The sequence below is a fragment of the Streptomyces sp. NPDC002513 genome (genome assembly GCF_053595355.1).
The window spans coordinates 43,997-88,725 of record NZ_JBSFXK010000027.1 but is presented as its reverse complement, the minus strand read 5'-3'; the positions used below and the strand labels follow the sequence as shown (position 1 = coordinate 88,725).

Here is a 44,729-nt window from a genome sequence, read left to right as displayed (position 1 = left end):
CCGCGACGACATCCACGAAGCGTTCCTCAGCCTGGCCTGCGGCATCATCTGCTGGCGCCGACTGGTCAACCTCTCACTTTGTTAGGAGTTCTAAGGTGGACCGGCGTGGACCTCGAAGCAGTACGTACCTTCGTCGCCGTCGCGGAAGCGGGCCAGTTCCAGAAGGCCGCCGCCGACCTGTCGATCACCCAGCAGGCCGTCTCCAAGCGCGTCGCCGCGCTGGAGAAGGACCTGGATGTGCGGCTGTTCACCCGCACCGCCCGCGGCGCCCGGCTCACCATCGACGGCCAGGCGTTCCTGCCCCACGCGCGTGAACTTCTCCGAGTGGCGGAGCGGGCTGACGCGTCCGTCCGTCCCGGTCGGCGCGCTCTGCGCGTCGACGTCGTCAACCGGCGGATCGTGACAGCGGGGCTGCTCCAGGACTTCTACCGCATACATCCCGAGATCGAACTGGATGTCGTCACCCTGGACGCTGACGTCGACGGTGCCATCGCCGCTGTCGAAGCCGGGACGATCGACGTCACCTTTCACGCGGTTCCCCCGCAGCGGCACGTACCAGACGCGATCAACACCGTCCGGGTGATCGACGAGCCGCACCAGCTCCTCGTCGGTCCGCGCCATCCGCTCGCCGACGCCCGTGCCGTCACGCCAGGACAGCTCGCCGGACACCGGATCCGGATGCCCGGCCTGGACGCCCGCGGCGAGGTGGCCGCCTACTACGACGAACTCGCCACCGCCTTCGGCATCACGATCGACGTGGTGGGACCCGTCTTCGGGAACGAGGTACTGCTGGCCGAGATCGCCGACTCCGCGGACCTGGCGACCCTGGTCGGCGAAGGCTCGCAGTATCTGTGGCCGGACAGCTATGACCTGCGGCGCGTACCGATACGCAACCCGGCACCGGTCTACCCGATGTCACTGATCTGGCGCGCCGACAACCCCCATCCCGCGCTCACCGAACTGCGCGACTACCTCGACTCCAGACGAACGGACTCACCCGACACCAACGTCTGGCTACCGACATGGGACCTACGGGCGGCCCCGAGGCCATAAGCAAGAGACGCCCATCGTCGGCTTCCTGCACCGGCGAGTAGGCGACATCACCCATTCGCCCGCCCTCATGCCCTGGCAGAGGGTACGTTCCCGAGAGTCACGGCCACTCCTGGCCAGGTCACCGTCACACGCGGCGACTACCCTGAGTCCGGAGAGGAGGACAGCTTGCTGCTGAGGTTTCGTGTCGCGAACGTATGGTCCCTGCGCGACGAGCAGGAACTGTCCTTCGTCGTGCCCGAAGACGAGACGAGTGCGGCCGCTCGTGTGGTGGAGCTGCCCGGAGGCCGATCCCTCGGGGTGCTTCCCTTGATCGGTGTCTTCGGCGCCAACGCGTCGGGCAAGTCGAACGTTCTGGCCGCGCTGGTCGAAATGCGGAACGCGGTCCTCAACTCCTATGCGCGCTGGGCGTCGTACGACGGCATTCCGCGCTCGGTCTTCGCTCTGGACCGCAAGGCGAGGAAGGAACCGAGCTTCTTCGAGGTCGACCTCGTCATGGACGGCGTGCGCTGGACGTACGGCTTCGAGCTCGGTCCGTCCCGTGTCGAGGCCGAGTGGCTGCACAGCTACCCGCGCGGGTACCGACAGGTGTGGCTCGACCGGGACGCCTCCAGGGAAGAGGCGTACGAGTGGCCGGGGAACCGGGTCAAGGACCGGTCACAGCTGATGCGGCGCACCCGACCGAACGCCTTGCTGCTGTCGACGGCGGGGACGGACAACCACCCGCAGCTGTCTCCGCTCTTCCACTGGTTCCGTCGCAACCTGTGGTTGATCAATCCGGAGGACGAGCGGACCCAACGAGAGGCGTTCACACGACAGGAACTCTCCGGAGCACGGGCGCGCCGTATCGAAGAGCTGCTCCGCGTCGCCGACCTCGGTATTACGCGAGTCGAAGTCGTCGACGACGGCAGGGGGCAGTCCACGGTGAAGCTGGTCCACCGCTCGGCGGCGGGCGAAGTGGCTTTCGACTGGCATACGGAGTCCTTCGGTACCCGTTCCTGGTTTGCCTTGCTCGGCCCCATGCTGCTGGCTCTCGACGAGGGGGCGGTGCTGCTCGTGGACGAACTGGACTCGAGTCTGCATCCGCGCTTCGCCGCCGAGGTGGTCCGGCTCTTCCACGACCCCTGCGCCAATCCGAACGGCGCGCAGTTGGTGTTCACCTCGCACGACCCTTCGATCCTCACCACGCCGAGCGGCGGACGCTTGCTGGATCCGGGCGAGGTCTGGCTGACGGAGAAGGACAAAGACGGGGCGACGGAGCTCTACCCGCTCACGGCTGCCTCCCCTGGGGAGGACGAGGACCTGATGAAGTCGTACTTGGCCGGGGCCTTCGGTGCGGTCCCGGCCCTCATGGAGGGGCAGATCGCCCGGCGGCTGTGGGCCACTCGTGAGTACGACGAGCAGGAGGTGGAACAGGGCTGATGGCGAGGACGAGGGGAAAGGACTCCCTGGGGCCGGCGCAGCACCGTGGGAGGCGCAAGAGAGTCGTCCACGTCTTCACCGAGGGGCTGGTCACCGAGCCCTCGTACATCGAGATCGTCAAGCAGTACGGTGTCCCGGCCGACTCTGCCATGACCGTCGAGGTTCGTATCGCGAACGCCTCGGCTCCCGGCTCCCAGCGCAAGCCGCTCAAGTTGGTCGAAGCGGCGGTCCGGCTGATGCGGGACGAGATACTGCAGGCCAGGCGCAGCGGGCTGGACAAGAGGTACCTGCCCCAGGTGTGGTGTCTTTTCGACCGGGACGAGCACGAAGGCATCGAGACCGCGCTGAAGCAGGCGCGGGAAGGAGACGTCAAGGTCGCCTTTTCGCACCCGTGCTTCGAGGTGTGGAGGCTGCTGCACCACAAGCCGGTGACCGGTACGTTCGGAGGGGCCTGCGGTCAGGTGACGGCGAGACTGCCGTTCACGAAGATCCCGAAGGACTCGGCCAACATCAAGCTTGTCCTGCCGCACCAGATCACGGGCGGTTTCCTGGAAGCCGAGAAGCGTGCCATCCAAATGAACGCGCAGCACGGCGATCACGTGTCGCTCGTGAACCGTGACCCGTATACCGATGTCCACAAGTTCGTGCGGGAAGGGCTCGGAATCGAGTCGTACTGACCGTCCCGTGCTCACCTCGCTGCCGACGGTCGTGCATCCCGCTCTACCGGCTGGCCTGCGCTCCGTAAACGCAAGCTGAATCCGGCGCAGGAATCAGCGCGGCCCGTTGGTGTCCTTGAGCGCCGCGATGAAGGACGCCCACCCGGCCGTCGGGAAGATCAGTGAAGGGCCGTTCGGGAGTTTGGAGTCCCGGACGGGGACTCCCGCCGAGTAGCCGTCGAGGACTTCAACGCAACTGCCGCCTTCGCTGTTGCTGTAGGAGGACCTCCTCCAGCCCGTCGCTATAGGCACGTTGGAGTTGGCTCGGTCAGTCATGGTGTCCGTAGTCCTTCGCTGTCGCCCTGAGGAGGGTCAGTGACTCCTTGAGTGGCAGTGCGTCGCTCAGCGCAAGATCGTAGCGACTCTGCAACTCCTCAACCACGGATGGGGAGTCGTGTAGTTTCCCCATGCGGGAGCCCTCGCCGTATGCCACCGGTGGCTGGTCCTCGAACCACATGAGGGTGAGCATGCTCTCCATCAGTGGATGGAAGCCCAGAACAAACGGCACCACATGCACCCGGATGCGTCCGGACTCGCTGAGACGAACGATGTGTGTGATCTGCTCCGCCATGACGTCCGGTCCGCCCGCGGCCCGCCGCAGCACCGCCTCGTCGAGTAACGCCCACACTACCGGCGTCACCGGATCTTCAAGGATCTTCGCCCGCTCAAGCCGTGTGACAACGAGCCTGTCACGCTCCTGTTCACTCACCGGAGGGAACGACGTGCTCAGAACCGCACGCGCGTACCGTTCCGTCTGGAGGATGCCCGGAACGAACGACAGGGCGAACTCGCGGATCATCACCGCCTGCTGTTCGAGCAGGCGGGCCGCCTCGAAGTAGTCGGCGACGGCCGCCTCCTCCTGCGGGAGGAAGCTGCTCAGCACGTTTCCCGTGTTCAGGGCCTTGTCCAGACGCCGCGCGTCCTCCTTGGACGGGATGCGGCGGCCGGCCTCGATGTGCGCGATGTGCGAGCGGGTCATGAACGCCGCATCGGCCAGCTCCTGTTGTGTCAGCCCGGCCGACTCGCGCTGTTCCCTGAGCCAGTCGCCGTAGATGCTGCCCACCGTGTCAACTCCCTTGTGACCAGTGCTTCGTCACTCGCTGCCTCCTGGCGAGCCTAGCCCCGGCCGTCCCACTCTGTAAGCGCATCGCTACAGAAAGCGAGACCCCCGCGACCGCGCGACCGGTCCGGGGGCATGGCCATCAACCACAGTGGAGTTGACGACGTGAGTCACCGTATCGCCCGCCTCTTCGAGCCGCTGCTACGGCTTCTGCTTCCGGCCACGGGGCGGCGCCGTCTCGTGGCCGTCCCGACGGAACCGGAACCCGTCGTCTCCCTGCCCGTGGGTCCGAGCGTTCGCCGCGGTGCCGCCCGTCCCTTGCGCGGCGAGGACAACGCTCTGGTCCGCCCCTACCTGGTCGCCCATGAGCGGCACCGGGAGGCGCGTCGGCAGCGGGCCCGGCGGCGTGCGCTGTGGCTCGCGGTCCACGGCATCGACATCGGGCCCCGTGTGATCCATGGCATCGACGTCGGGCCCCGTGTGCTCCATGGCGTGGAGGTCGCGGGATGAAGGAGGGCATCGACGGCGCACGCCTGCTGCCCTGGGCCGGCCCGGAGGGCAAGCGCTGCTACCTCGTGACGGACGGAACCGGCTGTGTCTCCCGCCTGGCCGACGGCATCGAGTCGGTGCAGCTCGGCATGGCGGCCGAACTCCTCGGCCACGCAGCCGACATGCTCGCCGACCGCCGGGCGACCCCCGCACAGCTCCGCTACCTGCTGGCCAGGATGAGCGAGGCGCTCACCGACGTCTGCCGGATCGCCGAGAGCCGGGGTGACCGCCTGCCGGTGACCGGCGAGGGCGACCCCGGTGCCACGGACGGTCTCGGCAGGCCCGCGCCACGAGCCTGACCGACGCTTTCCGGCCTGGGGCAGGGGCGTACCCCTCCATTTCCTGTCCCCGTACGTTCCCCTCGCTCGTACAACCATTCGCGGCCCCTCGCGCGTCAAGGGGTGGGAGTGCGCCGGGGCGCACTCGTATCGCTTCGAGGGGAATGGGAAGCCTTGATGACTCACCGGATATCCCGGCGTGCCAGAGTGCTCTGCGCGAGCCTCGCCGCCGGGACGCTCATACCGATCGCGGCTGCCGCCGCGCCTGCCGCCGCCGCGACACCGACGGTGAGCTGCACGTCGGGCAAGACGGGTCTCGCGGCCAAGCTGCAGAAGGACATCACCGCGGCCCTCGCGGGCCGCAAGGGCACTGTCGCGGTCGGTCTCTACGACCGTTCCACGAACACCACGTGCTCGTTGCGTGCCACCAGCGCCTACGACTCGGCCAGCGTCGTCAAGGTGACGGTGCTCGCCACGCTGCTGTGGGACGCCAAGAAGCACAACCGCTATCTGACCGACCGTGAGACCGGCCTCGCCACGGCGATGATCACCAAGTCGGACAACAACGCGACCAGCGCGCTGTGGAAGCAACTGGGTCTGACGAAGATCAAGGGCTTCCTCGGTGCGGCCGGTATGACCCAGACCAAGCCGGGCGCGAACGGCTACTGGGGCCTGACCCAGATCACCGTGCAGGACGAGCAGAAGCTGCTCAAGCTCATCACCGCCAAGAACTCCGTGCTGAGCGACAACTCCAGGGCCTACATCCTGAAGCTGATGGGGAAGGTCATCTCCTCGCAGCGCTGGGGCACCCCGGCGGGCGCGCCCTCGGGTGTCTCCGTGCACGTGAAGAACGGCTGGCTGTCGCGCGCCACGCACGGCTGGCGCGTGCACAGTGTCGGCACCTTCAACGGGGCCGGACACGACTACATGATCACGGTGCTGACGCAGGACAACAGCACCATGAACTACGGCGTCACCACCATCCAGAACGTGGCCAGGGCCATCCACAAGGACCTGGTGCCGACGGTCTCCGCCACGACCGCGTACGTGCCCACGAGCACGCCGCAGGAGGCCTTCCCGGCGGTCCCGGCGAGCTGATCCGGGCGGACCCGCGGTGAGCCGGCCCGGCCGGACTCCCGGTGGTTCACGGGGAGTCCACTCCCGGGCCACCCGTCTCGTCCTACCGTGACGTCATGCGCCTGAGCATCCTTCTCGCCACCGTCACCGCGACCCTGGCGGCGGCCGCCGCACCGGCCGCCGCCGGACCTGCGGCCGCCACCGGCACTGCCACCGGCACCGCCGCCCACGCGTGCTCCTCCGCCGTCGACATCCAGCGCTTCTCCGACGCCCTCGACAAGACGACGTACGAGGGCACGTTCGTCGGCAATCTCTCCGCGCTCTCCGTCGACCGCGGGGAGATCGCCGCACTGTCCGACCGCTCGTCGCTGTTCACCCTGGACCGCAGGACCCTCAAGCCCACCAGCGTGGTGAACCTCGCCGACGAGAAGGGCGCCCCGCTCGACTCCGAGGGCCTGGTCGTCAACGGCGACGGCACGCGGCTCGTCTCCTCCGAGACCGAGCCGTCCATCCGCCGCTACTCCCGCGACGGAAAGATCCTGGACCGCCTTCCGGTGCCGGCCCCGCTGGCGGTCGCCCCGGCCGGCCGGGCCACCGCGAACCAGACTTTCGAGGGCCTGACCCTGCTGCCCGGCGGGCACACCCTGCTGGCCGGCATGGAGGGCTCGCTGAGCGGTGACACCCCGGGCATCGTCCGCTTCCAGACCTGGACGCGCCAGGGGCCGCACTTCGCGACGGCGGCCCAGTACGGCTACCGCACCGACACCGGCCTCGGCGTCTCCGAGACCACCGCGACCCCCGACGGCAGGCTGCTGGTCCTGGAGCGCGGATTCACGGCCGGGTACGGGAACACGGTCCGCCTCTACCTGGCGGACCTGCGGCACGCCACGGACACCCGCGGCATCGACACGCTGACCGGCCAGGACGGGGTGCGCCTCGTGAGCAAGACCCTCCTGGCGGACCTGGTGAACTGCCCCTCGCTCGGCGCGCAGGCCCGGCAGCCCCAGCCGAACCCGCTGCTCGACAACATCGAGGGCATGACGGTCACGGGCGCCTCGCACGGCCGGCTGAACCTGCTTCTGGTCAGCGACGACAACCAGAACGCGGCCCAGACCACCCGCCTGTACGCGCTGGCCGTACGCCTGCCGCACCCCGCCACCCGCTGACGGTGCCCCTGCCGGACGACGGATGAGCCGGGCGGGCCGCGCTCCCTCTGCCTGAGGCAGGCCTATAAGGCAGACCTATAGCCCTAAGGCCGAGGTCGCAGGCGTCTGCGACCTTCGGCCGGGGATTGTTGCGGAGGGATGAAATCCGCCCTGGTCGGCGTTGGTGCTATGCGGACGATCAGGGCGACGGAAGGGACCGGCGTGGTGGCGCACGAGGGGGACACACGCGGCTGGGCACGCAGGCTCGCGGGGTACGCGTGGCGCTCCCCGAAGGAGGTCGTCCTCGCGCTCGGGTCCTCACTCGGCGGCATGGCCGTCCTGGCGGTCGTCCCGCTGATCACCAAGGTGATCATCGACGATGTCGTCGGGAACCACAGCCGGTCCATGGGGCCCTGGGCCGGTGCCCTCGTCGGTGCCGCCGTCCTCGTCTACGTCTTCACCTACATCCGCCGCTACTACGGCGGCCGGCTCGCCCTCGACGTCCAGCACGACCTGCGCACGGACATGTACCGGACGATCACCCGGCTCGACGGGCGGCGCCAGGACGAGCTGTCCACCGGCCAGGTCGTCGGCCGCGCCACCAGCGACCTCCAGCTGATCCAGGGCCTGCTGTTCATGCTCCCGATGACCATCGGGAACGTCCTCCTCTTCCTGGTCTCCCTGGTGATCATGGCGTGGCTGTCGCTGCCGCTGACCCTGGTGGCGCTGGCCGTCGCACCCGCCCTGTGGTTCATCGCCAAGCGCAGCCGCACCCGGCTGCACCCCGCGACCTGGTACGCCCAGGCCCAGGCCGCCGCCGTGGCGGGTGTGGTGGACGGCGCGGTCAGCGGCGTCCGCGTGGTCAAGGGCTTCGGCCAGGAGGAGCAGGAGACCGGCAAGCTCCGCGAGGTCGGGCGGCGCCTGTTCGCGGGCCGGCTGCGGACCGTCAAGCTGAACGCCCGGTACACCCCCGCCCTCCAGGCCGTGCCCGCGCTCGGCCAGGTCGCCATGCTGGCGCTCGGCGGCTGGCTCGCGGTGCGCGGGCACATCACGCTCGGCACGTTCGTCGCCTTCTCCTCCTACCTGGCCCAGCTCGTCGGCCCGGTGCGCATGCTCGCCGTGGTGCTCACCGTCGGCCAGCAGGCCCGCGCGGGCGCCGAGCGCGTCCTGGAGCTGATCGACACCGAGCCCTCGCTGTCGGACGGCACCAAGGAACTGCCCGCCGACGCCCCGGCGACCGTCGAGTTCGACGACGTCTCCTTCGCCTACCGCGACGGCACCCCGGTCCTCGACGGCCTCTCCTTCGAGATACGCCCCGGCGAGACCCTCGCCGTCGTCGGCTCCTCCGGCTCCGGCAAGTCGACGGTCTCCCTGCTGCTGTCCCGCTTCTACGACGTCACCCACGGCGCCGTCCTCGTCGGCGGCCACGATGTGCGCGAGCTGACCCTCGACTCCCTGCGCGCCGCGATCGGGCTGGTTCCGGAGGACTCCTTCCTCTTCTCGGACAGCGTCCGCAACAACATCGCCTACGGCCGCCCGGACGCCACCGACGAGCAGATCGAGCGGGCCGCCCGCGCCGCGCAGGCCGACCGCTTCATCGCCGAGCTGCCCGACGGATACGCCACCAAGGTCGGCGAGCACGGCCTCACCCTCTCCGGCGGCCAACGCCAGCGCGTCGCGCTGGCCCGGGCGATCCTCACCGACCCCCGGCTGCTGATACTCGACGACGCGACCTCGGCGGTGGACGCCCGGGTCGAGCACGAGATCCACGAGGCGCTGAAGCAGGTCATGCAGGGCCGTACGGCCCACCCGTCGCCCGACCACCACCCCGCGACGAGCGCCGGCGCGCGCACCACCCTCCTGATCGCCCACCGGCGCTCGACCCTCAACCTCGCCGACCGCATCGCGGTCCTCGACGGCGGCCGGCTCGCCGACATCGGCACGCACGAGGAACTCCAGGAGCGGTCCGCCCTCTACCGGCGGCTGCTGACCGACCCCGACGAGCTGGGCGGGGTCTCGCCGGGCCACGCGCTGCCGACCGCGCCGCAGGAGGACGACGCCACCGTCCGCGAGGAGCTGGACGCCGAGTTCGACGCGGAGCGGGGCGTCACCCCGCATCTGTGGACCGGCGACCGCGAGCCCCAGGACCACGCGTTGACCGGCACCCCGGCGACCCCCGAACTCCTCGCCCAGGTCGAGCAGTTGCCCCCGGCCACCGACACCCCTGGCATCGACGAGGCGCGCGCGGTCCGGGCCGAGGAGTCCTACGGCCTCACCCGGCTGCTCCGCGGCTTCCGGCTGCCGCTCCTCGCCAGCCTCGCCCTCGTCGCCGTCGACGCGGGCATGAGCCTGCTGCTGCCGGTCCTGATCCGGCACGGCATCGACCAGGGCGTGTCCCGGACGGCCATCGGCGCGGTCTGGGCCGCCTCCCTGCTGGCCCTGCTCGCCGTCCTCGTCCAGTGGACGGCGCAGACCGCGGAGACGCGGATGACCGGGCGGACCGGCGAGCGCGTGCTCTACTCCCTCCGGCTGAAGATCTTCGCGCAGCTCCAGCGGCTCGGACTCGACTACTACGAGCGGGAGCTGACCGGCCGGATCATGACCCGGATGACGACGGACGTCGACGCGCTGTCGACGTTCCTGCAGACGGGGCTCGTCACCGCCTTCGTCTCCGTGGTCACCTTCTTCGGCATCATGGTCGCGCTGCTGGTGATCGACACGCAGCTCGCGCTCGTGGTGTTCGCCACCCTGCCGCCGCTGATCGTGGGGACCGTCTTCTTCCGCCGGGCCAGCATGAAGGCGTACGAACTCGCCCGCGAGCGGGTCTCGGCGGTCAACGCGGATCTCCAGGAGTCGGTGACCGGCCTGCGGATCCTGCAGGCGTTCCGGCGCGAGCGGGACGGCGCACGGCGCTACGCCGAGGGCAGCGACAGCTACCGCCGGGCCCGTGTCCGCGGTCAGTGGCTGATATCGGTGTACTTCCCCTTCGTGCAGCTGCTGTCGTCGGTGGCCTCCGCGGCCGTGCTGATCGTGGGCGCCCACCGGGTGGACGCCGGGACGCTGACGACGGGCGCCCTGGTCGCGTATCTGCTGTACATCGACCTGTTCTTCGCCCCGGTGCAGCAGCTCTCCCAGGTCTTCGACGGCTATCAGCAGGCCACGGTGTCGCTCGGCCGTATCCAGGAGCTGCTCCGGGAACCGACCTCCACGAAGGCCGCCGACGAGCCGCTCACGGTGCCGTCCCTGCGCGGTGACGTCGCCTTCGAAGGCGTCGACTTCGCCTACGGTGACGAGGAGGAGGCCCTCAGCGGCATCGACCTGAGGATTCCCGCCGGGCAGACCGTCGCCTTCGTCGGCGAGACGGGAGCGGGCAAGTCGACCCTGGTCAAGCTCGTCGCCCGGTTCTACGACCCCACGCGCGGCCGGGTGCTGATCGACGGCACCGATCTGCGCTCCCTCGACCTGACCGCGTACCGGCACCGGCTCGGCGTCGTCCCCCAGGAGGCGTACCTGTTCGCGGGGACCGTCCGGGACGCCATCGCCTACGGACGCCCGGACGCGACCGACGCCGAGGTGGAGGCCGCGGCGCGGGCGGTCGGCGCGCACGACATGATCGCCCGGCTCACGGGCGGCTATCTGCACCAGGTCGCCGAACGCGGGCGCAATCTGTCCGCCGGACAGCGGCAGTTGATCGCCCTGGCCCGCGCGGAACTGGTCGACCCCGACATCCTGCTGCTCGACGAGGCCACCGCCGCGCTGGACCTGGCCACCGAGGCCCAGGTCAACCAGGCGACGGACCGCCTCACCGGTCGTCGTACGACGCTCGTGGTCGCCCACCGGCTGACGACGGCCGCCCGCGCCGACCGTGTGGTGCTCATGGACCACGGCCGGGTCGCGGAGGACGGCACGCACGAGGAGCTGCTGCGACGCGACGGCCGGTACGCGCGGCTGTGGCGGACGTTCGTCGGGATGCCGGAGCCGGAGGAGCGGGTCGGGTCCACGGCCTGACCGATGGCCGGAAGGGCACGTCCGGGAGCCGTACGGCGCAACCGGGGACCTGCCTCGCGCGTCCGTACACCAGTACGGTGATGATCGCGGGAGGAACGAGAAGTGGACAGTGGTGCGATACGCCGACGCCTGACGCTCGGCCTGGCCGTGCTGACGGCGGCCGGTCTGCTCGCGGTGGCGAGCCCGGGACACGCGCAGGCGGACGACCCCTGCTCCGGCCGGAAGGTGCGCACGCTCTCGTTCTCCACAGGCTCGGTGCGGGTCTACCGGCGTGACGGCTTCGTGTGCGCGGTGACGGTGGCGAAGCGCGCCTCCGGCCGGAAGACGATGTCGGTCAGCGTGCAGGCGCGCGGCAGCCGCCCCGTGGCCGACAACGGGCTGTACGTCCAGCGCGCCGGGCCCGTGGTCGTGCACGCCGGCCACCGCTGTGTGTGGATCCGCGGGTCGGTGGGCTCGGGCTCGGTCAGCTCGGGCTGGATCATGTGCTGACGGCCGCCCCGCCTGGCGGTCGCGGCCTTCGGGGTGTGGCTGGTGTGACCGCGGCTCTTCAGCCACACCCCGAAGTGCGGACCTCAGTACGACAGCCCGTACCCGAGGGGGTACAGCACCTGGGTCGGATCGTCCGCCCGCGGTACCGGGACCGGTAGCCTGCCGCGCGGTCTCACCTGCCCCGCGATCACCCGTGCCGCCGCGCGCAGTTCCACGTCGGTCCACGAGTAGGACGCCAGAGCGGCGGTCGCATCGGGGAGTTGGGCCACGTCGTACGGATTCCGGACGGCGAGGACGACCACCGGCTTCCCGGTGGCGGCGAGCCGGGTCACCAGGGTCCGCTGGGAACTCGTCGCGCTCACGTTGTAGGTGGCCACGACCACCGCGTCCGCGTCTCCCGCCGCCGTCACCGCCTGCTCGATCACCTCCGGCGCGGGCGCCGTGCCGGTGGACAGCGCGGTCGCCGTGAAGCCCAGCGCGGTGAAGGCGTTCGCCAGGACGGTGGTGGGCGGGCCGTCGGTGCCGGACGGCGACGCCGGGTCCGCGCCCACGACGAGGAGCCTGCCGTGCGTACGGCGCGACAGCGGCAGCAGCCCCCGCTGGTTGACGAGCAGGGTGGTCGTACGGTCCGCGATGCGGTCCGCCGTGCGCAGATGCCCGGGGGTGCCGACGGTCCGGTCGACGCCGTCCGCGGTGACGTACGGCCGGTCCAGCAGCTCCAGCTTCGCCTTCAGCCGCAGGATGCGCAGCAGCGACTCGTCGAGCCGGGCCTCGGTCAGCTCCCCGCTCCGCACGGCCGTGAGCACCGCGTTCCAGGCGAGGTCCAGAGAGGGCGGGTTGAGCAACTGGTCGGCGCCGGCCTTCAGGGCGAGTACGGGCACCCGGTCGTCGCCGTACTTCTGGCGCACGCCCTCCATGCCCAGCGAGTCGGTCACCACCACCCCGTCGTAGCCCAGCTCCTCGCGCAGGATGCCGGTGAGGATCGGATGCGAGAGCGTCGCCGGGTCGCCGGAGTCGTCGAGCGCGGGGACCATGATGTGCGCGGTCATGATCGCGTCGATCCCGGCGCGGATCGCCGCCCGGAACGGCACCGCGTCGAGTTTCTCCCACAGTTCACGGCTGTGGGTGATGACCGGGAAGCCGAAGTGGCTGTCGACGGCCGTGTCGCCATGGCCGGGGAAGTGCTTGGCGGTGGCCGCGACCCCGGACGCCTGACAGCCCGTCACCTCCGCCGCGACGAGACCTGCCACCGCGTCCGGGTCCGCGCCGAAGGACCGTACGCCGATGACCGGGTTGGCCGGATTGACGTTCACGTCGGCGTCGGGCGCGTAGGCCTGGCGGATGCCGAGGGCGTGCAGCTCGGCGCCGGAGATCCGGCCGAGGGTACGGGCATCGGTCCGGGAGCCCCCGGCTCCGATCGCCATCGCGCCGGGGAAGAGGGTGGCGGGCTTGCCCACGCGGGCGACTATGCCGTGCTCCTGGTCCGTGGCGATGAGCACGGGCAGACCGCGCGGCTGGGCGAGGGACGCCTGCTGGATGCCGTTGGAGAGGTCCGCGATCTGGTGCGGGGTACGGGTGTTGTGCGCCCAGGTGAAGTAGATGATGCCGCCGACGCGGTACTTCGCGACCAGTTCGGCGGCCGTCCGTACACCGATCTCGTGCAGGTTGGCGTCGATGTCGGCCTGGTCGGGGTCGGTGGCCGAGTGACCGTAGACCCGCATCACGAAGAGCTGGCCGACCTTCTCCTCGAGCGTCATACGGGAGATGAGGGCCTTGAGTCGCTCGTCGTCGAGCCCGGCGGCGCGGGCGGGGTCCGGAGTGAGGGCGAGGGCCGCGGTCAGTCCCGCGGTGGCGGCGAGGACCGTGCGTCTGGAGGGGTGTGCGGTGCTTCCCGTGCCGGCGTCGTGCACCTGTGCTCCTTCCGGAGGAGGACACTGAAGGAAACTTTCGAGGAGCCACCAATATCCGGGAAGTTTCCGCCAGTCAAGGCACTGCACAGTAATCGTCAGGGGGCCGCCATCGGCGCGGGCGTTTCCCGGGCGCCGTCGGAGGCCCGGAAGCCGGTACGGGGTGGTCAGCGGGGCGCGTGCGCCGCCGCCTTGGGCCAGAACTCCTGGAGCGTGCGCACCGTCTGCGCGATCGCCGGACGCCGGGCCGCACCCGTACGCCACAGCGCGTAGAGCCGTCGTACGGGCATCGGGTCGAGGGCGAGCTCGACGACCCCGGGCGGCAGCGGACCGCGGCCCAGACGGGGGATCAGCGCGACCCCCAGACCGGCGGCGACCAGGGCGACGAGGGTGGGGTTCTCCTCGGCCTGGTGGACGACCTCCGGTTCGTGCCCCGCCGCCCGCAGGGTCCGCAGCAGCCAGTCGTGGCAGACCCGGCCCGGCGGCTGGCAGATCCACCGCTCGCCGACCAGTTCCTCGCGCCGCACGGCCGCCCGCCCGGCCAGCGGGTGCCCCTCGGGGACGAGCAGATCGCACAGGTCGTCCCCGATGACCGCCTGCTCCACCCCCGCGGGCGCCGGCAGTGGCGCGATGTCCCAGTCGTGCACGACGGCGAGGTCCACGGCGCCCTTCGCGACCAGGTCCACCGACAGATGCGGGTCGACCTCGGTGAGCCGGGCGTCCAGGGTGGGATGCCGCCGCGCGAGGTCCGCGAGGACCCCCGGCATCAGCCCGCGCGCCGCCGACGCGAACGCGGCCACGGACAGCCGCCCGGCCGGCACCCCGCGCCGCTCCTCCAGATCCGTCTCGGCACGCTCCACGATGGCCATCAACTCCTGGGCGATGGAGGCGAGTTGCCGTGCCTCGTCGGTGAGCCGCACTCCGCGTCCCTCCCGCTCCAGCAGTGTGGTCCGGGTCTCCCGCTCCAGCTTGGCGATCTGCTGGGAGACGGCGGACGGGGTGTACCCGAGCGCGGCTGCCGCGGCGCCGACCGTGCCGTGGACGGAGACGGCGTGCAGGGCGCGCAGCCGTTGGAGATCGAGCATGGACCCTCTCAAGGATTAGCGATGCTTCATCCGATGATGCAGCAATCATCGCTGGTGCTTCACGGTCGTGCGGCGTGATCCTCTCCGTATGCGACCCGCCCACCTTGCTCTCGCCGTCCTCGTCGCCGCCGTCTGGGGCGTGAACTTCACCGTCATCGAGATCGGCCTCGGCCACTTCCCGCCCCTGCTGTTCTCGGCCCTGCGCTTCCTGGCCGCCGCCGTCCCGGCCGTCTTCTTCGTCGGACGCCCGAAGGTGGCGTGGAAATGGATAGTGGCCGTGGGCCTCGTCCTCGGCGTGGCCAAGTTCGGCCTGCTGTTCCTCGGCATGAACGCGGGCATGCCCGCCGGACTGTCCTCCCTGGTGCTCCAGATCCAGTCCGTCTTCACGGCGCTGATCGCCTTCGCGGTCCTCGGCGAACGGCCCACGCGCATCCGGGCGCTGGGGATGGCGGTGGCTCTCGGCGGGGTGGTGCTCGCGGCCGTCGACGAGGGCACGACCGGTCCGCTCGGCGCGTTCGCCCTGGTGATCGCGGCGGCGGTCTTCTGGGGCCTGTCCAACGTCCTGACCCGCAAGGCGTCCCCGCCCGACGCGCTCAACTTCATGGTGTGGGTGAGCACCGTGCCGGTCCTGCCCCTGCTCGGCCTGTCCCTCCTGACCGAGGGCCCCTCCCGCGACCTGGCGGCCCTGCGCGCCCTGGACTGGCAGGGCGCGGGCGTCGTCCTCTACGTCGCCTGGATCACCACCGTGTTCGGCTTCGGCGCCTGGGGATGGCTGCTGCGCCGCCATCCCGCGTCCACGGTCGCCCCGTTCTCCCTGCTCGTCCCCGTCTTCGGCATGTCGTCCGCGGCCCTGTTCCTGGGCGAGCAGATCACCCCACTGCGCTGGGGCGCGGCGGCGCTGCTGGTGGGCGGGGTGGCGTTGACGTCCTTGGCGCCGCGGGGGGTTCGGCCGACGGAGGCTCGTGTGAAGGAGTACGAAATCGACTCGACGACGGCGAGCGGACCCGCCACGCTTCAGCGGTGACGTTCATTTTGAGGGGTCCGGTCCTTCAGGGCGCGCTCGTCCGGCTGGAGCCGCTGGAGCACCGGCACGCGGCCGGCCTGGCGGTGGCGGCGGAGGAGGACCGGGCCTCCTACGCGTACACCTGGGTGCCCAGGGCCCACGAGGTTGGGGACTACATCGACGCACAGCTCGCCCGGGCGGCGGCGGGCCGGCTCGCGCCGTACGCCCAGATCGCCGTCGCCACGGGACGGGTGGTCGGCACCACGTCCTACTGGGACCCGCGCTGCTGGCTGTCGGACGACCGACTCGACGCCATCGAGATCGGCTTCACCTGGCTCGCTCGGTCCGCCCAGGGCACGGGCATCAACGCCGAGTCCAAGCTGCTGCTGTTCCGCCACGCGTTCGAGGAGTGGGGCGTTGCGCGCGTCGACCTGAAGACCGACGCGCGCAATGCCCGCTCCCGCGCGGCCATCGAAAGTGTCGGCGCCCGCTTCGAGGGCGTCCTGCGCAACTGGTCCCGCTCCTGGACTCCGGGGGAGGAGGACCGCCTTCGGGACTCCGCGATCTACTCGATCACGGCGGAGGAGTGGCCGGAAGCCCGCTCGCTTCTGGAGGCAAGGGTGAGGAAGTCGGCCCAGGCGGCGGGTGAGACGGCAGGCGCATTGCATGATGGGGATTGATCCGGTTGTCGGTATCGTGAGTGACGTGGCGTCATGTCCGTTGTGCCGCAAGGGGCCCGAGAGAGCAGAGCAGGCATGTGCTGGGCGTCCTCGGCTTCGCTGCCGATCCACTTACCGGTCTGCGGCCGGTGCCGCACGCCGCAACCGTGCGCCGCCTGCTGCGGCGTGTGGACGGTGACGCGCTGGACGCGGCTATCAGCGCGTATCTGCAGGCCAGAACACTTCCCCCGGTCGAGCCGAAGGCGAAGAGAGGGCCGGTGCGACGGGTGATCGCGGTCGACGGCAAGGTGGTCCGCGGATCGCGAACCCGGGCGGCCGCGGCGGTCCAGCTGCTGGCGGCGATGGACCAAGTGCTCGATCGGCAATTCCGGCGGCACTGCCCTGTTCAACCGCCTGGTCTATGTCAACGGCGCGGGGCTGCCAGACCGGCAGGGCTTCGGCGTAGTCGCGTGGCGTCCGGTTCGTGATCACCGAGCGTGCCTGTCAACTCCCGGATGACCGCCAAGTCGGCGGATTGTCACGAACCCGAAGCCCGTGCAGCAACGCCGAAGCCTGCCGTGAGCCGTCCTGCTAGGGCAATCGCCTGAGCCACAACACGGCAAGGCCGTAGGCGACAGCCGACACAGCAAGTCCCGCGAGGACCGTAGCGGTGTACGCCCAGTCGGGCAGCGTCTGCCTGAAGAACCCGAACGTGACGTCGCGAGTGATGAGGAATGCTGCGACGGCGGCGAACGTCGCACCCGCTGACTGCCGGGTCCACCGTCCCGGCTTCGACGCGACGCCGCCATCCGGGCGAGGAGCAAGAGGTTCTGTCACTCGTCACTTGTACCGGTCCCGATGCGACTCATCAATGGCAGCCTGGCCCAAGCCCGCACGCGGCAGGGTTCAGCGTCGTCGCACGATCACGAACCGGACATTCTGTAACTACGCCGAAGCCTTGGCCAGACCGGCAGTCCGAAACCGACCGGGGCTTCCCGGCACCTCCTGCCAAGCTGTTTTGCACCGTTCCTGACAGGGCATCTCACTCTCTGGCACAGTGGACCAGAAGTGAGCGCCCGCGCTGGTACGGATTCGGATCGACAAATGACACCGAAGCCAAATCGGCCAGTTCCTGTGGCGGCCGGCGAAGCGCGGTGAACTACAGGAGACGGTAGCGGCATGGAAAATGCCCCATTCCCGGAACAGCGCAAGCCCCTGGGCTGGGCACTTCGCATCACGGGCTGGATTCTGCGGATAGCCGGCGGCCTGGCCGTCGTCGTCGGCGTACAGCGGCTCCGGACGATCGGCGCCACCACGAATGCGCCGTACTACCACGGACCTCCCTGGTACGTCGAGATACTCATCTACCTCGGCGTCATGCTCGCGGGTTCTGTGGCCTTCACTGTCAGCCTGCTCATGGGCAGGCGCGCCCGCGTGCACACGACGCGCCTCGTCCCCTCCGCGGCAAGTCTTGCACCAGGGTCCTATGTGCTCTACCTGCGCCCTTTCACACAGGACCTGTCCTCCTCCGGTATCGCCCCCGGGGAGGAGAACGGAAGTCCCATCCGGACGGTCCTGCGATCGGGTCGTACCTATGAGGAACGGCTCGGCCGGATGTTCCACAGGTTCGGTCGGCTGGTCGCGATCGGTCGGCCCGGTGAGCCGTTGCCCGGCGGATCTGGCGCCCGCAGGACTTATCTCCCGCTCGACGACTGGAAGGACACCGTCGGAGAGTTGATCGACAACGCCCGCCTCATCATCCTCGGAGCCGGGCCTGGTCCCGGCACGGTATGGGAATACGTCGAGATTTTGCGCCGCAGCGATCCCTTCCGGCTTGTCGTCCTGGTGACCGATCCAGTTGACTACCAGCGTTTCAAGACCTCGGCCGTCGCCGAGGCCGAGGGCGTGCTATTTGAGCTCAAGGGGAAATACGGCAACTTCTGGCAGCCACCCGTCCTGCCGGAGCTGCCCCACCCGATGAACCCGAAAGCAGGCCGGGAATTCTACTTCAAGGCGATGATCTATTTCGCCGAGGGCTGGGAGCCCCGTCTGGCCTACTTCGACGGGTCAGCCGTCAGGGGCGGCAATCCGCGAAGAGCCAAGAAGTACTTCGCGGAACGCCTGCGCCCGGTCATGACGCACATCAGAGAGGGAGCCCAGTCCCGAGTCCAACCATCCTGAACGGATGTGTGCCCGAAGCCGCGTGGCCGCGCCAGCCGGCCGGGTCACGGCGCCCGGTGTGCGCCGCGGTCCCGCGCCGCAGATTGGATGGCCTGGACGTACGGCAGGTCCTGACTCTGCGTGGGCTTGTCCAGCAACTCAAATGGAACCAGGGCCGGATGCTGTGGATTCCTGGTCTCCATCCAGGCCGCCCAGGCGTCGTGCACGTCAACGTCCGTGACATGCACGCCCTTTGCCCGCATGAGGACGGCGTATATGAGGAACAGGGCGTCCGCGTCCTCAGGCGGGCGGGCGTGCGAGGGTAGATGGGATCTGATGAGCTGGGCGTCATCACGCAGGTAGGTCATGCGAGCAGCCTGCCCAGGCACAGCAGCCCATGCAACAGAATGAAGACCCATGGGATCATCCGTTCGCTGAAACCCAGTTCGATGTACCGGGCCCGTGAAGAAGCAACGGGCGCCCGGCCGAGGAGTCGCCACTCGTTAGTGAAGACTTTGACCGGGAGCCGGGTCTCCATCTCGTTGATGACCTCGAACTTTGCCCTGTTGAGGTCCCGATAGCTGCGCAGTTGCAGCCACCAGGTCGTCGAGATCGTGACTCCCGCCAGGGCGATGATCGGCGCGATCCACAATGGTTCCCGCTCGGGATCCGCCAAGGAGACGCCGATCGCACCGACGAAGGCCGTCTGCACGGACAGGAAGAATGCGTTCGCGAGGCCTCGTCGCGCGGAGACCCGGTCGGCCATCTCCACAGCCAGTTTGTACAGCTCCAGCACTGACGGCGAGGGCTCCGGTACCGTGGCGGGGCCCTCACCGTCCTCGGCTGAGCCTTCGTTTACGTCCGCCGCCGGGGCGGGCACCGGCGCGCTGCGGGGCTCAGGCATCATGACCACCATGATGACGTGCGGGCCGCCAGACGCGGCCTGCATCGCCGCAAATGGTTACGCCCACTTCGTGTTCGGGCACCGGGCCGAGATCTCCGTTCCGAAGCCACGGCCTGGACGCCCCCGCACGGCTCACGGCACGTCCGGCGTAGGTTCGACGGTTGTACCGCCGGGGGGCTCCGGTGCGGCCCCGCCGCGCAGTTCCGGTGTGCTCGTGCCCACGAACGTCACCGCGAGCAGACACAGCAGCCCCCCGCTGACCAGTGCCGTGCCGCCGGAGGTCCAGCCGGCGACCAGGCCCCCGCGGAGATTGCCGAGGTTGGGCCCCGCCTGCCCGACGATCTGCTCCGCGGCCGTGACCCGGCCGAGGAGGGCGTCCGGGGTGTGCGTCTGCACGATCGTGCTGCGCGAGAGCACCGAGGTGGTGTCGGCGGCCCCGGCCACGAACAGCAGCCCGAGCCCCGCCCAGGGGTTGGTGAGCAGCCCGAACAGGGCGAGCGCACCGCCCCAGGTGCCCGCGCCGCACAGCATCACCAGCCCCGGGCGCTGAAGGCGGGTGACCGGTCCGGACAGGGTGGAGGCGGTGATGCCGCCGACGGCCACGGCGGACTGGAACAGCCCGAGTGTGCGCGGATCGCCGCCGAAGCGCTCGGCGTTGACGAGCGGGAACAGGCTCATCGGCATCGACAGCACGGTGGCGGCCAGGTCGGTGATCAGCGCGCCGCGCACCACCCGGTGCCCGGCCAGGAAGCGCAGCCCGTCCGCCACGCCGCCCAGCCCGGTCCGGGACTGCTCGCCCTCGGGCGGCAGCGGGGGCAGTCCGTAGGCGCCGTAGAAGGCGACGGCGAAGCTCAGCGCGTCCAGCAGATAGCAGACGCCGATCCCGGCCCAGCCGAGAACCAGACCGCCGAGCGCGGGACCGAGCAGCATCATGCTCTGGAAGGAGACCTGGTTGAGGGCGAGGCCGGCCGGCACCTGTTCCCTGGGCAGGAGCCGGGGTACGAACACCCCTGTCGCCGGTCCGGCGACCGCGCCGAAACAGGAGTGCACCGCCAGCAGTGCGAGCACCCCGGCCACCGGTACGCGCCCGAGGAAGCCCTGCACCGCGAGCAGCAGGGAGCAGAACCCCTGGCCGACGGTGGCGAAGAGGAAGATGCGCCGCCGGTCGCCCCGGTCGGCCAGCGCACCGGCGAAGAGCCCGAACAGCACCATCGGCAGTGCCTGCGCCAGACCGACCGCCCCGCTCCAGGCCGTGCTGTGTGTCATGTCCCAGACCTGGTACATGACGGTGACCATGGCCATGAAGCCGCCGAGCAGGGACACCGTCCGCCCGATCAGCAGCCGCCGGAAGGCCGGGGACGTCCGCAGTGGCTCGATGTCGAGGAACGGCCGTCGGACACCGAGGCTCACGAGGCGGACGCGGGGGCGGGGCGGGTGTGTCGCATCACGGCGCGGAGGCTAATCGAGTGTCAGCGCCTCCGGCCACCGAATATCAACGGCTGGCTCAATGCGGCGGATTGACGGTGCGCGTCGTGTCCGGGCGGCGAGTGGAGCGTGGCCGGATGCGTGGGGAATGCGCCGTGACAGGTCCGTGCCCGGGGCGTGGTGCCCGTCATCGCGCGGCGCGGTACCGCGCACCGCAGCGCTCTGGCGCGTATCGACGCACCGGGCCATCACGACACGCCGTGCGGCCACCGGGCCCGCCGCCGCTTCCTCCGCCAGCCGGACCGCGCTACGCCGACTCGCTGAGCAGTCGCGCCAGATGGCTCCGTCCGGCGTCGAGCAGCCCCGGCAGCGGTGCCGCCGTCTCGTGCCACCGCTTCTCGTACTCCCAGCACAGCCAGCCGTCCCAGCCGTGGCGGGAGAGGACCTCCACGCACTCGGTGAGCGGCAGGACGCCGGCGCCCAGCGGCAGCGGGGTCCGGTCGTCGGCGGAGGTGATGTCCTTGACCTGGACGTACCCGAGGTAGGTGCACAGGGCCGCGTAGGTCTCCTGCGGCTGCTCGCCGTTCAGCCAGGTGTGCATCACGTCCCACAGCGCGCCCACATGGCGATGGCCGACCGCGCCGAGGATGCGCAGGACGTCCGCGCCGGTGGGGTGGGAGTCGTGTGTCTCCAGCAGGATCCGTACGTCGAGGTCGGCGGCGTATTCGGCGGCGGTGCCCAGGCGCCGGGCGGCGGTGGCGTCGGCCTCCTCGGGGTGCTGCTCGGTGCCGCCGCCGGGGAAGACGCGCACGAAGGGGGCGCCCAGGTCGCGCGCGAGCTCCAGGAGCGCGCGGATCTCGGCGAGCACGGTTTCGTCGTCGCCGGGCGCGGCGACCCGCGTGTGCCCGGCCAGGCCCAGGATCTCGACGCCCGCGGCCGCGAACTCGGCGGCCACCGAGGCCCGCTCGGCGGGTCCGAGGCCCGGATGCACGGGTTCCTCGGCGTGCGAACGCAGTTCGACACCGTGATAGCCGTGGGCCGTCGCGAGCCGGATGACGTCCGCTATGGGCAGACCGGGGACACCGAGAGTGGAGAACGCCAGCTTCATGGTCACGGAAACTACCCCACCCGCGAGGAGCGCCCGTCCTCGCCCCGCGGCCGGTGTGGCGTGGCGCGCCGCACCCCCGCCCCGGGGTGTTCGGTCGCGGGTCGTCCGAACCGTTCGCCCCGCGTCATGCCTCACGGCGGGAGCAGCGTCCCCAGCGGCCCCAGGTCCAGATTGAGGTCGGCGAGGGTGAGGCCGTACTCGTCGCACAGTTCGGCCATCCGGTCGTGCAGCAGCATCAGGGTCAGCCCGAGCCGCTCCTCCTGCTCCTCCGTCAGACCGCCCTCGTCGACGCGGCGCAGGGCCTGCCGCTCCATCAACTGGCGCAGCAGCTCGACCAGGGTCAGGACCAGCTTGACGAGGTCACGCTCCACCGTGTCCGGGTCGCTGTGCAGGCGGCGCGCGGCGGCCCGGCCGCGGCCGGACGGCGGCGGGGCCATCTCGTCCGGCCTGGCCGGCAGCACGGAGAACGCCCGGGTGGCGGCCTCGGCCACCTCCCGCAGACGGTCGGCGCGCGGGCCGTCAGACGGGTTCGTCACCGGGCCCGCCCCCTCCCGTGCGCCCCTGCCCCGAGGGGAGGAAGCCCGCCCACCGCTCGTCCAACTCCGCGCGGACGGCGACCAGTACGGCACGCAGCGAGATCCGCACCAGGTCGATGTCGGCGATGGACAGCACGAGATCGCCGGTGAGCACCACGCCACCGCTCAGCAGCCGGTCCAGCAGGTCGATCAGCGCGACCTGCGGCTGACTGACCGGGCGGTCGTCGTACGGGGCGTACCGGTCGTCGTACGAGCTGCCGTACCGGACGTCGCAGGTGTTCGGGGCGTCGTACTCGCTCACCGCTGCCCGGCCCCTTCCTGCGCGTCGGGGGCCAGGGGCGCGGTGAAGGAGTACGGCGCCCAGGGCCCGGTCACGTCCACGCGCACCCCGGGCAGGTCGTCCGCCGCGTGCTGCATCCGGGTGCGGAACTCCTCGGAGAGCCGACGGGGCACCAGATAGGCGTCGTTGGCGACGTTCTCACCCGGCACCCGGGCCAGACCGCCCTGCTGCGGCCGGTGGCGGGTCCGTTCCACGGCCAGACCGCGGGCCTGCCGCTCCGTGCGCCGTACGGCCTCCTCGGCCGTCCGCCATGCGTCCTCGCGCACCTGCCGCTGGTACCGGCGGCGCCGCAGATACGCGCGTCCGGCGTCCGCGCCGGCCGCGGTGCCGGGGTCGGCGCCGGCCTGCGCGGTGGAGGGCGGGTCGGCCGGCGCGGAGGGGGGCGGGGCGGACGGGGGCGGAACCTCGGCGTACACCTTCACCCCCCACTCCACATGGCCGGCGAGCCGGTCCAGCAGTGCCGCGAGGGGTGCCTCCCGTTCGCCGAGCATCTGCCGGACCCGGTTCTCGTCGAGGTACACGGTGGCCAGCCGCAGCGGAAGGACCGTGGTGCGCTCGGCGAGGGCCTCGATGACGCAGTGGTGTGCGCGAGCCGTCGCCTCCAGCCACTGAAGGTCCTCCAGGCCCGCCTTCAGAGCCGGTTCCGAGAACCCTTCCCGGGGCACCGCGCTGACCGCGGCGGCCACCGGGCCCGAGCGGACCAGGGTGACGGGTGCGTTGGCCACGCCCCGGACACCGGTGAGTTCCAACGGCGCGGACGACCCCACCACGGCGTATGCGTAGCACAGTTGCTCGTCCACCGGTCTCAGCTCCGGTCCTCGTCCCTCCGCGCCCTGCGGGTGCCCCCGGCCGGACGGGCGCTGCGGGTGCCCTCGAAGGCTCGGTCGTCGTCCTCGGTCCTCCGCCGCTTGCGCCGGGGTTCCGCGGGCGGCTCCCGCTCGCTGTCCGGGGCTTCGCGCGAGGGACGGCGGCCCTCCGTGGCGTTCCCGGGCAACTGCGCCGGGGACTCGGCGATCTGCCGGCGCAGCGTCTCCACCTCGGCGCGCAGCCGCTCGTTCTGCTCCTCCAGGCCGCGCCGGCCGTCGGTGCGGGAGGCGCGGGAGGACAGGGCGGGGTCGTGCTCCCACCAGTCGATGCCGATCTCCCTGGCCTTGTCGACGGAGGCCACCAGGAGCCGGAGTTTGATGGTGAGCAACTCGATGTCAAGCAGGTTGATCTTGATGTCACCGACGATGACGATGCCCTTGTCGAGCACGCGTTCAAGGATGTCGGCCAGGTTCGTGCTGGACCCCTGACCGTACGGGTACAGGGCCCGGGACGGCGTGGGGACTGGCTCGGACTCGGTCACGGCACACTCGACCTCGTTTCGCTCAAGGCCCCCGCGTCGGCGACGCGGGAACCGGCGGGCTCACGCACCTCAGCGCCCGGACCTAACCGCGACGCCGGCGCCCTGAGGGGCCTTCCTCCTCCGTCTCGTCGTAGCGGTCCTCGTCCTCGTCCTCGTCCTCCTCCCGCTCGCCTTCGGCGGATTCGTCGGAGGCGTAGTCGTCCTCGTCTCCCTCTCCCTCTCCCTCTTCTTCCTCTTCCTCGTAGCGCTCCTCGGGCTCCTCGCCCTCTTCTTCCTCTTCTTCCTCGTCCTCGGGGTAGCCCTCTTCTTCCTCGTCCTCGGGGTAGCCCTCTTCTTCTTCCTCGTCGAGGGCCGCCTCGCGTTCCTCGGCCTCCTCGGCCTCCTCGTGCGTACGGACCACTTCCCCGTCGCGGATCTCGCCGCGCCAGGCGCCGCTGGCCTCTCCCCGGCTCGTGATGAACGCGCTGTAGAGCTTCAGATCGAGCCGCACCCGGCGGCCCTGGGCGCGCCACAGGCCGCCGGTCTTCTCGAAGAGGCCCTGGGGGTGGTACTGCAGGACCAGCAGCACCTTGGTGAGGTTGTCCCCGAGCGGGTGGAAGGTGACGACGCCCTTGTGGGTGCCCTTGGGCCCCTCGGTGGTCCAGGCGATCCGCTGGTCGGGCACCTCCTCGGTGACGGTGCCCCGCCAGTGCCGGCGCGACTTGGCGATCTTCGCCTGCCAGTGGCTCGAGATCTCGTCGTCCTGCCGGACCTCCTGGACGCCCTTGGCGAACCGGTTGAAGTCCGTGAACTGCGTCCACTGGTTGTAGGCCTCGCGCACGGGCACGCCCACGTCGACGTCCTCGATGATGGTGAGCGCCCTGCCGCGGCCGTCGGGCTTGTTCTTGCGCCCGCCGCCCACCGCCTCTCTGGCCTTGTCCAGCAGCATGTCCTTGGCGTGGGACAGCATCCCGCCGGCTCCGTCCGCTCCTGCGCCGCCGAGCAGCCCGCCCCCGAGGAGTTTTTTGCCGCCCTTGAGGACGAGGCCGGTCAGCATGCCGGGATCGATGCGTGTCTCGGCCAGCCGGCGCGCCCCCTCGCCCAGCCGCTCGCCCATGTTCCCGATCGTCACCTCGAGCCGGGTCTGCAGATACTCCTCCAGCTCCTGTATCAGCCGGTCCGTGGCGGGGTTCTGCTTCGCCTGCTCACGGACCTTGGCGAGGGTGCCCTCAGCCATCGTCCGGCCTCCTCGATCGTGCGGAGCCGCTCTTCACGCGGCTCTGAGCGGACGACGCCTTCTTGGCCGGCGTCTTCTTCCCGCGCGCCTCGCCTCCCTGGCCCGGTGCGCGCGCCTGCGTCCTCTTCTGGCGTGCCGCGCTCCGGCTCGCCTGGCTCGTGCGGGTTCCGGTGCGACGCGCCTCGCCCCGGTCTTCTCCGCGCTGGCCCTCGTCCTCCTCGTCCTCGTCGCGGTCCTCGGCCTCGCCGTACGCCCGCTCCTTCAGCCCGGTGGTGCGTTCGTGCAGCGCGTCGGCCAGACTCTCCGCCTTCGCCGACAGGAGGGTGGTCGCCGCGGCCTTGCCCGCTTCCGCCAGCTCGGTGCGGGCCTGCTCGCTGACGTTCCCGAGCAGCGGGGAGTCCTGGAGCAGCTTGCCGAGCTGGTCGGGCTTCACCCGGGACCCGGCCAGCATCGCGCCGAGACTCAGAGCGAGCTTGGCCTTCCTGGTCCGGCCCAACAGGTAACCGCAGAGAACGGCAGCCGCGATCTTGGGATTGATCATGATTCGTCTTCTCTCCTTGCCCAGGCGTCACGGCCCGTGTGCCCACGGCCGGGACACCACGCGCCGTGGGTCACGACCGACCTCACAGCCCGCCCTGCCCGCCGCTCCGCAGCTGGTAGGCCCTGATCTCCTCCAACCGGTGCAGCAGTTCCTCCTCACGCCGCGCGAACTCCTCCTCGTCGATCCGGCCCGCGTTCCTCGCCCGCTCCAACTGCACGAGTCCCTCCTGCACGGGGGCGGGGTCGTAGAACTCGTCCTCGGCGGTCCGCACGACCTTGTCCAGCACCCAGCCGATGCCCCGCACGGGGGCGAACGGCAGCGTCAGAATCCCGGTGACCAGTCCCACTCCGCCTCCTCGTGCTGTTCGGACCTGGCCCGTCGAAACGGTCAGGTGAAGCTGTACGGCGGCAGCGGCCCCCGCACCCGCACCTCGACGCCCTCGCCCAGGCGTTCGGCCAGTTCCCCGCCGGCCCGGGTGAACTCCTCGTCGCGCTCGTCCTCCACCAGGAAGGACGCGTTCACGAAGTACAGCCGGGACGGCTGGGCGACGCTCTCCGCCAGGGCGAGCGGCCGCAGCGCGGCGAGCACCTCGGCGGCCAGCGCCTCCTGATGCCGCTGCACCTCCTGGGCCATCAGCTGGCCGAGCGCCAGCCGGTCCGCCTGCGTGCCGCCGCCCTCCCGGGTCGCCTCGTTCAGCGCGCGGGCCTCGGCGGACTCCGCCAGGACGGTGCGCAGCACCGCGTCCTCCTCCTGGAGGCCCTTGACATTGAACTCGGCCCGTCCGGTCAGTTCGTCGAGGCGCTGGGAGAACTCCGCGGCCCGCTCCTCCAGCACGGCGCGCACCGTGTCCTCGTCCGGTGCGACGAATCCGAAGCTCAGCGGGAGGACGGTCCCGTCGGCCCACAGCCGTTCCTGGGCCTCGTGGTGCGCCTCCAGGTCCCGGCGTGCGACCGACAGGTCTTCCGGGGCCTCGCTGACGACGGCGCACAGGGAGTCGCCCCGTACCGTGTGCAGCTCGGCCGGCGATGCGCCCACGCCCTTGATGCCGTCCAGGTCCAGGGGATGCGCGTCGTTGGTGATCGCGTACACATACAGTGCCATCGGTGCGCTCACTCCTCCCGGTCCCTGGCGGAGCGGCGGCCCGAGCCGCGTTCGATGTGCTCGCGCTCCTTCGCGCGCTTGTCGTCACCGCGGCCCTGCAGCGATTCCGTGAACGCCTCGACCGCGCCGGTCAGCGCCCCCTTGCTCTTGCCGCGGGCGCCGCCCTCGGTGACGCTCTCGACGAGGTCGGTCAGTTGCGCGGGTGCCTTGCGGCCCGACTCCAGATCCAGTCGGTTGCAGGCGTCCGCGAAGCGCAGATAGGTGTCGACGCTGGCCACGACCACGCGGGCGTCGACCTTCAGGATCTCGATGCCCACCAGGGACACCCGTGCGAACACGTCGATGACCAGACCGCGGTCGAGAACGAGTTCCAGCACGTCGTACAGGGTTCCGGAGCCTCCGCCGCCGCCCGCGGCGACGGCGCCACCGCCTCCTGGCACCACAGTCACGATTTCTTCCCCTCGTAGGCCTCACACGGGAGGGGGGAGCCGCCTTGCCCTAGCGGCCCTCTCTGTCGACCTGTGCGCGGGTGTAGCGGTGCGCACGTTCGTACGCCATCAGCTGACCCGCGGGATCCAGAACGACCTTGTAGCTGGCCATCACACTGCTTGTGTCCGGGATGCGCTCCAGCTCGACGACCTCCACCAGAGCCTCCCAGCCGTCGGCCGTCGGCTTCAGCGCGGTGACGGACTGGGGGGCGCGCCCCAGCAGCTCGGACAACTGCTGTGCCGCGTTCCGCATGGCCTGGGGGGCGGGCACGCGCCCGGGAGGGGAGGTCTCCTGCTCCTCGGCGGACGCCTCCCGCTCGCGGCCGGGCCTCTCCCGCTCCGGAGCGGACGGCTCCCGCGACGCGGGACGTGCCTTCTTGCGCTCATGGTCGTTCGTGATCATTCACCTTCTTGCCCTTTCGTCCATGATTGACCCTCTTCCATCCGCATGCCAGTCCTATGTCCCATTTTTCCGGATATTCAGGACGCGAAAAAAATTTCCTCTCCGGCCGTGCAACCCTCCCCGCACCCGGCGTGTCGTACTGGGCGTCGGGACTTCTGGAGGGGGATCCGGGGGGATCGCGGGGGTTCTGACGCGGTGGGGGAAGCCGAGGGGCCCGGTCTGCGGACCGGGCCCCTCGAAGTTTTCGGCTGGTGCGGTGGAAGCGGGCAGGCCGGGGTCAGAAGAAGACCCCGCAGCGCAGCAGCACATTCGCGTACGGCCGGGCCTCGCCCGTGCGGACGACCAGACGGGCCGCGCGGGTCATCCGCTTCAGTTCCTCGTGCGGGACCAGCGCCAGCTCCGGGAAGCGCGCGTCCAGAAGCGCCGACGCCTCCGGGTTGGCGCTCCTGACCTCCTGCGCCGCCGTCGCGCCCTCCACCACCAGCTCGTCCAGCAGGCCGTCCAGGACCTCCGCGAAGGACGGGATCCCGGCCCGGAACGCCAGGTCGACCACCCGCGGGCCGTCCGGTATCGGCATGCCCACGTCGCACACCAGGACCCCGTCCCCGTGCCCCAGCGCGGCCAGCGCCCCGGAGAGGTGACGGTTCAGGATTCCGGCCTTCTTCACAGCGCGTCGACCTCCTCGGCGGTGGGGTACGACTCCTGAGCGCCGGGGCGGGTCACCGCCGCCGCGCCCACCCGCGCCGCGTACGCCGCCGCGTCCGGCAGCGACGAGCCGGTGCCCAGCCGCCAGGCCAGCGCCGCCGTGAACGCGTCGCCCGCGCCGGTGGTGTCCACCGTCCGAACCTTCACCGAGGGGACCCGGGTCATGGACTCGGCGGTCGCCACCAGCGCGCCCTGCGCACCGAGGGTCACCACCACCGACCGCGGGCCCAGCGCCAGCAGCGCGGCGGCCCGGTCCTCGGGTGAGCCGTCCGGGTCGGCGCCCGCGATGACCCGTGCCTCGTGCTCGTTCACGATCAGCGGGTCGCAGGCCGCGAGCACCTCGGCGGGCAGCGGCCGGGGCGGTGACGGGTTCAGTACGAACCGGGTGCCGGACGGCAGGTTCCGTACGACCTCCACGACCGTCTCCAGCGGGATCTCCAACTGGGCCGAGACCACACGGGAGGCGGACAGCAGCTTCCCGGCGGCCTGCACGTCCTCGGGCGCGAGTCTGCCGTTGGCTCCCGGAGAGACCACGATGCTGTTGTCCCCGGACGGGTCCACCGTGATGAGCGCGACGCCGGTGGGCGCCCCGCCGACCAGGACCCCCGCGGTGTCGACGCCGGCCGCGCGCTGCGACTGAAGCAGCAGCCGGCCGTACGCGTCGTCGCCGACCCGGGCCAGCAGCGCCGTACGGGCGCCGAGACGGGCGGCGGCGACCGCCTGGTTCGCGCCCTTGCCGCCCGGGTGGACGACCAGGTCCGAGCCGAGCACGGTCTCCCCGGCCGCCGGCCGCCGCTCCACCCCGATCACCAGGTCGGCGTTGGCCGAACCGACGACCAGGAGGTCGTAGTCGTGCATGAACTGTCTCCCAACGGATGCTCGTGGATCCACTACGCGGTGAGAGCCGGTGCCGGGGCGGCGGACCGCGCGTGGCGCGCGGCCTGCCGCCCTGACACCGGCGGGGGCGGGGGTCAGCCGGTGAATCCGGCCACGTTCTCCTTCGTGACCACCTTCACCGGAACCATGACCGATTCCTCGACCTTCTTGCCCTGAGCGGCCCGCAGCGCGTTGTCCACCGCGATCCGGCCCAGTTGCGAGGGCTGCTGGGCCACCGACGCGTACAGCGTGCCCGCCTTGACCGCGGCCAGGCCGTCGGGTTCGCCGTCGAAGCCGACGACCTGGACGGACGTACCGGCCTTGGCACCGAGTGCCTTGATCGCGCCGAGCGCCATCTCGTCGTTCTCGGCGAAGACGCCCTGGACGTCGGGGTGGGCCTGGAGCAGGTTCGTCATCACGTCGAGACCCTTGGTGCGGTCGAAGTCGGCGGGCTGCTCGGCGACGACCTGGATACCGGGGTAGGCCTTCAGGCCCTCCGCGAAGCCCGCCCCGCGCTCACGGCTCGCGGACGTACCGGCCAGACCCTGCAGGATCACGATCTTGCCCTTGCCGCCCAGCTTCTCGGCCAGCGCCTTGGCGCCCAGCTTGCCGCCCTCGACGTTGTCGGAGGCGACCAGCGCGGCCGTCTTCGCCTTGTTGACGCCGCGGTCGACGCCCACGACGGGGATGCCCGCCTTGTCCGCGGCACGCACCGACGGGCCCGCGGCGTCCGAGTCGACCGGGTTGACGATGATCGCCCCCAGACCCGAACTGGTGAAGTTCTGCACCTGGTTGGCCTGCTGCGAGGCGTCGTTCTGCGCGTCCGTGACGGTCAGGTCGACGCCCCGCTTCTTCGCCTCCGCCTGCGCGCCCTGCTTGATCTGCACGAAGAAGGGGTTGTTGAGGGTGGACAACGACAGGCCCACCTTCGGGGTCGTGGAGGACGAGCCGCCGTGCAGGAACGACAGGGAGGCCACCACGGCCACCGCGACCACGGCCGCGAGCCCGTACGTCAGCGCCTGCCTGCCCTTGCCCCGGCCGGTGCCGCCCGGGGTGCCGGCGGCCACCGGGGCGGCCCCGGCCTTGCGCCGCGCGGTGTCCAGGAGCACCGCCAGGGCGATCACGACACCGATGACGACCTGCTGCCAGAAGGCGGACACCGACAGGAGGTTGAGGCCGTTGCGCAGCACCGCCAGGATCAGCGCGCCGATCAGCGTGCCGGACGCCTTGCCGGTGCCGCCGGCGAGGGAGGCGCCGCCGATGACGACCGCGGCGATCGCGTCCAGTTCGTAGCCGCTCGCGGCCTGCGGCTGCGCGGAGGACAGGCGCGCGGCGAGCACGATGCCCGCGGCGGCGGCGAACACACCCGACAGCGCGTAGATCGCGATCTTCTGCTTCTTCACCCGCAGACCCGACAGACGGGCCGCTTCCTCGTTGCCGCCGATCGCGTACATGGAGCGGCCGATGTACGTACGGCCGAGGACGAACGCGGTGATCAGGCCCATGACGACCATCACCAGCACCGGCACCGGCAGCCAGCCGCCGAGCGTGTCACCGAGGTGCGAGACCGAGTCGGGGAACGCGATCGGGGAGCCCTGCGAGATGACCAGCGACAGACCGCGGCCCACCGACAGCATGGCGAGCGTCGCGATGAACGGAGGGAGCTTCCCGTAGGAGATCAGGACGCCGTTGACGAGACCGGCGGCGAGGCCGGTCGCGACCGCGAGGACGACGGCTATCGCGACGGGGACGCCCGCCGAGGTGGCGCTCCAGGCGAGGACGGTGGCCGACAGGGCGGCGACCGAACCGACCGACAGGTCGATGCCCGCCGAGACGATCACGAAGGTGACGCCGAACGCGAGGATGGCGGTGACGGCCGCCTGGACGCCGATGTTGAGGAAGTTGTCGGCCGTCAGGAAGTCGCCGGACAGCGCCGACATCACGATGACGAGGACGATGAGCGCGGTGAGCGCGCCGTTGTCGAGCAGAAGGCGGCGGACCCCGCCGGCACCACCGGCGCTCGCCTGCCTCTTGAGCGTGTCAGTGGCCACGGGTGGCCTCCCTTTCGTTCACGGACGTGGTGGGTGTGGAGACGGCGAGCGCCATGACGGAGTCCTGGGTCGCCTCGTCGGCGGAGAGTTCGCCCGCGATCCGGCCCTGAGCCATCACCAGGACCCGGTCGCTCATGCCGAGCACCTCGGGCAGATCGCTGGAGATCATCAGGACGGCGGCGCCCGCGGCCGTGAGTTCGTTGATGAGCTGGTAGATCTCGACCTTGGCGCCGACGTCGATGCCGCGCGTCGGCTCGTCGAGGATGAGCACCTTGGTGTCGGCCAGCAGCCACTTGCCGATGACGACCTTCTGCTGGTTGCCGCCGGAGAGCGTGCGCACATGCTGGCCGAGTCCGGCCATCCGTACCCGGAGCCGGTCGGCGACCTTGGCCGCGGCGGCGTGCTGCCCCTTGCGGTCGACGATTCCGCCGTGGGTCGCCGCCCGCATGGTCACGAGCCCGAGGTTCTCCTCGATGGACGCGTCCAGGACGAGTCCCTGGCCCTTGCGGTCCTCGGGTACGAGCCCGATCCCGGCCGCCATCGCGGCGGTCACGTCGAAGCGGCGCACCGGCGCGCCGGCGACGTGCACGGCTCCCCGGTCGTAGGGGTCGGCGCCGAACACGGCCCGGACGACCTCCGTACGGCCGGCCCCCACGAGCCCCGCGATGCCGACGACCTCACCGGCCCGCACCTCGAAGGACACATCGTGGAAGACCCCGTCCCGGGTGAGCTCCTCGACGGTGAGCAACACGGCCCCGGTGCCGGGCCGTTCGCGCGGGTACTGCTGCTCGATCGACCGCCCCACCATGAGGCGCACGAGTTCGTCCTCGGGCGTGGAGGCGGGCACCTGCCCCACGCTCCTGCCGTCGCGGATCACGGTGACCCGGTCCCCGAGCGCGGCGATCTCCTCCAGATGGTGGGTGATGAAGACGATCCCGACGCCGTTCTCGCGCAGTGTGCGCACGATGGCGAACAGCTTCTCGACCTCTCCGGAGGTGAGGACGGCCGTCGGCTCGTCCATGATGAGGACGCGCGCGTTCAGGCTGAGGGCCTTGGCGATCTCGACCATCTGGAGCCGCGCGATGCCGAGTTCCCGCACACGGGCCCGGGGCGACACCGGGACGCCGACGCGTTCGAGGAGTTCGGCCGCGTCCGCCTCCATCCTCTTGCGGTCGATCATGCCGAAGCGGCGCGGCTGCCGTCCGAGGAAGATGTTCTCCGCGACGGTCAGATCGGGAACGAGGTTGAACTCCTGGTAGATGGTGGCGATCCCGAGGCGTTCGGAGTCCTGCGCTCCGTGGATGCGCACTTCCTCGCCGTCGACCAGGATCCGGCCGCCGTCCGGGCGGTAGGCGCCGGAGAGCATCTTGATGAGGGTGCTCTTGCCCGCGCCGTTCTCACCGAGCAGCACATGCACCTCGCCGCGGCGCAGGTCGAAGTCGACGCCGTCGAGCGCGACCACGCCGGGGAAGGTCTTGCGTATGCCTTCGATGCGCAGCAACTCGTCAGGGTTGCTCACGGCATGCTCCTTTGCATGGGGGAGGGCTGTGCAGCGGGGGTCTGCGCAGCGGCCGGCTCGCCGCACGAGCGGCGCACGACGAGACGGGCGGGGAGGGTGACGGACGTGGGGGGCCGCCCCTCGATCCGGTCGACCAGCGCCCGCACGGCGGCGCGTCCCAGTTCGCGTGTGGGCTGGGCGATCGCGGTGATCGGCGGATCGGTGTGCACGAACCACGGGATGTCGTCGAACGCGGCGAGCGCGATGTCGTCGGGCACCCGCAGCCCGCGCGCCCGGATGGCGTCCAGCGCGCCGAGCGCCATCAGGTTGTCGGCGGCGAACACGGCCTCGGGCGGCTCGGCCAGATCGAGGAACCGTTCGGTGGCGCGGCGCCCGCTCTCGGCCTGGAAGTCGCCCTGGCCTCGGTAGGCGTCCGGGAGGGGGAGCCCGTACGCGCCCAGGGCCTCGCGGAAGGCCTCGACGCGCTCACTGCCGGTCGTGGTCGCCGCCGGCCCCGCGATGATCGCGAGCCGCCGGTGCCCGAGCGCGTGCAGATGGGCCACCAGGTCGTGTACGGCGGCGCGTCCGTCGGCGCGTACGACGGGGACGTCCACGCCCGCTATCCAGCGGTCCACGAAGACCATCGGGGTGCCGGCCTTCGCGGCGTCCAGCATCAGCGGGGAGCCGCCGCAGGTCGGGGAGACGAGCAGCCCGTCGATCCGCCGGTCCAGCAGGGTCCGCACATGGTGGTCCTGGAGCTCGGGCCGCTCGTCGGCGTTGCCGATGATCACGCTGTAGCCCAGGGCCCGGGCCTCCTCCTCGACGGAGCGCGCCAGAAGGGTGAAGTAGGGGTTCAGCACGTCGCTGATGACCAGGCCGAGGGTGCGGGTCTGGTCGGTGCGCAGGGACCGGGCGACGGCGTTCGGGCGGTAGCCCAGCGCCTCGACGGCGGCCAGCACACGGGTGCGGGCGTCGGCGCTGACCGACGGGTGATCGTTCAGGACGCGGGACACCGTGGCGACGGACACGCCCGCCGCCGCGGCCACGTCCTTGATGCTCGGCATTGCCGGGACCACCTCCTTGTGAGTCCGGTACGGCTTTTGAGCCTGTTGCGGCCGTTGTGCGATGCGATGGAATCGTTTACACGGCCGACTCGGAGGATTGGAATCGATTACATGGCGATTAATCAAGAGGTGTGGGGGCCCCGAGACCGGATTGTGACCCGAGGGTGGCCGCGTGGACGGGCGATGGCCGGAAGGTGAACCGGGGGCGGGGTGCGGCTATTCCCGCGGGTTCCTACGGGTTCCCGCGCGCTCCCGCGTGCCCTCGCACCCGGTGCGGTCACGGGTGGCGGGCTCGGATCAGAGTGTGGCCCCGTGGCCGACTCACGCCCGTCTGCGGCCGGTTGACGGTCCGTCAGTCGAGGCCGGGTGACTCCTCGTGGCCGGCGCGGATGATCCCGCCGGTCCGACTCTCAGGCGGGATCCGGGTGGGCGTACACCGCCTGTATCCGTCTGTATCCGTCTGTATCCGCCTAAATCCATCCATACTTCACAGGAGCCGCCTGAATGCATCTGAACCTTCTTGAATCCGTCTGTATTCGGTGGTTGCGGGCCGGCCGTCTCCGTCTGTCACACCCTGGCGGTAGCGTCGGATCATGACCACGGAGGCGAGTCGGGCGGAGCAGACGGGTGGCGATGAGCGGCGTCTGGCCACGCTGGAAGGCGTGCTCGAGCGGATCACCTACGCCAACGAGGAGAACGGATACACGGTCGCCCGCGTCGACACCGGCCGCGGCGCCGGCGATCTGCTCACCGTCGTCGGCGCGCTCCTCGGCGCCCAGGTGGGGGAGTCGCTCAGAATGGAGGGCCGCTGGGGATCGCATCCCCAGTACGGACGGCAGTTCACGGTGGAGAACTACACGACCGTCCTGCCGGCCACCGTCCAGGGCATCCGCCGCTATCTCGGTTCCGGCCTCGTCAAGGGCATCGGCCCCGTCTTCGCCGACCGCGTCACCCAGCACTTCGGCCTGGACACCCTGAGGATCATCGAGGAGGAACCGAAGCGGCTCATCGAGGTCCCCGGCCTCGGGCCGAAGCGGACCAAGAAGATCGCCGACGCCTGGGAGGAGCAGAAGGCGATCAAGGAGGTCATGCTCTTCCTGCAGACCGTCGAGGTCTCCACGTCCATCGCCGTGCGGATCTACAAGAAGTACGGCGACGCCTCCATCTCCGTCGTCAAGAACCAGCCCTACCGCCTGGCCGCCGACGTCTGGGGCATCGGCTTCCTCACCGCCGACCGCATCGCCCAGTCCGTCGGCATCCCGCACGACAGTCCCGAGCGCGTCAAGGCCGGCCTCCAGTACGCGCTGTCGCAGTCCGCCGACCAGGGGCACTGCTATCTCCCCGAGGAGCGGCTCATCGCGGACGCGGTCAAGCTGCTCCAGGTCGACACGGGGCTCGTCATCGAGTGCCTGGCCGAGCTGGCGGCGCCCCCGGAGGCGGGCTGCGACCCCGGTGTCGTACGGGAGAAGGTGCCCGGACCCGACGGGGACGGACCCGTCACCGCCGTCTATCTGGTCCCCTTCCACCGGGCCGAACTCTCCCTCTCCGCCCAGTTGTTGCGCCTCCTGCGGACCGACGAGGACCGGATGCCCGCCTTCCGGGACGTGGCGTGGGACAAGGCGATCGGCTGGCTCAGGGAGCGCACGGGCGCCGATCTCGCCCCCGAGCAGGAGGAGGCCGTACGGCTGGCGCTGACCAGGAAGGTCGCCGTCCTCACCGGCGGCCCCGGCTGCGGCAAGTCCTTCACCGTCCGGTCCATCGTGGAACTCGCCCGGGCCAAGCGGGCCAAGGTCCTGCTCGCGGCGCCCACCGGCCGGGCGGCCAAGCGCCTGTCCGAGCTGACCGGCGCCGAGGCCTCCACGGTCCACCGGCTGCTGGAGCTGAAGCCCGGCGGCGACGCGGCGTACGACCGGGACCGCCCGCTCGACGCCGACCTGGTCGTCGTCGACGAGGCGTCCATGCTCGACCTCCTGCTCGCGAACAAGCTGGTCAAGGCCGTGCCGCCGGGCGCCCATCTGCTGTTCGTCGGCGATGTCGACCAGTTGCCGAGCGTCGGTGCCGGCGAGGTGCTGAGGGACCTCCTCGCCGAAGGAAGCCCCCTGCCCGCGGTCCGGCTCACCCGGGTGTTCCGTCAGGCCCAGCAGTCCGGTGTCGTCTCCAACGCGCACCGCATCAACGCCGGGCAGCACCCGCTCACCGACGGCCTGAAGGACTTCTTCCTGTTCGTCGAGGACGACACCGAGGAGGCCGGCCGGCTCACCGTGGACGTGGCGGCGCGGCGGATCCCGGCCCGGTTCGGCCTCGATCCGCGCCGGGACGTGCAGGTGCTCGCCCCGATGCACCGGGGCCCCGCCGGCGCGGGCACCCTCAACGGCCTGCTCCAGCAGGTCATCACCCCGGGCCGCCCCGATCTGCCCGAGAAGCGGTTCGGCGGCCGTGTCTTCCGCGTCGGGGACAAGGTCACTCAGATCCGCAACAATTACGAGAAAGGGAAGAACGGTGTCTTCAACGGCACTGTGGGCGTGGTCACCTCGCTCGACCCGGTCGACCAGCGCCTGACGGTGCTGACGGACGAGGACGAGGAGGTTCCCTACGAATTCGACGAACTGGACGAGCTGGCACACGCGTACGCGGTGACCATCCACCGCTCGCAGGGCAGCGAGTATCCGGCGGTGGTGGTCCCGGTCACCACCGGAGCCTGGATGATGCTCCAGCGGAACCTGCTCTACACGGCGGTCACCCGCGCCAAGAAGCTGGTCGTCCTTGTCGGTTCGCGCAAGGCGATCGGGCAGGCGGTGCGCACGGTGTCGGCGGGCCGGCGGTGCACGGCGCTGGATTTCCGCCTGTCACCCGGACCCCTCGACGGCTGATCTCCGCTCCCGTGGCCCGCCCTCGAAAAAAATGATCGATCAAATGAGTCGTGAAGTTCACAGAGCACTTCCGGAACCGGCCGGAGGCGGGCAGGATGAGCAAGTTGACGGCACTCAGTGCCGCCGATGGGCCCAATGGTCGACCCCGAGTGCACTCTCCTGCGCCAAATGGGGGATGGTAGAGACAGTCAGGGCACCTCGAAGATGAGGCACTACGTCGGTGAGGGAAGACGTGAGCGACAACTCTGTAGTACTGCGGTACAACGGCGGCGAGTACACCTACCCGGTGGTCGACAGCACCGTCGGCGACAAGGGCCTGGAGATCGGGAAGCTCCGCTCCCAGACCGGTCTGGTCACCCTGGACAGCGGTTACGGCAACACCGCCGCCTATAAATCCGCCATCACCTACCTGGACGGCGAGCAGGGCATTCTGCGGTACCGCGGCTACCCGATCGAGCAGCTGGCCGAGCGCTCCACCTTCGTGGAGGTCGCCTACCTGCTGATCAACGGCGAGCTGCCGACCGTCGACGAGCTCTCCGTCTTCAAGAACGACATCACGCGGCACACGCTGCTCCACGAGGACGTCAAGAACTTCTACACGGGCTTCCCGCGCGACGCGCACCCGATGGCGATGCTGTCCTCGGTGGTCTCCGCGCTGTCCACCTTCTACCAGGACAGCCACAACCCCTTCGACGAGAAGCAGCGCAACCTCTCCACGATCCGTCTGCTCGCCAAGCTTCCGACGATCGCCGCGTACGCCTACAAGAAGTCGATCGGCCACCCCTTCGTCTACCCGCGCAACGACCTCGGCTACGTCGAGAACTTCCTCCGTATGACGTTCTCCGTGCCGGCGCAGGAGTACGACCTGGACCCGGTCGTCGTCTCCGCGCTGGACAAGTTGCTGATCCTGCACGCGGACCACGAGCAGAACTGCTCGACCTCGACCGTGCGCCTGGTGGGTTCGTCGCAGGCCAACATGTTCGCCTCGATCTCGGCCGGCATCAACGCGCTGTGGGGCCCGCTGCACGGCGGCGCCAACCAGTCCGTCCTGGAGATGCTCGAGGGCATCCGCGACTCCGGCAACGACGTCGACACCTTCATCCGCAAGGTGAAGAACAAGGAGGACGGCGTCCGCCTGATGGGCTTCGGCCACCGGGTCTACAAGAACTTCGACCCGCGCGCCCGGATCATCAAGGCCGCCGCGCACGACGTGCTCTCCGCCCTGGGCAAGGAGGACGAGCTTCTCGACATCGCCCTCAAGCTGGAGGAGCACGCGCTGTCCGACGACTACTTCGTCGAGCGCAAGCTCTACCCGAACGTCGACTTCTACACCGGTCTGATCTACCGCGCGATGGGCTTCCCGACCGAGATGTTCACGGTCCTGTTCGCCCTCGGCCGGCTGCCGGGATGGATCGCCCAGTGGACCGAGATGATCACGGAGCCGGGCTCCCGCATCGGCCGCCCGCGCCAGATCTACACGGGCGTGGTGGAGCGCGACTTCACTCCGGTCGAGGAGCGCTGAGTACGCTCCCTGCGGCTTGACCCGATGTGTTCGTCTCCGGGGTGCTCAGGCGCCCCGGAGGCGAACGCACCGCGGAAGAACGCACCACAGAAAAGCGGAAGGCGCCCCGTCGACGGTCCCCCCACGGGCCGGCGTACGGGGCGCCTTCCCATGTCCCGGTGCGGATTCCCCCCACGGGATCCGGCCGGGCGTCTGCGGGACAGCGCCTGAATCGCTGCGAGCAAAACGAGCAAAACTCGGCGTACTACGGCGACGCGGTCTGCCGGGACCCGTACGGGCGGGAGGGCCGCTCAAAGCTCCCCGGTGTACGCGTCCCGGCAACGCCGTTCCCCGGGAACGTCCCCCAAGACATCCCCGGATGTCAGTCACGCCCCCCAAGACGCTTCTGACATCGCCAACTTAGACCCACGAACCCTTCTGTTGGTTACGTTCCCGTCACTGTGATCTGTGTCTCTTGCATATGTCCTGAAAATACGCAAGAGGGCTGATACGTCGATCGAGGCCCCAGCGTAAGGATGATGCGCGAGCCTTGTGAAGAGCTTATGTGAGGCGTGCGTCGGACTCTAGAGGGGCTCCCGTTCCCGCGTCATGAGAATGCCCGCAGCCGCAGGCTGTTGGTGACCACGAAGACCGACGAGAAGGCCATCGCCGCGCCCGCGATCATGGGGTTGAGCAGCCCGGCGGCGGCCAGCGGCAGCGCGGCCACGTTGTAGCCGAAGGCCCACACCAGGTTCCCCTTGATCGTGCCGAGGGTGCGCCGGGACAGCCGGATCGCGTCCGCGGCCACCCGCAGGTCCCCGCGCACCAGCGTCAGATCGCTCGCCTCGATCGCCGCGTCCGTACCGGTGCCCATGGCGAGCCCCAGATCCGCGGTGGCGAGCGCGGCCGCGTCGTTGACGCCGTCGCCGACCATGGCGACGGTCCGCCCCTCGCCCTGCAGTCGCCGGACGACGTCCACCTTGTCCTGCGGCAGCACCTCGGCGATCACATCGCCGGTGCCGATGCCGACGGCGCGCGCCACGGCCTCGGCCACCGCCCGGTTGTCCCCGGTCAGCAGGACCGGCCTCAGCCCCAGGGCGCGCAGCTCCCGCACCGCCTCGGCGCTGGTCTCCTTGATCGTGTCGGCGACGGTGAGGACACCGAGTGCCACGCCGCCCCGGGCGACCACGACGGCCGTCCGTCCCTCCGCCTCGGCCCCGGCCTTCGCGCGGGCCAGCGTGTCCGGGAGCGCGTCCCGGAACCGGCCCACCGTGACCTCGTGGCCCTCGATCCGTCCGCGCACCCCGAGTCCGGGCACGTTCTCGAAGTGCTCCGGCACCGGGAGGGCGCCGACGCGCTCCTGGGCGCCCGCCGCGACGGCCCGGGCGATCGGATGCTCGGAGGCGTGTTCCAGGGCTCCCGCGAGCCGGAGAACCTCCTTCTCGTCGGCGTCCTCGGCGACGTACACCTCCTGGAGGGCCATCCGGCCCGTGGTGACCGTTCCGGTCTTGTCCAGGACCACGGTGTCGACGCGGCGCGTGGACTCCAGCACCTCGGGGCCCTTGATGAGGATGCCGAGCTGGGCGCCGCGGCCCGTGCCCACCATCAGGGCCGTCGGGGTGGCGAGGCCGAGTGCGCAGGGGCAGGCGATGATCAGCACCGCGACGGCCGCGGTGAAGGCGGCGACCGTGTCGCCGGTGACGCCGAGCCACACCCCGAAGGTGCCGAGCGCGATCAGCAGCACGACGGGCACGAAGATCCCGGAGAGGCGGTCGGCGAGGCGCTGCACCTCGGCCTTGCCGTTCTGCGCGTCCTCGACGAGGCGCGCCATCCGCGCGAGCTGGGTGTCGGCGCCCACCCGGGTCGCCGCCACCACCAGCCGGCCCCCGGCGTTCACGGTCGCGCCGGTCACGGCGTCCCCGACGGTCACGTCGACCGGCACCGACTCCCCGGTCAGCATCGACACGTCGACCGCGGAGGCGCCCTCCACGACGGTCCCGTCCGTGGCGATCTTCTCCCCGGGCCGTACGACGAACCGGTCGCCGACGGCCAGCCGCGCCACCGGGACGCGTACCTCCCGGCCGTCCCGCAGCACCGCGACGTCCTTGGCACCCAGTTCCAGCAGCGCCTTCAGGGCCGCACCCGCACGCCGCTTGGAACGGGCCTCCAGATAGCGGCCGAGCAGGAGGAACGCGACGACTCCCGCGGCCACTTCCAGATAGATGGTCCCCGCCCCGTTCGTCCGGGAGACGGTGAGGTCGAAGCCGTGGCGCATGCCCGGCATCCCGGCGTCTCCCCAGAACAGCGCCCACAGCGACCAGCCGAAGGCGGCCAGCGTGCCGAGCGAGACCAGCGTGTCCATGGTGGCCGCGCCGTGCCGGGCGTTGGTGAACGCCGCCCGGTGGAAGGGCAGTCCGCCCCAGACCACGACGGGAGCGGCGAGGGTGAGCGAGAGCCACTGCCAGTTGTCGAACTGCAGGGCCGGAACCATCGACAGCAGGACCACGGGCAGGGCGAGCAGGGCGGAGACGGTCAGGCGCCTGCGCAGCGCCGCCGTCTCGGGGTCCTCTTCGGGCGCCCCGGAGCCGTGCGGTCCGGGTTCCGCTTCCTCGGGCTGTGGCGGCGGGGGTTCTTCGGCCGTGTAGCCGGTCTTCACCACGGTGGCGATCAGGTCGGCGACCTCGACGCCGCCGGCGTACGCGATCTTCGCCTTCTCCGTCGCGTAGTTCACCGTGGCGGTGACGCCGTCCAGGCGGTTGAGCTTCTTCTCCACGCGGGCCGCGCACGAGGCGCAGGTCATGCCGCCGATCGTCAATTCGATCTCGGCGTGCGTGGCCGGGTCTATCGGGGCTGGTGCTGCGGTGCTGGTCATGTCCGGACTCCAGAGGAGGGGCCGGGGCGTACGGAGCCGGTATCAGCCGGTCGGTACGCCCCGGTGCGGAGAGCGGGGAGGGGTGGATCAGGCCTTGCCGACGAGCTCGAAGCCCGCCTCGTCGACGGCGGCGCGCACGGCCTCGTCGTCGAGGGGTGCGGCGGAGACCACCGTGACCTGGCCGGTGGACGCGACGGCCGTGACCGAGCTGACGCCGGCGATGCCGGAGATCTCGCCGGAGACGGAACCCTCGCAGTGTCCGCAGCTCATCCCGCTCACCTGGTAGACGGTCGTCACGGAGCCGGAGGTGTCGGTCTGCGTGGTCATGTCGTTACTCCTTGGGGAGACGTGTGGGGCTTGCGTGCCTCAGAATATACCCCTAGGGGGTATCGGTTCCAAGGGGGATCTTCGCTTCGGCGGGTCGATCGGACGCCCTTGGGGGACATGATCGGACCGGGATCCGCCGCCGGGCGGGCAGGCGGCACGGTGGCGACGGCCGGTGCGCCCGTCCGGCGCAACGCCGGCGGACGGTTCGCGGCCGTCTCCCCGGTCGGCGTTTCCCTCTCCTCGGCTAGCGTTCCGCCAAGGAGGCGCTCCCCGGGACCGCCGGGGCGCGCGGGACGCGGGCGGAGGGTGCGGTCGTATGCGTGCGGTGGTGTTCGAGCGGTACGGGGAGCCGGCCGAGGTGCGCGAGGTGCCGGATCCGCAGCCTTCGGAGCACGGGGTCGTGGTACGGGTCGAGGCGACGGGGCTGTGCCGCAGCGACTGGCACGGCTGGATGGGGCACGACCCCGACATCGCGCTCCCGCACGTGCCCGGGCACGAACTCGCCGGCGTCGTCGAGGCGGCGGGCTCCCGGGTGACCGGCTGGCGGCCCGGCGACCGGGTCACGGTGCCGTTCATCTGCGCCTGCGGCGGCTGTCCGTCCTGCGCGGCGGGCGACCAGCAGGTGTGCGAGCGCCAGACCCAGCCGGGGTTCACCCACTGGGGATCCTTCGCCCAGTACGTGGCCCTGGAGCACGCGGACGTGAATCTGGTGGCGGTGCCGGAGGAACTGCCGTTCCGCACGGCCGCGGCGCTGGGGTGCCGGTTCGCCACGGCGTTCCGCGCGGTCGTACGGCAGGGCCGGACGGCGGCGGGGGAGTGGGTCGCCGTGCACGGCTGCGGGGGCGTCGGCCTGTCCGCGGTGATGATCGCGGCGGCCGCGGGGGCGAGGGTCGTCGCCGTCGATGTGTCACCCCGGGCCCTGGAACTGGCACGGGAGTTCGGGGCGGCGGAGTGCGTGGACGCGACACGCGTCGAGGACACGGCGGAAGCGGTCCGCGACCTGACGGGCGGCGGCGCCCATGTCTCCCTCGACGCGCTCGGCTCACCGGCCACCTGCGCCGCATCGGTGAACGGCCTGCGCCGGCGCGGCCGTCATGTCCAGGTCGGCCTGCTGCCGTCGCCCGCCGGTACGACCCCGGTCCCCATGGCCCGGGCGATCGCCCTCGAACTGGAGCTGCTCGGCAGCCACGGCATGGCGGCCCATGCCTATCCGCCCCTGCTGGAGCTGGTCCGCTCGGGAGCCCTGCGCCCCGACCTCCTGGTCACCTCGGCGATCCCGCTTCAGGCGTCCCCGGCGGCCCTGGCCGCCATGGGGACGGCGCCGGGCAGCGGAGTGACCGTCATCGAACCGTGGGGCTGAGCGGGCCGCGTCACACCGGCAACGGGTGAAGGAGCCGCACAGGCGGCAGGTGAAGGAGCGGCCCGCCCCCCAGCCGGGGACGGGCCGCCCGCGGCACGGCGGGGTCAGGGCTCCGTGCGGCCGCGGTTGCGGGGCCGGGCGGCGACCCAGGCCCGGACCGTGTCGGCGTACCAGTAGGGCTTTCCGCCCTCCACGACGTCGGGCGGGGGAAGCAGCCCGTGTTTGCGGTACGACCTCACGGTGTCCGGCTGCACCCGGATGTGCGCGGCGATCTCCTTGTACGACCAGAGGTAGCGGTCGGTCATCAGTAGCACCTCCCCGCGCGCGCCACGGCGGCGACCGGGGGAGGCCGACGGGGGATCCGGGCGCTGCGCTGGCGATCACGAACCTGTGCTCCCTCAACGACGGGGGGTCCGAGGCGGGCAGGGCCTGTGAACGGGGTGTGACAGAACAGCGGTCCGCGCGGGACATGTGTGACGCGCCGGAGTTCTTTGTGACACGGATGACGAACTGGGCGCGCGTGCCGTTGTTCCGGGGACGGCGACTGTTCCGGGGACGGCGACGGCCCAGGGGCGGCACCCCGCTGTGCGGGAGCCGCCCCTGGGCCGTGGACTCCTCAGGACCGCGCGGGTGCGGGACGCGGACGCCCGGCACCCGGCGCCCTAGTGCCGTGGCAGGCAACGTTTGCCCGTTAAGGAGCGGCGTCCGGTGCGTGCTCTGGGGGTCCCCCCGGCCGAAGGCTGGGGGAGTGCCGGCCGGAAGTCCTCGTACTGGATGTACTTGGGCTTTCGGGCGGTGCGGCGAGTGGGGGTACCCCCTGCTCGAAGAGCTTGGGGGAGCGTGCCGGACGCCGCGACGGGGCGAACGTTGCCTGTCGGGGCACTAGAAGCGGGACGCGACGCGGCCCCGCCGGTACAGGATGAGCCCACCGGTCAGCATCGCGACGCTGACGGCCGAGGCCGCGATCACGCCTTCACTGCCGGTCCTGGCCAGGGCGGGCGCCGGGTGCGCGGGGGTGACGGGCGCGCCGGCCGGAGTGATGCCCGGCTCGTGGTGCGGCGGCGTCTGCGAAGGCACGTGCGGCGGGGTCTGCGGGACCGTCCGCGGTGGTGTCTGCGGAACCGTCTGAGGCGGGGTCTGCGGAACCGTCTGCGGCGGCGTCTGCGGAACCGTCTGCGGCGGCGTCTGCGGAACCGTCTGCGGCGGCGTCTGCGGAACCGTCTGCGGCGGCGTCTGCGGAACCGTCTGAGGCGGTGTCTGCGGAACCGTCTGCGGCGGGGTCTGCGGAGGCTTCGGCCCACCGGTGCCGCACGAGTTGTCGGACGCCTGGTTCAACAGGGCGGCCACGTTGACGCTGTTGCCGCAGGCGTTGACCGGGATGTGGACGGGGGCCTGGATGGTGTTGCCGGAGGCGACGCCGGGCGAGCCGGCCGTGGTGCCGGTGGCGTGCGCGCCCGTGGAGGAGGCCCCTCCGCCGGAGGCCCCGCCACAGGAGTTGTCGGACGCCTGGTTCAACAGGGCGGCCACGTTGACGCTGTTGCCGCAGGCGTTGACCGGGATGTGGACGGGGGCCTGGATGGTGTTGCC

The 44,729-nt window shown here is 70.8% G+C and carries 42 protein-coding genes; 15 read left to right on the top strand and 27 right to left on the bottom strand.

The annotated features are described in order from the left end of the window. The first annotated feature begins 105 nt into the window (after window positions 1–105). The 3 genes from ACWD5Q_RS19420 to ACWD5Q_RS19410 all read left to right on the top strand — a co-directional run bounded on the left by ACWD5Q_RS19420 (window position 106) and on the right by ACWD5Q_RS19410 (window position 3,149). The gene (locus tag ACWD5Q_RS19420; protein ID WP_451428237.1) at window positions 106–1,053 is read left to right on the top strand and encodes a LysR family transcriptional regulator; all 948 of its coding nucleotides are present in this window, start codon (window positions 106–108) and stop codon (window positions 1,051–1,053) included. 165 nt (window positions 1,054–1,218) lie between these two features. Next, the gene (locus ACWD5Q_RS19415; RefSeq protein ID WP_451428236.1) at window positions 1,219–2,472 is read left to right on the top strand and encodes an AAA family ATPase; all 1,254 of its coding nucleotides are present in this window, start codon (window positions 1,219–1,221) and stop codon (window positions 2,470–2,472) included. Then, a complete protein-coding gene (locus tag ACWD5Q_RS19410; protein ID WP_451428235.1) occupies window positions 2,472–3,149 on the top strand; it encodes an RloB family protein in 678 nt (225 codons plus the stop codon). Before ACWD5Q_RS19415 ends, ACWD5Q_RS19410 begins: the two co-directional genes overlap by 1 nt. A 93-nt stretch (window positions 3,150–3,242) precedes the next feature. On the opposite strand, the gene ACWD5Q_RS19405 is transcribed toward ACWD5Q_RS19410, so the two are convergent. Beyond that, entirely contained in the window at window positions 3,243–3,464 is a 222-nt protein-coding gene (locus tag ACWD5Q_RS19405) for a DUF397 domain-containing protein (RefSeq protein ID WP_451428234.1), read from the bottom strand. After that, window positions 3,457–4,251, bottom strand: coding sequence for a helix-turn-helix domain-containing protein (locus ACWD5Q_RS19400; protein ID WP_451428233.1), 795 nt, complete (start codon window positions 4,249–4,251; stop codon window positions 3,457–3,459). The genes ACWD5Q_RS19405 and ACWD5Q_RS19400 overlap by 8 nt, the downstream gene beginning before the upstream one ends. A gap of 162 nt (window positions 4,252–4,413) precedes the next feature. Between ACWD5Q_RS19400 and ACWD5Q_RS19395 the strand changes: the two genes are divergently transcribed. From ACWD5Q_RS19395 to ACWD5Q_RS19370, 6 genes are all read left to right on the top strand, one after another. Then, on the top strand, window positions 4,414–4,758 hold the full coding sequence (locus ACWD5Q_RS19395; RefSeq protein WP_451428232.1) for a hypothetical protein: 345 nt from the start codon (window positions 4,414–4,416) through the stop codon (window positions 4,756–4,758). Beyond that, window positions 4,755–5,096, top strand: coding sequence for a hypothetical protein (locus tag ACWD5Q_RS19390; RefSeq protein ID WP_451428231.1), 342 nt, complete (start codon window positions 4,755–4,757; stop codon window positions 5,094–5,096). The genes ACWD5Q_RS19395 and ACWD5Q_RS19390 overlap by 4 nt, the downstream gene beginning before the upstream one ends. Window positions 5,097–5,252: 156 nt before the next feature. Beyond that, complete coding sequence (locus tag ACWD5Q_RS19385) at window positions 5,253–6,173, top strand: serine hydrolase (protein ID WP_451428230.1); 921 nt, start codon at window positions 5,253–5,255, stop codon at window positions 6,171–6,173. A 95-nt stretch (window positions 6,174–6,268) separates the two neighbouring features. Next, window positions 6,269–7,318 carry an esterase-like activity of phytase family protein gene (locus ACWD5Q_RS19380; RefSeq protein ID WP_451428229.1) on the top strand — a complete coding sequence of 350 codons (1,050 nt, stop codon included), beginning with the start codon at window positions 6,269–6,271 and terminating at the stop codon, window positions 7,316–7,318. A gap of 168 nt (window positions 7,319–7,486) precedes the next feature. Then, window positions 7,487–11,305, top strand: a complete 3,819-nt coding sequence (locus tag ACWD5Q_RS19375) for an ABC transporter ATP-binding protein (RefSeq protein WP_451428228.1) — start codon at window positions 7,487–7,489, stop codon at window positions 11,303–11,305. A gap of 102 nt (window positions 11,306–11,407) precedes the next feature. Continuing rightward, window positions 11,408–11,794: a hypothetical protein gene (locus tag ACWD5Q_RS19370; protein ID WP_451428227.1), complete on the top strand. Its 387-nt coding sequence runs from the start codon at window positions 11,408–11,410 to the stop codon at window positions 11,792–11,794. Window positions 11,795–11,877: 83 nt separating this feature from the next. Here ACWD5Q_RS19370 and ACWD5Q_RS19365 read toward each other — a convergent pair whose 3' ends face one another. Both ACWD5Q_RS19365 and ACWD5Q_RS19360 read right to left on the bottom strand, forming a co-directional pair. Then, on the bottom strand, window positions 11,878–13,704 hold the full coding sequence (locus ACWD5Q_RS19365) for a glycoside hydrolase family 3 protein (RefSeq protein ID WP_451428226.1): 1,827 nt from the start codon (window positions 13,702–13,704) through the stop codon (window positions 11,878–11,880). 164 nt (window positions 13,705–13,868) lie between these two features. Further along, window positions 13,869–14,786: a LysR family transcriptional regulator gene (locus ACWD5Q_RS19360; protein WP_451428225.1), complete on the bottom strand. Its 918-nt coding sequence runs from the start codon at window positions 14,784–14,786 to the stop codon at window positions 13,869–13,871. 88 nt (window positions 14,787–14,874) lie between these two features. Here ACWD5Q_RS19360 and ACWD5Q_RS19355 point away from each other — a divergent pair, with 88 nt between their 5' ends. From ACWD5Q_RS19355 to ACWD5Q_RS19345, 3 genes are all read left to right on the top strand, one after another. Then, on the top strand, window positions 14,875–15,810 hold the full coding sequence (locus ACWD5Q_RS19355; protein WP_451428224.1) for an EamA family transporter: 936 nt from the start codon (window positions 14,875–14,877) through the stop codon (window positions 15,808–15,810). Further along, on the top strand, window positions 15,807–16,469 hold the full coding sequence (locus ACWD5Q_RS19350; protein ID WP_451428223.1) for a GNAT family N-acetyltransferase: 663 nt from the start codon (window positions 15,807–15,809) through the stop codon (window positions 16,467–16,469). Before ACWD5Q_RS19355 ends, ACWD5Q_RS19350 begins: the two co-directional genes overlap by 4 nt. Window positions 16,470–17,627: 1,158 nt before the next feature. Further along, on the top strand, window positions 17,628–18,629 hold the full coding sequence (locus ACWD5Q_RS19345) for a hypothetical protein (protein WP_451428222.1): 1,002 nt from the start codon (window positions 17,628–17,630) through the stop codon (window positions 18,627–18,629). A gap of 44 nt (window positions 18,630–18,673) precedes the next feature. Here ACWD5Q_RS19345 and ACWD5Q_RS19340 read toward each other — a convergent pair whose 3' ends face one another. From ACWD5Q_RS19340 to ACWD5Q_RS19250, 19 genes are all read right to left on the bottom strand, one after another. Then, window positions 18,674–18,976 carry a DUF7701 domain-containing protein gene (locus ACWD5Q_RS19340; protein ID WP_451428221.1) on the bottom strand — a complete coding sequence of 101 codons (303 nt, stop codon included), beginning with the start codon at window positions 18,974–18,976 and terminating at the stop codon, window positions 18,674–18,676. Beyond that, window positions 18,973–19,557 carry a RipA family octameric membrane protein gene (locus ACWD5Q_RS19335; protein WP_451428220.1) on the bottom strand — a complete coding sequence of 195 codons (585 nt, stop codon included), beginning with the start codon at window positions 19,555–19,557 and terminating at the stop codon, window positions 18,973–18,975. The genes ACWD5Q_RS19340 and ACWD5Q_RS19335 overlap by 4 nt, the downstream gene beginning before the upstream one ends. Before the next feature lie 87 nt (window positions 19,558–19,644). Continuing rightward, entirely contained in the window at window positions 19,645–20,922 is a 1,278-nt protein-coding gene (locus tag ACWD5Q_RS19330; RefSeq protein ID WP_451428219.1) for an MFS transporter, read from the bottom strand. Between the two features lie 322 nt (window positions 20,923–21,244). Further along, on the bottom strand, window positions 21,245–22,045 hold the full coding sequence (locus ACWD5Q_RS19325; RefSeq protein WP_451428245.1) for a sugar phosphate isomerase/epimerase family protein: 801 nt from the start codon (window positions 22,043–22,045) through the stop codon (window positions 21,245–21,247). Between the two features lie 131 nt (window positions 22,046–22,176). Beyond that, complete coding sequence (locus ACWD5Q_RS19320; protein ID WP_451428218.1) at window positions 22,177–22,581, bottom strand: gas vesicle protein K; 405 nt, start codon at window positions 22,579–22,581, stop codon at window positions 22,177–22,179. Beyond that, entirely contained in the window at window positions 22,565–22,882 is a 318-nt protein-coding gene (locus tag ACWD5Q_RS19315; protein ID WP_451428217.1) for a gas vesicle protein, read from the bottom strand. Before ACWD5Q_RS19315 ends, ACWD5Q_RS19320 begins: the two co-directional genes overlap by 17 nt. Next, window positions 22,879–23,721 (bottom strand): GvpL/GvpF family gas vesicle protein, encoded by an 843-nt coding sequence (locus tag ACWD5Q_RS19310; RefSeq protein ID WP_451428216.1) that lies wholly within the window; start codon window positions 23,719–23,721, stop codon window positions 22,879–22,881. The genes ACWD5Q_RS19315 and ACWD5Q_RS19310 overlap by 4 nt, the downstream gene beginning before the upstream one ends. A gap of 5 nt (window positions 23,722–23,726) precedes the next feature. Then, the gene (locus ACWD5Q_RS19305) at window positions 23,727–24,269 is read right to left on the bottom strand and encodes a gas vesicle protein (RefSeq protein WP_451428215.1); all 543 of its coding nucleotides are present in this window, start codon (window positions 24,267–24,269) and stop codon (window positions 23,727–23,729) included. 82 nt (window positions 24,270–24,351) lie between these two features. Beyond that, window positions 24,352–25,485: an SRPBCC family protein gene (locus ACWD5Q_RS19300; RefSeq protein ID WP_451428214.1), complete on the bottom strand. Its 1,134-nt coding sequence runs from the start codon at window positions 25,483–25,485 to the stop codon at window positions 24,352–24,354. Then, a complete protein-coding gene (locus ACWD5Q_RS19295; protein ID WP_451428213.1) occupies window positions 25,478–26,026 on the bottom strand; it encodes a hypothetical protein in 549 nt (182 codons plus the stop codon). The genes ACWD5Q_RS19300 and ACWD5Q_RS19295 overlap by 8 nt, the downstream gene beginning before the upstream one ends. A gap of 82 nt (window positions 26,027–26,108) precedes the next feature. Further along, window positions 26,109–26,372 (bottom strand): gas vesicle protein GvpG, encoded by a 264-nt coding sequence (locus ACWD5Q_RS19290; RefSeq protein ID WP_451428212.1) that lies wholly within the window; start codon window positions 26,370–26,372, stop codon window positions 26,109–26,111. 41 nt (window positions 26,373–26,413) lie between these two features. Further along, on the bottom strand, window positions 26,414–27,127 hold the full coding sequence (locus ACWD5Q_RS19285) for a GvpL/GvpF family gas vesicle protein (protein ID WP_451428211.1): 714 nt from the start codon (window positions 27,125–27,127) through the stop codon (window positions 26,414–26,416). 8 nt (window positions 27,128–27,135) lie between these two features. Beyond that, window positions 27,136–27,570 carry a gas vesicle structural protein GvpA gene (locus ACWD5Q_RS19280; protein WP_451428244.1) on the bottom strand — a complete coding sequence of 145 codons (435 nt, stop codon included), beginning with the start codon at window positions 27,568–27,570 and terminating at the stop codon, window positions 27,136–27,138. 55 nt (window positions 27,571–27,625) lie between these two features. After that, the gene (locus ACWD5Q_RS19275; protein WP_451428210.1) at window positions 27,626–28,018 is read right to left on the bottom strand and encodes a gas vesicle protein GvpO; all 393 of its coding nucleotides are present in this window, start codon (window positions 28,016–28,018) and stop codon (window positions 27,626–27,628) included. A gap of 277 nt (window positions 28,019–28,295) precedes the next feature. Continuing rightward, the gene (gene rbsD / locus ACWD5Q_RS19270; protein ID WP_451428209.1) at window positions 28,296–28,685 is read right to left on the bottom strand and encodes a D-ribose pyranase; all 390 of its coding nucleotides are present in this window, start codon (window positions 28,683–28,685) and stop codon (window positions 28,296–28,298) included. Beyond that, entirely contained in the window at window positions 28,682–29,581 is a 900-nt protein-coding gene (locus tag ACWD5Q_RS19265; RefSeq protein WP_451428208.1) for a ribokinase, read from the bottom strand. The genes rbsD and ACWD5Q_RS19265 overlap by 4 nt, the downstream gene beginning before the upstream one ends. 113 nt (window positions 29,582–29,694) lie before the next feature. Further along, window positions 29,695–31,650, bottom strand: a complete 1,956-nt coding sequence (locus tag ACWD5Q_RS19260) for an ABC transporter permease/substrate-binding protein (RefSeq protein ID WP_451428207.1) — start codon at window positions 31,648–31,650, stop codon at window positions 29,695–29,697. Further along, the gene (locus tag ACWD5Q_RS19255; protein WP_451428206.1) at window positions 31,640–33,169 is read right to left on the bottom strand and encodes a sugar ABC transporter ATP-binding protein; all 1,530 of its coding nucleotides are present in this window, start codon (window positions 33,167–33,169) and stop codon (window positions 31,640–31,642) included. The genes ACWD5Q_RS19260 and ACWD5Q_RS19255 overlap by 11 nt, the downstream gene beginning before the upstream one ends. After that, window positions 33,166–34,212, bottom strand: coding sequence for a LacI family DNA-binding transcriptional regulator (locus ACWD5Q_RS19250; RefSeq protein ID WP_451428205.1), 1,047 nt, complete (start codon window positions 34,210–34,212; stop codon window positions 33,166–33,168). The genes ACWD5Q_RS19255 and ACWD5Q_RS19250 overlap by 4 nt, the downstream gene beginning before the upstream one ends. Before the next feature lie 593 nt (window positions 34,213–34,805). Between ACWD5Q_RS19250 and recD2 the strand changes: the two genes are divergently transcribed. Both recD2 and ACWD5Q_RS19240 read left to right on the top strand, forming a co-directional pair. Then, window positions 34,806–37,082: an SF1B family DNA helicase RecD2 gene (gene recD2 / locus ACWD5Q_RS19245; protein WP_451428204.1), complete on the top strand. Its 2,277-nt coding sequence runs from the start codon at window positions 34,806–34,808 to the stop codon at window positions 37,080–37,082. A gap of 232 nt (window positions 37,083–37,314) precedes the next feature. Continuing rightward, a complete protein-coding gene (locus ACWD5Q_RS19240) occupies window positions 37,315–38,604 on the top strand; it encodes a citrate synthase (protein ID WP_451428203.1) in 1,290 nt (429 codons plus the stop codon). A 586-nt stretch (window positions 38,605–39,190) separates the two neighbouring features. Here ACWD5Q_RS19240 and ACWD5Q_RS19235 read toward each other — a convergent pair. Together ACWD5Q_RS19235 and ACWD5Q_RS19230 are read right to left on the bottom strand one after the other, a co-directional pair. Next, a complete protein-coding gene (locus ACWD5Q_RS19235; protein WP_451428202.1) occupies window positions 39,191–41,455 on the bottom strand; it encodes a heavy metal translocating P-type ATPase in 2,265 nt (754 codons plus the stop codon). 87 nt (window positions 41,456–41,542) lie between these two features. Further along, complete coding sequence (locus tag ACWD5Q_RS19230; protein WP_451428201.1) at window positions 41,543–41,782, bottom strand: heavy-metal-associated domain-containing protein; 240 nt, start codon at window positions 41,780–41,782, stop codon at window positions 41,543–41,545. A gap of 316 nt (window positions 41,783–42,098) precedes the next feature. Between ACWD5Q_RS19230 and ACWD5Q_RS19225 the strand changes: the two genes are divergently transcribed. After that, on the top strand, window positions 42,099–43,142 hold the full coding sequence (locus ACWD5Q_RS19225; RefSeq protein ID WP_451428200.1) for a zinc-dependent alcohol dehydrogenase family protein: 1,044 nt from the start codon (window positions 42,099–42,101) through the stop codon (window positions 43,140–43,142). A gap of 104 nt (window positions 43,143–43,246) precedes the next feature. Here ACWD5Q_RS19225 and ACWD5Q_RS19220 read toward each other — a convergent pair whose 3' ends face one another. Further along, window positions 43,247–43,447 carry a helix-turn-helix transcriptional regulator gene (locus ACWD5Q_RS19220; protein WP_451428199.1) on the bottom strand — a complete coding sequence of 67 codons (201 nt, stop codon included), beginning with the start codon at window positions 43,445–43,447 and terminating at the stop codon, window positions 43,247–43,249. A 577-nt stretch (window positions 43,448–44,024) separates the two neighbouring features. Next, window positions 44,025–44,729 (bottom strand): chaplin (locus ACWD5Q_RS19215; protein WP_451428198.1); only part of this gene is annotated, 705 nt, incomplete at its 5' end.

Bases quoted from the DNA above. Each gene is read 5' to 3' on its own strand.
- ACWD5Q_RS19340 (WP_451428221.1), bottom strand. From the start codon at position 18,976: ATGACCTACCTGCGTGATGACGCCCAGCTCATCAGATCCCATCTACCC.
- ACWD5Q_RS19295 (WP_451428213.1), bottom strand. From the start codon at position 26,026: ATGATCAATCCCAAGATCGCGGCTGCCGTTCTCTGCGGTTACCTGTTG.
- ACWD5Q_RS19335 (WP_451428220.1), bottom strand. From the start codon at position 19,557: ATGCAGGCCGCGTCTGGCGGCCCGCACGTCATCATGGTGGTCATGATG.
- ACWD5Q_RS19410 (WP_451428235.1), top strand. From the start codon at position 2,472: ATGGCGAGGACGAGGGGAAAGGACTCCCTGGGGCCGGCGCAGCACCGT.
- ACWD5Q_RS19230 (WP_451428201.1), bottom strand. From the start codon at position 41,782: ATGACCACGCAGACCGACACCTCCGGCTCCGTGACGACCGTCTACCAG.
- ACWD5Q_RS19380 (WP_451428229.1), top strand. From the start codon at position 6,269: ATGCGCCTGAGCATCCTTCTCGCCACCGTCACCGCGACCCTGGCGGCG.
- ACWD5Q_RS19235 (WP_451428202.1), bottom strand. From the start codon at position 41,455: ATGACCAGCACCGCAGCACCAGCCCCGATAGACCCGGCCACGCACGCC.
- ACWD5Q_RS19405 (WP_451428234.1), bottom strand. From the start codon at position 3,464: ATGACTGACCGAGCCAACTCCAACGTGCCTATAGCGACGGGCTGGAGG.
- ACWD5Q_RS19355 (WP_451428224.1), top strand. From the start codon at position 14,875: ATGCGACCCGCCCACCTTGCTCTCGCCGTCCTCGTCGCCGCCGTCTGG.
- ACWD5Q_RS19285 (WP_451428211.1), bottom strand. From the start codon at position 27,127: ATGGCACTGTATGTGTACGCGATCACCAACGACGCGCATCCCCTGGAC.
- ACWD5Q_RS19345 (WP_451428222.1), top strand. From the start codon at position 17,628: ATGGAAAATGCCCCATTCCCGGAACAGCGCAAGCCCCTGGGCTGGGCA.
- ACWD5Q_RS19225 (WP_451428200.1), top strand. From the start codon at position 42,099: ATGCGTGCGGTGGTGTTCGAGCGGTACGGGGAGCCGGCCGAGGTGCGC.
- ACWD5Q_RS19250 (WP_451428205.1), bottom strand. From the start codon at position 34,212: ATGCCGAGCATCAAGGACGTGGCCGCGGCGGCGGGCGTGTCCGTCGCC.
- ACWD5Q_RS19360 (WP_451428225.1), bottom strand. From the start codon at position 14,786: ATGCTCGATCTCCAACGGCTGCGCGCCCTGCACGCCGTCTCCGTCCAC.
- ACWD5Q_RS19325 (WP_451428245.1), bottom strand. From the start codon at position 22,045: ATGAAGCTGGCGTTCTCCACTCTCGGTGTCCCCGGTCTGCCCATAGCG.
- ACWD5Q_RS19300 (WP_451428214.1), bottom strand. From the start codon at position 25,485: ATGGCTGAGGGCACCCTCGCCAAGGTCCGTGAGCAGGCGAAGCAGAAC.
- ACWD5Q_RS19390 (WP_451428231.1), top strand. From the start codon at position 4,755: ATGAAGGAGGGCATCGACGGCGCACGCCTGCTGCCCTGGGCCGGCCCG.
- ACWD5Q_RS19375 (WP_451428228.1), top strand. From the start codon at position 7,487: ATGCGGACGATCAGGGCGACGGAAGGGACCGGCGTGGTGGCGCACGAG.
- ACWD5Q_RS19385 (WP_451428230.1), top strand. From the start codon at position 5,253: ATGACTCACCGGATATCCCGGCGTGCCAGAGTGCTCTGCGCGAGCCTC.
- ACWD5Q_RS19275 (WP_451428210.1), bottom strand. From the start codon at position 28,018: ATGATCACGAACGACCATGAGCGCAAGAAGGCACGTCCCGCGTCGCGG.
- ACWD5Q_RS19220 (WP_451428199.1), bottom strand. From the start codon at position 43,447: ATGACCGACCGCTACCTCTGGTCGTACAAGGAGATCGCCGCGCACATC.
- recD2 (WP_451428204.1), top strand. From the start codon at position 34,806: ATGACCACGGAGGCGAGTCGGGCGGAGCAGACGGGTGGCGATGAGCGG.
- ACWD5Q_RS19265 (WP_451428208.1), bottom strand. From the start codon at position 29,581: ATGCACGACTACGACCTCCTGGTCGTCGGTTCGGCCAACGCCGACCTG.